This window comes from Bradyrhizobium sp. I1.14.4 (assembly GCF_050435825.1).
Taxonomy (GTDB): Bacteria; Pseudomonadota; Alphaproteobacteria; order Rhizobiales; family Xanthobacteraceae; genus Bradyrhizobium.
In genome coordinates, this window is sequence record NZ_JBNDLA010000020.1 from 1 (window position 1) to 56,110 (window position 56,110).

Consider the following 56,110-nt stretch of genomic DNA (forward strand, 5'->3'; position numbering starts at 1 on the left):
TTGTCACCGTCTCGCGAAGATGCTTCGCATCTCGCGGGAGACACCTGCCACTAGGGCGTCGGGACCACACGACTTCACCGTCCGCTTCATGCGCATTCGTCGACTGCGCAATCGGCGTCCACCGCATCCCACACCGCGTTCGTGACGATCGCGAAGCGCCCCTCGATCGGGTGAGACGGGTGTATTGAACATCTGAGTTGGGTCTGGCGTCAAGTTAAATTCTGAAAATCGGAACGAATTGATTGACGGTGCGTAGCATGGGTGTGATCCGGCGCGACCGGCACGCGGGCGCCCTGCCCCGCCGAGGGCCGGCGACAACTTATCCCACGTTATTGTCGCGGGGTTTCACGCCGCCTACCGTTTGCCGAACCGGCAGTGGGGTGAAATGCAGGACATGCTGACGCATCTCGAGAAGCTTCGCACCGACGCTGCGGAGTGCGCCCTGATCCGCGACCTGACCACGGACATGCAGAAGCGCGAACTGTTCAGCAAGCTCGCCGAGCATCTTGCGGCCCTCGCTGCGGAAGTCGAGAAGACCATTGCCGCGGTGCGCAAGGACGGCGAGACCATCTAGCTAGGGCGCGTGCCTATATCCGGTATTATTATGACGCAAACGCCACAAGAGAGTCGGATGGGTTAGGCGTCAGGCTACTTTGGTGGCTGCAACTCCTGTGATGACAGCCATTTGTTTGTGCGGAGGGCTTCCGCCTGCAGGGTCTTTCGCCGAGCCCTCTTGAAGAGGATATCGCGCTCCTCACCGGGTGGCAGATTCTCCGCTTCCTCCCGAAGATGCCTGGCTTCGTTGGTAAGACGGAGACGGTCGAGTAACAACCACAGGTTTTTGAAGCGACGGCGCTGCATGGTGTGGCTCCCATGTCCGGCCTGCCCGGATAAGAAAACGTAATAGAACTTGGCGCGTTCCCCCCCCGCGGCTATCGCTGGAACCAATGTGGAATCCGAACCGTTAGAATGGTTGGGTGCCTTCCGCGCTGGGCGCGCTCAATCCGGGCGGTCCCGGTTTTCAGCCCCCAAGCCCGGCCGGGACCGCTCCATTTCCCGCGCGCCATAACACCGGATGGATCCGTCCACTGTCCCGCAACAACGGTGCAGAAGCGGACATTGCACGAGGTCTGGGAAGGGCCACCAGGGCACATGGCATCCGTTGGCAGGACCCAAAAGTCTTGCGTAACGGCGCTCAATCGAATTTGGACACTCAAAAACCGAATCAGGACACGGGGGCTTAAATACGGACAGCGCCGCCGGTCCGGTGCTGGCCGAAATAGGCCACTCGCCAAATCAAGACCAGCCACCCAACAGCGCAATGTCGGATGCTGGACCGACGGGGCCTGAATCGGGGTTTAGCCTCAATGTCTGGCTCGGTCGCAGGGACGCCGCCCGGCCATAAAGGACCGCCCCGGCAATTGCTGCGAAGGGGGAGCATCTGCAATGACGGATCGATCCCACGAGGTCATCCCGCAGGACGGTGCTGTCGGAGAACGGTCACCGGAGGACCTGCGTATTCTCGGCCGCATTGTCTCAGCGTGCACACTGGGCCTTTGGGCATTTGCGGCAGGTTTGCTGATCGGGGTCTTTCTGTTTTCCTGATCGAAGGGTTCGGGGCCACTCGCAGATACGAAACAGGCCACTGATTTGGAATCGAAAGGGGCCGCTCCACGCGCGGCCCCTTGCCGGTTCAATCTAAAAATTTGTTCGGGATAAAAACTAGCCCCGGCAAGAGCAAGATTAGAGTTTTCAACAGACCTTTAGGATTCCGGTAAAATACGGTGTTTCGCCATTGGAACAGGTCGGGAATTTGCATTCCCTTCAAGCAATGTGGACAGCAATACTCGCGTCGCGAAACTGCAACGCAGCGTTGGTGGGATCGTCGCTTAGTCTGCGGGTTGGACGACCCAGCGCGGGCAAGGCGGGGTCACTTGTGCCACGCGGCCGAGTGGCCCTGCTCGCGCGGGCAAGTCCACTACTGGAAGCCAACGGAGGCTTGGACATCGGAGGGCGGGAAACCTTTGCCGCACTAAGCGTCCGATCCTCCGGTCACGACAGCGGGCTCATGCGCAGTGGCATCGATCTCAAGGCTCCCTAGTCCATGGAGGTCATTATGGATCGCCTCATTTATCCGACGGCTTGGGAGAGAGGTCCTTCGCTTGCACGTCTTCGATCAGAATAATCTCGCAGACCCCAACGACGGCGGTCGTAACATTGTTAGTCACGCAGACCGACAGATCAGAACAAGTAGGATCAGCGCAACAACAATCACAACAGCGGCGGCAAGTGCGGGCCATGGATAACGGCGCCGTGTCCTATCGCGCCAGCGGCGAGGCGGAATATAGCGGGCTTCCATGGCAGCCCTAGTCGCGCATTCGACGCCGAAGGCGCGTCACACGTGCTTGTTTTAGGAGGATGTGCCGGAAATATTTCCGTGCGACCCTATCTAACACCGACGAGATTAGTTCATCTGGTCCCGACGCATCACGGCGCTTCGCTTCACGTAAATATTCGGCAACATCTTCCTCCAATTTCATCAAGCTCGCATCATCACAAATTGGCGTTGCCAACCGAAGCCGCTCGAACGCGCGTATCCTTTCGCTGCGTGAAGGCATGAGAACCTCCCGACATTATTTTGGCTGTTTGATCTTGACGCGACCCGTTTTCCAAGCCCGATCAATAACGGTCGGTTTTTTGGGATGCCGGTTGAGGTCCGGTTCTGCAGGTCATTCGGATCAACCGCTTGCGATATGTTCGGTTCCTGACATAAGCGGCGAAAACAGATGTTCCTTGTCACGGAACCAGCGGTTTCCAGTTCGCTTTGCCGATGTCTCGGGTCAATCGCTCCATTTTGAGAGCCGGCGGGCGCTTCCGATTTTGCGCTAATCCCGAACACAGCGCCGCCGCTACGCGAACTGCCGCGTTGAGCCACCAGGGCACACGGCATCAGCCGACAGGACCCAAAAGTCTCGCGTAATGGCGCCTGATCGTTTCGTAGCATTCGCACGCGCCGTCTCTTAATGCTTCCGCGTCGATGATCTGGATTTTTCCACGTGTGTATTTGATCAGACCGGCAGACTGCAGGGTGTGCGCGACGACAGTCACACTGGTTCGCCTGACCCCGAGCATTTCCCCCAGATATTCCTGGGTGAAATGTAGGGTGTCGGTGCCCGCCAGGTCCCTCGCCCGCAGCAGCCATCGGCAAAGACGCGCCTGCACATGGTGCGACGCAAAACAAGCCGCCGACTGTTGCGCCTGAGCATAGACGGTCTGCTCATGACGAATGAGCAGGGACAAGAGCTTGGGACTTTGCAATGCAACCGACTTCAATCCGTCGATGCTGCAAACGACGATGTCACCGGACAGCTGGACGATTCCGCGGCTGAGCGAAATGCGTCCATCGAGCGCTGCCGAAGCTCCAACGACGCCGTCCGAGCCAACCATGGCAGCTTCGACCAATTCCCCTGTCTCGAGGGTTACGACCAAAGATACCACCCCGGTCGTCGGAAAGTAGACGTGCTTGATCTCTTGTTCTGCCTCGAACAAGATCGAATGCTGCTTGAAAGGTGTAACCTTGAGATAGGGCTCAAGCCGGTCGAAGTCGTCTTGGCTGAGCTGGCTGAGCAAAAGGTTCTTCATTGTGCGCTCCTGAGACGGGCGGGAGCGCAAAGAACTCTCAGCTATCGGTTGCCATGCTGGATACCCGATAATGCGAGCATGATAGGAGCTGCAGTGCACAAAGCCAGCTTTAATTTCGCTATGTAAGGTATCGGACAGACAGCATTGGCGGCGCATTTCAGAATAGATCAGCGACCTGTACCAATTGCCGCGTCATGAAGCGAAATCGTTCAAAGCCACACTCATTTGAAGATCGGCTTGCTGAAGCAGCATTCAAGCTCCAGGCGCAGGCACGAAGGTTACTGCCGGGAAAGCAACGCGACGAATTGTTGCGGAAGGTCCGCCAGATAGATGCGGCCGCGCACATAAATGAGTGGTTGAGATCTCCCGGCCTTAGACCGCCAAAGTAAAAAAGGTCGCAAGGATAAGGTCGCAGGGGAGGATCACATGATCACTGATACCTTCGATCGCCGAACGATGGCTAATATGGAAGAGGCCCTTGAGCGCGCGTGCTTACTTCTTCCAATTGGCGAGAAGCACCGGGCCCGTCGGATCGTCGCCGGCAAAATAATAGAATGTGCCAATCGTGGTGAGACCACCTTGAGCAGGCTTACTGAGGCCGGTTACGCCGCTGCGATGAATCTGACTGCTTCTGCGCAGCCCGTCAGGAAGAAAGAGGTCGCCGATTAAGCGTTTCTCACTCAATTGGGGAAATTAGTGGACGACCCAGCAGACGGGCAAGCACGGGTCGATGTCCGCTTTGGGTCAAAGCTGGCATACCTCATTCAACAGAAGGCCGGCATCTGCGCCTCTATGAGTGCACGCCCTGATGCGCCAAAGGCCGGTCGCGTCGCCCGCCCGCAAGGCGCGCTCTCGCTCGACGGCACTGGAAGACCGCAGCATTCGGATCGCAGGAACCAACGCAGCAGCGGCGCATTGTCACTTCACCCTTTGGTTGAGAGGTTATATACCGCCAGTCTCGGTATACGTGGCAATCCCTCAGCATTGCCCGTCCGTCGAGAAGCCAGTTAGCCGGCATCTGTTGCACTTCAGGATCTTTTACCTTGGCACTTTTTGCACATTCAGCCTCCGGCACGACGTCCCGATCGCGCCGCACCACCGCCGCCAGGGACGCGCGATGAAGGCGGACAAGGCCATCTGGTACGTCTCGTTCGCCGTGAGAAACCCTGACGCCGGACATCACCGCTTCGCGCGCCAGACCCGCACGTTCACGACCGAGCTGGACGCCAAGGCGTTTGCACGCACCCTGCTCGACCAGACGGAAGACGTCAGCGCCGGAACGATCAATCCGCACCTGCCCCGACGCGTGATCGCACCGGCTGCGATCACGGCCTGGGCCAGCGAGAGCTGAGGTCCTCTTCTAATTACAGGAAGCGCGCGGGATCGAACGGCGCGAGCGGAATTTCCGGCGCCTTGCCGCTGAGCAATTGCGCGACCAGCCGGCCGGTGCGGGCCGAGCCGACCAGGCCGACATGGCCATGGCCGAACGCATAGACCACGTCGCGCGAGGCGCGGCTATGGCCGATGCAGGGCCGCCCGTCAGGCATGCTCGGGCGGTGGCCGAACCAGGTCTTGATGCGCGAGGGTGGAATATCCCTTGGCAGCTTCGGGAACATGCTCAGTAGATGCTCGCGCAGGATCTCGGCGCGCTTCCAGTTCGGCTCGGCGTCGAGCCCGGCGATCTCCACCGTGCCGGCGGCACGCAGCCCCTTGTCGGTCCAGTTGACCACCATCTTGGCATCCGACGCCATCATCGAATTGCGCGGTCCGGATTCCGGATCCTCGATCATGACGTGATAGCCGCGCTCGGTTTCCAGCGGCAACGGGTCGCCGATCGATGCGGTCAGCTGCTTCGAGCGCGCGCCGGCGGCAACGACCGCGGCATCGCAGGCGATCTCGCCGCTCTCGGTGACCACGGCGACGAGCCTGTCGCCGGCAAGCTTGAGACCTATCGCCTTGGCGGCGACGCGCTCGGCGCCGTTCGCGATCGCGTGCGTGGCGAGCGCTGCGACGTAGGCGCCGGGATCGCGGCAGCGGCCGGCCTCCTCGACCACGACGCCGAACTTGTAGCGCGGATGCAGATCTGGCTCGCGCTGGCGCATCTCGTCTTCATTGAGCTCCAGCCATTCGATGCCGATACGCTTGCGGATACGCCAGCCGAGATCGCGGTCGAACGGCGCGCGCGAGGGAAACACATGCATCACCCCGCGCCGTTCGATCAGCTTGGGCACGCCGGCTTCCTCTGCGAGCTGCCGGTGCAGCAGCGGTGCGTCCCTGAGCAGATCGCGCATCGCCCGCGCAGTGGCCTCGACCTGCGCCTCGGTCCGGCTCGACAGCAGATACTTGACCAGCCATGGCAAGGCCTTTGGGAGATACGACCAGCGGATCGAAAGCGGCCCGAGCGGGTCCATCAGATAGCCCGGCACCTTCTTCCAGGTGCCAGGCTCCGCCGGCGGGATCACCGAGTGCGACGACAACCAGCCGGCGTTGCCGTAGCTCGCGGCCTGGGTGCCGCCGGGCTCGCCCGGATCGATCAGGGTGACTCTGTGGCCCGCGCGGAGCGCCTCGATGGCGCTGATCACGCCGACCGCGCCGGCGCCGATGATCGCGACGTGACGGCCGGCGGACTCTGGCATCAGTTGGAAGCCTGCGGCACAAAATCCTTGCCGATCGACAGCGCGCGCTGATCGACCAGGCAGTGCAGGATCGCGGGCTTACCGGAGGCCAGCGCGCGCTCAAACGCCGGCGCAAAATCCTCGGTGCGCTCGACCCGCTCGCCATGGCCGCCGAACGCCTTGGCGTAGAGCGCAAAGTCCGGGTTCTTGAGCTGGGTGCCGACGACGCGGCCGGGATAATCGCGCTCCTGATGCATGCGGATGGTACCGTATTGCGCGTTGTCGATGATGACGACGATCAGCGGCGCGTCATACTGCACGGCGGTGGCGAACTCCTGTCCGTTCATCAGGAAGCAGCCGTCGCCGGCGAACGCGACGACGACACGATCCGGATGCTGCCGCTTGGCCATGACCGCCGCCGGCACGCCATAGCCCATCGAACCCGAGGTCGGCGCGAGCTGCGCGGCGAAGGCGTGGAAGCGATGGTGGCGATGAATCCAGCCGGCGTAATTGCCGGCGCCGTTGCAGACGATCGCATCTTTCGGCAGGCGGTCGCGCAGCCAGGTGACGACCTCACCGTATTGGAAATGGCCCGGCAGCTCGCGCGGCTTGTCGGTCCAGGCGAGATAATCCGCGTGGGCCTTGGCCGCCTCGCCCTTCCAGGCAGGCGCGGCTGCCGGCTTCACGGTCTCGACCGCGGCGGCAAAGGCTGTGGGCGTCGCCTGGATCGCGAGCGCGGGCTGGTAGACACGGCCGAGCTCTTCGGAGCCTGGATGCACGTGAATGAGCTTCTGGCTCGGCACCGGAATGTCGAGCAGCGTGTACGACGACGACGGCATCTCCGACATGCGGCCGCCAATCAGGAGAATGACGTCGGCGCCGGTGACGCGGTCCTTCAGCTTCGGGCTCGGGCCGATGCCGAGATCGCCGGCATAATGCGAGTGGTCGGCGTCGAACAGCGAGGCGCGGCGGAACGAGGTCGCGACCGGCAGGTCGAAGCGCTCGGCAAAGCGCGCGATGCCCTTGGCCGCCTCTGCGGTCCACGCCGAGCCGCCGAGCACCACGATCGGCGCCCTGGCGCCGGCGAGCATGGTGCCGAGGCGGTCGAGATCCGCCGGCGCCGGCCAGGTCACCGCAGGCTCGACCTTCGGCGCGTCGGCGACCGCGGCAGTTTCAGTCAGCATGTTCTCCGGCAGCGAGATCACGACCGGACCGGGCCGGCCCTGCAGCGCGACACGGAAGGCGCGCGCAACCAGCTCCGGAATACGATCGGGACGATCGATCTCGACCGCCCATTTCGCCATGGTGCCGAACACCGCCCTGTAGTCGAGCTCCTGGAACGCCTCGCGCTCGCGCATGCCGGTGTCGACCTGGCCGACGAACAGGATCATCGGGGTGGAATCCTGCATCGCGATGTGCACGCCATGGGCGGCGTTGGTCGAGCCGGGGCCGCGGGTCACGAAGCAGATGCCGGGACGCCCGGTGAGCTTGCCATAGGCCTCCGCCATCATCGCAGCACCACCCTCGGCGCGGCAGATCACGACATCGACCGGGCTGTCATGCAGCGCATCGAGCGCCGCCAGATAGCTCTCGCCCGGCACGCAGGTGACGCGCTCCACCCCTTGCACGACCAGCTGGTCGATCAGGATCTGGCCTCCGGTGCGGGCATTGGTTTTGGTCATGAGGGCTCCCTGCGGGCATTGGCGCGCGCTCGCGGCTCGCGCGGAATATGGTCCGACGGGGGTATGATAGACGGGAATATCGCGCAAGGCCGAAGTCGCCGCGCAATGCGGCGGCGACATCGAGCCATGCGGCAGGGAAAGGGCAACGCGCCACGCCCGCCGATTTCCGCAGAGCGGGCGGTTGCTGCCCGGTCAACGTCCGTAGCAGTTGTAGCGCTCCTGCCCGCCCCACAACTCGTCATGCCCGGGCTTGTCCCGGGCATCCACGTCTTCATCTCTACGTCAAGAAAGACGTGGATGGCCGGGACAAGCCCGGCCATGACGATGACGAGAGGTCAGCGCGAACAGTACTGACGCCAAACATAGTGCCACGCCACTTACAGCGAGCGCGCGATCAATAGCTTCATGATCTCATTGGTGCCGCCATAGATCTTCTGGATGCGGGCATCGATGAACATCCGCGAGATCGGATATTCCTGCATGTAGCCGTAACCGCCGTGCAGCTGCAGGCATTCGTCGGCGGTCTCGACCTGCTTCTGCGAGCACCACCATTTCGCCATCGACGCCGTCACGGTGTCGAGGTCGCCGGCGACCAGGCGCTCGACGCACCAGTCAACGAAGACGCGGGCGATCATCGCCTCGGTCTTGCGCTCGGCGAGCGTGAAGGCCGTGTTCTGGAACTCGATCAGCGGCTTGCCGAACGCGGTGCGCTCCTTGGTGTATTCGGCGGTGATCTTCACCGCGCGCTCCATCGAGGCAACGGCGCCGATCGCAAGCGACAGCCGCTCCTGCGGCAGTTGCTGCATCAGCTGCACGAAGCCGCTGCCTTCCTCGCCGCCGAGCAGGTTTTCCGGCGGCACCACGACATCGTCGAAGAACAGCTCCGACGTGTCTGACGCGTGCAGGCCGATCTTGTCGAGGTTGCGGCCGCGCCGGTAGCCCTCGGCGCCTGCGGTTTCGACGACAATCAATGAAATTCCCTTGGCGCCCGGAGCCCCGGTGCGCGCCACCACGACGACGAGGTCGGCGGCCTGGCCGTTGGTGATGAAGGTCTTCTGGCCGTTGATGACGTAGGAATTGCCCTGCTTCTTGGCCGTGGTCCTGACGGCTTGCAGATCGGAGCCGGTGCCGGGCTCGGTCATCGCAATGGCGCCGACCAGCTCGCCCGACGCCATCTTCGGCAGCCAGCGCTGCTTCTGCTCCTCCGAGCCGTAGTTCAGAATGTAATGCGCGACGATCGCGCTGTGCACGGAAACGCCGGTCGTGACCTCCGGCACCGTGCTCTCGATGTCCTCGAGCACGGCGGCGTCATAGGCGAAGGTGGCGCCGAGGCCGCCATAGGCCTCCGGCACGCTCGGCAGCAGCGCGCCCATCTCGCCGAGCGCGCGCCACGCGGAGCGGTCGACCAGCTTCTGCTCGCGCCATTTCCCGGCGTGCGGCGCCAGGTCCTTGGCGAGGAATTTGCGGAACTGGTCGCGGAAGGTGTCCAGCTCCTCGGTCATCCAGGACGATCGGTAGTGCATGATATCCCCGTGTCAGATGAGAAGACCGCCGCCGGCGACGATCACCTGGCCACTGATGTAGTTCGATTCCGGCGCGCAGAACAGATAAACCGCGTCCGCCGCCTCTTCCGGCGTGCCGCCGCGGCCGAGCGGGATCATCCGGCCCATCGCCTCCAGCATCTGCGGCTGGACGCCAACCTTGATGTCGCGCCCGGCGACGTCGATGGTCTTCTGCTGTTGATCAGGCCGAACGCCACGCAATTGACGTTGACCTTGTAGCGGCCCCACTCCTTGCACATCGTACGCGTCAGCCCGATCAGCGATGCCTTGGCCGAGGAATAGCTCGCTTGACCGGCATTGCCGTAAAGGCCCGCGATCGAGGAGATGTTGACGACCTTGCGGAACACCTCGCGGCCGGCCTCGGCCTCCTTCTTCGCCATCACCCGGATCGGCTCCGATGCCGCGCGCAGGATGCGGAACGGGGCGACGAGGTGGACGTCGAGCATCGCCTGGAACTGTTCGTCCGACATCTTCTGGATCGTCGAGTCCCAGGTGTAGCCGGCATTGTTGACGATAATGTCGAGACCGCCGAACTGCTCGATGGCGGCTCTCACAAAGCGATCGGCAAAGCCCGCCTCAGTGACGCTGCCATTGATCGCGATCGCCTCGCCGCCACCAGCCTTGATCTCGGCGACGACGGCATTGCCCGGCTCGGCATCGAGATCGTTGACCACGACCCGCGCGCCCTCGCTGGCAAGCTTCAGCGCAATCGCGCGCCCGATGCCGCGGCCGGAGCCAGAAACGAGCGCGACTTTGCCTTGCAGTTTCGACATGGTTTCTCCCTGGAGCAACATTATCTCCGCGAGCTCGGCTCCGCCTCGCCCCGCTTGCGGGGAGAGGCCGCAACGCATCGCCAGATGCGTTCCGGGTGAGGGGGAGCTTCCGCGAGTCCCGCTGTACCGCCTATGCGGAGATAGCCCCTCACCCCAACCCTCTCCCCGCAAGAGCGGGGCGAGGGAGCGCAGTTTTCTTCGCGGCCCGACCGCGCCACACTACAACGCGATGACCGCTTCCCCGGCGAGCTTCACCTCCCCGTTCTGATCCTTCGTCGTCAGCGCGAGTTTTGCGCGTTTCTCGCCGCCCTGCTCGATCAGCTCGGTCACCGTACCCTCGCAGGTCAGCGTGGCGCCGAGCTGGGTGATCGCGGCAAAGCGTGTCGAGAACGAGCGGATGCGCGACGGCGCGACCGCATCCGTCAGCGCCTGGCCGAGATAGCCCATGACCAGCATGCCGTGCGCGAACACGTCGGGGAAGCCGGCCGCTTTCGCGAAGTCGATATCGACATGGATCGGATTGTGATCGCCGGAGGCGCCGCAATACAGCGCGAGACGATGGCGGGTGATCGGCGGAAACTCCTTGTGGACGATGATGTCGCCGACCGACGGAACACCAGCGCTCATGACGGCCTCGCATTGCGCACCACGATGGTGCGCGAGGTATCGGCGACGTGGACGCCGGCCTGGTTGGTGACCGCGGTCTCGACCACGATCAGCGTCATTGCCCCGCCCTTCTTGTCGGTCACGCTGGTGACGCGCGGCCGGAAGGTCAGGCTATCACCGACCACGACGGGCGCGTGATAGTCGAAGCGCTGCTCGCCATGCAGCACGCGAGCGAGATCGATGCCGAGCGCAGTGAGGAACTCGAACGGCACCGTTGCGTCCATCATCTCCAGGCAGAATAGATAGGTCGGCGGCACCGGCGCCGCCGTGAAGCCCGCCGCCTGCGCGGCCGCCTCGTCGCGATAGACGGAGTTGGTCTCACCGAGCGTGTCGAGGAAGAAGCGCAGGCGCCCCGGCTCGACGCGCGCGGTCACCGGCGCAAACATACGCCCGACAGCGGATTGATCGACCATGGCAGCCTCAGGCGCGTTCGTAGAGCGTCACGACGCAGGCGCCGCCGAGCCCGAGATTGTGCTGTAGCCCGATCCGTGCGCCTTCGACCTGGGTCGCTGCGGCGGTGCCGCGCAGTTGCCGCGTCAGCTCGTAGCATTGCGCAAGGCCGGTGGCGCCGAGCGGATGGCCCTTCGACAGCAGGCCGCCGGACGGGTTGGTGACGATCCTGCCGCCATAGGTGTTGTCGCCTTCGTCGATGAATTTCGCGGCCTCGCCCTGCCCGCACAGGCCGAGCCCCTCATAGGTGATCAGCTCGTTGTGGGCGAAGCAATCGTGCAGCTCGACGACGTCGAGGTCTTTTGGCCCGATGCCGGCGGCTTCATAGACCTTGTTGGCGGCATCGCGCGCCATGTCGTAGCCGACCACCTGCATCATGTCGGAGGCCGCGAAGGTCGACGGCGTATCGGTCGTCATCGCCTGCGCTGCGATACGGACGCTCTTGTTGAGGCCGTGCTGGTCGGCGAATTTTTCCGAGACCAGGATCGCGGCGGCGCCGCCGCAAGTCGGCGGACACGCCATCAGCCGCGTCATGACGCCGGGCCAGATCACCTGGTCGTTCATCACGTCGTCGGCGGTCACCTCCTTGCGGAACAGCGCCAGCGGATTGTTCTTGGCATGGCGGCTCGCCTTGGCGCGCACCTTGGCGAAAGCCGAGAGCGGCGTGCCGTATTTTTTCATATGGCTAAGGCCGGCGCCGCCGAAATAGCGCAGTGCCAGCGGCACGCCGGGCGCGTCGACCAGTCTGTCGGCCGCGGCGTCGAAATCGTCGAACGCGCTGGGGCGGTCGGTGAAGACAGCGCCGAGCGCGCCGGGCTTCATCTGCTCGAAGCCGAGCGCCATCACGCAATCGGCGGCGCCCGATTCAATCGCCTGCCGCGCCAGGAACAGCGCGGTCGAGCCGGTCGAGCAATTGTTGTTGACGTTGACGATCGGGATCCCGGTCATGCCGACCGGATAGAGCGCGCGCTGCCCGCAGGTGGAGTCGCCATAGACATAGCCGACGTAGGCCTGCTGCACCTTGCCGTAGTCGAGCCCGGCGTCGGCGAGCGCGAGCTTGGCGGCTTCCGCGCCCATCACATGATACGGCGCATTGGCGCCCGGCTTGACGAACGGGATCATGCCGACCCCTGCAACAAAGGTGCGTGACGTCATTGCTTGTCCTCCCGAAAACTACCCACTGGACTATTTATTACCCATGGGTAATATACGGGAGATCATCCCAAGTCAATGCGACAGCAGCCCACGCGATGGACGCCCGCTCCCCCTCTTCCAACAACGAGTCGCCCTGGCTGCCGTTCGAGAGCCGGCGCCGCGCCCGCGACGAGAAGCGCGAGGCGGTACTGCGTGCGGCCGTGCAGCTGTTCCTGGAGCAGGGCTATCACCGGGCCACGCTGAACGACGTCGCCAAGCGGCTCAACATCACCAAACCCGCGCTCTACAACTACTTCCGTGGCAAGGATGAAATCCTGTTCGAGTGCTGGTCGATCGGCAATGAGCTGGTCGATGAATGCATTGCCGAGACCTCGGCCGGCGGCGGCAGCGGGCTCGACAAGCTGCGCAAGCTGACCGTCCGCTACGCGGAGCTGATGACCGCGGACTACGGCAAGAGCCTGGTCCGCTTCGACATCCGCGATCTCAGCGAGCACAACCGCAAGATCGTGCAGACCGCAAAGCGGCGCATCGACCGCGCCTTCCGCGACTATGTCGCTGATGGAATCGAGGACGGTTCGGTGAAACCGTGCGACCCGAAGCTCGCGGCGTTCGCCATTGCGGGCTCGCTGAACTGGATCGGACACTGGTTCCAGCCCGGCGGTGAGATGACCGGACGCGCCGTCGCCGAGGAATTCGCGATCCGCCTCACCGAAGGCATCGCCAAAACAACAACGCAAATGGCATCAACGCGCAAGACAACAACGCGCCAAGCAGCCGTTCCGGCTGCAGAGAAGGCGGACAAACCGCCTCGCAAGGGAAACGCATCAAGGGAGGACGGGAGTGAACATCACACATGGGCTGCGGCGCGCGCTGCAGGTCAATCCAAACGGGCTCGCGGTCGTCTGCGGTGAGCGGCGGCGCAACTGGCGCGAGGTCGGCAGGCGCGTCGCCCGCCTCGCCGCCGCGATCCGCAACCTCGGCGCCGAGAATGGCGACCGCGTCGCGATCCTGTCGCTGAACTCCGACCGCTATCTCGAGCTGTATCTTGCGGTCGGCTGGGCCGGCGCCGTGATCGTGCCGCTCAACATCCGCTGGAGCCCGATGGAGAACGAGGACGCGCTGCGCGACTGCCGCGCAACGATCCTGTTCGTCGACAAGGCGTTTGCGCCGGTCGGCGTGACGCTGGCAAGCGCCATCCCCGGCCTCAAGCTGGTCTACGCCGATGAAGGCGAGACACCCGCGGGCATGGAGAGCTACGAGACGCTGATCACGCGCAGCGAACCGATTCCGGATGCGATGCGCACGCGCGACGATCTCGCCGGCATCTTCTACACCGGCGGCACCACTGGCCGCTCCAAGGGCGTGATGCTGAGCCACGGCAATCTGATGGCCAATGCGTTGAATGCGCTCGGCGAAGGCCTGTGGCCGGGCAGCACGATCTACCTGCACGCCGCGCCGATGTTCCACCTCGCCAACGGCGCGGCGATGTATTCGGTGCTGCTGTCGGGCGGCTCCAACGTCGTGATCCAGGGCTTTACGCCCGACGGCGTCGCGGCCGCCGTGCAGAAGGAGCGCATCACCGACGTGCTGCTGGTGCCGACCATGATCCAGATGTTCGTCGATCACCCGACGCTCGGCAATTACGACCTGTCGTCGCTGAAGCGGATCTCCTACGGCGCCTCCGTCATCAGCGATGCCGTGCTGATGCGCGCCATGAAGGCGCTGCCGCATGTCGAGTTCACCCAGGCCTACGGCATGACCGAGCTGTCGCCGATCGCGACGCTGCTGCACTGGAAGGAGCATATCGGCGACGGCCGCGCCAAGGGCCGGCACCGCGGCGCCGGCCGCGCCACGCTTGGCGCCGAGGTCAAGATCGTCGATGCGGAGGACAAAGTCGTGCCGACGGGCACCGTCGGCGAGATCGCGGTGCGCGGCGATATGGTGATGATGGGCTATTGGGAGCGTCCGGAGGAAACCGCGCGCGCCGTGATCGACGGCTGGATGCACACCGGCGACGGTGGCTACATGGACGAGGACGGTTTTGTGTACGTCGTCGACCGCGTCAAGGACATGATCATCTCCGGCGGCGAGAACGTCTATTCGGCCGAGGTCGAGAACGCCCTCGCCCAGCACCCTGCGGTGGCGCAATGCGCCGTGATCGGCATCCCGAGCGAGCGCTGGGGCGAGCAGGTTCATGCCGTGGTGGTGATGAAGAGCGGCGCCGGCGCCACGCCGGAGGAGTTGATGGAGCACTGCAAGACGCTGATCGCCGGCTACAAATGCCCGCGCAGCGTCGACATCACGGCGACCCCGCTGCCGCTCTCCGGTGCCGGCAAGATCCTGAAGCGCGAGCTGCGCCGGCCGTATTGGGAGAACCGCGAGCGGCTTGTGAGCTGACGCCGATATCGCAGAAATCGTAGGGCGGGTTAGCGAAGCGTAACCCACCAACTCGCGCGTGGGAAAAATGGTGGGTTACGCCTTCCGCCTTCGCTCGTTGAGCTACGGCGGACGTGGTCGGCTAACCCGCCCCGCGAAATGCATGGCGCCGCGTGGACCGCAGACGTTGACATCGGGATACGTGGCCGATTGGATCGGCTTAGATTCAATCCAGCGAGTTCCGATGTCCGCACCTGATACCAATGCCGAGGGCAAGCCCCGCCGCCTGATGCACCGCCGCTCCGTCGAATGTCTCGGCTATCTCCGCGACGACGGGCTCTGGGAAGTCGAAGCGCGGCTGGTCGACACGAAACCCTATGCACGGCACGACAAGCATCGCGGCCTGCAGCAGCCCGAGGATCCCGTGCACGACATAAGGCTGCGGCTCGTGGTCGACGACAGCTTTACGATCCGCGAGACCGGCACCACGATGGCCGCGACGCCCTATCCGTCCTGCCTCGACGTCGAAGGCATTCTGCAGCGTCTGGTCGGCGAACGCATCGGCAAGGGCTGGCGCGAGATTATCAGGCGCAAGATCGGCAAGCTGGAGACCTGCACCCATCTCGCCGAGCTGCTGGGTCCTGCGGTGACGACGCTGTTTCAGACCGCGACCGCGGGCAAGGACCCGCAGGGCCGCGGCGCGCTCGATCACCGGCGCGATGCCACCGAGCCGCCCTTCTTCGTCGGCGGCTGCTATTCGTGGCGGCTGGATGGACCTGTCGTCGCCGAAACATTCCCGCAGTTCGCCAAGAAGGCTGTCGAGGTGAAGCAGGGTCCGTGAGTGATGTCCGGCCGCTGCCCGCGTGATACTCTATGAGAAGCAATCAGGGGGTGAACGTGGAGAAATACGGCGCCGGATCGATTGTTGTCTCTGACTATGACCCGGACTGGCTCGCCTTGTTCGCGCAGGAGCGCACGCGGATCGAGCAGGCTCTCGGCGCGTTCGCATTGGCTATTGAGCATATCGGCAGCACGGCCGTTCCAGGCCTTCCGTCGAAGCCCATCATCGACCTGCTGGTCGGCGTGCCCAGCCTCGAGGAGGCCGAGCAACGATGCATCAACCCGCTTGAGGCACTTGGCTATGTTTATTTGCCGGAGTACGCGTCGTGGATTCCCGGCGAGTTGTTCTTCCGCAAGGGGGCTCCGGGTCCGTGGACCCACCATGTGCATATGATGGAGCCGTCACACCCCCGTTGGGACGCACGCCTGGTGTTTCGCGATTATCTGCGCGCGCACCCCGAGGCGGCCCGCGCCTACGCCGACATCAAGCGGGCCCTCGCCGCTTCCTCGAAAGACAACATCGAGGCCTATCGAGCCGGCAAGGGCGCTTTCGTCGAGGAGACAACGGCAAAGGCGCGCGCATGGCGCGCACCTGACGGAGATCGATAGCGGCTCCGGCCTCGATATCCGTTCGTGGCGATTCGCGCACGCGGCGCGCCGGCCGTGCACCGCGTCAGGAAGCGCGCAGCCCGCTAAGCGCAAGGCTCAACGTCCGCAGCCGCTTGCGCGCCTCGGCGTCATAGGCCTGGGCATGGGCGCGGGCTTCGCGCTTGCCGTCGAAGAACAGCCCACTCCGGCCGGACCTGCCCTCATCGGCTCAGGCTCGCGCGCCAAAGTCTCACGCCCGCTTTTCCGAGGGCTGCCGTCAGATCTTCGACAGAGAATGGCTTCGTCAGCAATTGGACTCCTTTCACAACCGAGAAGCGCTGTCGTACGTCCTCGTCCACATACCCGGTCGCAAGCACGACCGGCAGGTCGGGATACAGGCTGCGCAGCTCCGCAACGAGCTCGTCTCCTGGCCTGTCAGGCAGGCCAAGATCAACAACAGCGCCTACCAGGCCCTCGATGCCTGAGCGCGCCTTGGCAGCGGCCTCCTTGAAACTCGCAGCGCCATCTACTGCGAGCCCGGATTCCGCCAGCATGTCTGTGACGAGAAGCTGCAAGAGAAACTCGTCCTCGACCAACAGGATGCGGCTGGGCGGTGGAGGCCCACCGTCGAGCAAACCACGGATCCGAGTTCCGAGTTCGGCGAATGAAAACGGTTTGCTGAGCAACTCGATTTCCGGATCGAGCCGTCCTTCACGAATGAGGACGTCACCCGCATAGGCCGTCGTGATCAGTATCTTCAAGTCGGGATGCTGCGCCCGCGCCTGATCCGCCAACGTCTTGCCATTGATTTGACCAGGCAGGCCAAGGTCAGTGAACAATAGTTCGATTTGCGGATCACTTTTCAGCAAACTCAGCGCGGCACTCGCATCTGCCGCCTCAAGTACCCTGTACCCGAGTTCACGAAGGCTACCCACGGTGGTAGCGCGCACATCCTCGTCGTCTTCGACAGCAAGGATCGTTTCTCCACCGCGCGCCCGCGGGATTGCCCTGAACTCCGAGCTGGCTTCGGCGTGAGACGATGCCTGATCTGGACGCATGACGGCCTTGGGAAGATAGATGTCTATCCTGGTCCCGACGTTGAGCTCACTGCCAAGCCTGAGATATCCGCCGCTCTGTTTGACGAAGCCATAAACTTGGCTGAGGCCGAGGCCGGTCCCCCTTCCGTCGGCCTTTGTGGTAAAAAATGGTTCGAACACACGGTTCTGGACCTCTGGTGTCATCCCCGTGCCAGTGTCGGCGACGGAGATCTTGACGTGAGGTCCGGCCTCGCGGTCGCCATTCTCCGACTCATCACGCGCGAGATCGATATTGTCCGCCGTAATCGCGAGTTCGCCACCATCCGGCATCGCATCACGCGCGTTGACGGCCAGGTTGAGGATCGCCGACTCCAATTCAGTTGGATCGACCTCGACTGCGCATAGCTGAGGCGGTATGTCTGTTCGTATCGCAATGCCCTCGCCCAAGGTACGCTGCAGCAAGTCCGACATGCCAGCGATCAATTCGGAAAGGTCCACTCGACGAAACTCAAGGGGCTTGCGCCTCGCGAAAGCAAGTAATTTACTGGTCAGGAGCACCGCTTGCTGGGCGCCGCGTGTGGCGTTGTCGAGCATGGTTACGAGTGCGCCGCCTTCGCTGCCGACGCGGCGCCTCGCGCTTTCCAGATTGCCCAGAACCACGGCTAGCAAATTGTTGAAGTCGTGCGCGATGCCGGCGGTAAGGCGCCCAACCGCCTCCATCTTGGCAGCGTGACGCATGCGGTCTTCCATTGCGCGGCGTTCCGACACGTCGCGTACGCTCGCGAGGCGCGCCGGAAGGCCCTCCCAGCTGGTTTCTACGGTGCGGATTTCGGCATCCACCAGCGCGCCCCCAGGCTGATGGATCGCAATCTCGCTCATCTCGCCCACCACGATCGGCAAGCCGATCGGCGATCCGATCAGCGCGGAAGAAGGCTGCCCGAACAGGCGTTCCGCCGCCGGATTGGCGAACAGCACAAATCCGGCTTCATCAACGACGATGATGCCGTCGGCGTTCTTCTCGATGAGGAATTGAATGTCCGACTGCGCGATTTTGGAACCGATCCGAGTATCCATCATGCATATTCCAACTACCGTTCGCGGTGGATATCACGCTCTGAATACGTTCGGCGCCTCCTTGAACGGTTCGCCAAGGTGCATGCCCGAACCGTCGATGGAAAAGCGTCTGATTTCCTTGGCGTGTTCGCTGCCGCGCATCTTCAGCACCATCAAGCCGCGGTGCATGACTTCCTGCTCCTGGATGTATCGCAGCAGGATGATCGAGTCGGTCATGGTAGAGATGTGCTGCTCGCTCGCGCTCTCGCCACCGATCAGGGACTTGCTTGTTGCGGTGCAGAGACCCGCGATCTCCCGCTTCTTAATGAAAGACGTCAAGCTGATCAGGAACTCGCGAAAGCCGGTTTCAGGGGCGATGCGCTCCAGCGCGGACAAGCTGTCGACCGCGATCCGGTTCGGCTTGAACTCATCGACCATCCCCTGGATCGTAAGCAGGTGATCGGGCAAACCCTGGGCCTCAGGGTACAGACTGACGACCTTCAGCCTACCGTCGGCTTCCATGCCTGCGAAATCTGCGCCCCAGCCGCTGGCGTTGCGGAACAGCTGGCCGCGACTTTCCTCGTAACCGAACATGATGACTTTTTCTCCGGCTTTCACCCCGCCGGAAAGGAAATTGGTCACCAGGAGCGTCTTGCCCGTGCCCGTCGCCCCGCTGACAAGCGTCACGCTGTCGCGGAAGAATCCACCGCCGCACATCTCGTCGATCTCGGCATTGCCGCTCGTCACGCGCACGGTGCTCGAGTGCTGCTCAAGGCGTAACGACGATAGCGGGATCGCCACCACGCCCCGTCCGCCCAGTAGCGTGAACGGCGCTTCGCCCTCGACGTGGTGGCTGCCGCGCATTTTAAGAACCTCGATCGTGCGGCGGCGCTTTTCGCGATAGAGCACGTTGCGCAGGATGACGACGTTGTCGGCAACGAACTCTTCAAGTCGATGGCGGGTGATCTCGCCATATTCGCTATTTCGCTCCGCCGTCATCAGTACGGTCAGCCCCGACTTTTTCAGCGCCGTGCTAATGTGAAACAGCTCGCGGCGCAATATCTTGGGATCGCCGATGAAATGATCGAACAGTTGAGTGAGCGAATCCAGGACGACCCGCTGGGCGTTGACGCTCTTGGCCGCGTGTTGGATACGCGACAACAATCCCGCGAGATCGAAGTCGCCGATCACAAGCTCATCATTCGGTGGCGGACTCGCATCGACGAAAGCGAGCCGGCCTTCCCTATTCCATTTTGCCAGATCCCAGCCGAAACCGCTCATATTGGCCTGGATGTCGGCGGGCGGCTCCTCGAACGTCACCAACACGCCGTTCTCATCGAACTGGGTAATGCCGTGAGCGAGAAACTGGGTGGCAAATACGGTCTTACCGCTCCCGGGCGTACCGCCGACCACGGTGGAGCGAGCCCGCGGCAACCCTCCCATCACCAGCTCGTCGAAGGCTTCGACCCCAGTCTTGACGCGCTCCAACACGCCGGTGATCTCTGCTTCCTCAGCGCTCATGCCTCGTCCTTTCGGTCGATCCCGAGAAATTCCAGAACCCGCATCGTGTCGCCAAGGTCGCCGACGATGCGTCGCGTGCGGGCCGTATCTTCGTAGGACAGGGTCGGCGTCGCGATGATACGCGCGCCTTCGGCGAGGTCTGGCCGATCCAACACGTCGATGACCTCGACGTCCCATCCATGTGCACCGAGGGACGCCCGCAAACGTTCAAGATTCTGCTGGGCTCGGCGCGAACTGGCCGAATTTCCCGCGATATACAATCGAAGCAAGCGTGCGGCCACGGAGACATTGCCTTCTCGACTGACCGTTGGCCCAATGGCTGCAGCGCCGTCGGCGCCACAGCATCCGAGTTACGGAGGCTCCCAGTGAACCTGATGATTTTTTTGAAGGAACAACAAACAGTGGTTGGGCGCAAGAGAGCTAGAACTACCAGACCATTAGTAGGTTCGACTCATCTAGAGCGGCTGCCGATCGGAGCGATGCCGGCGTCGCCGGCTGCGCAAGCTCTCCGCAGCGATGCCCCGCTCGCGCACCCAGAGAATGGCGGTACTGCGCCGGTTGACACCGATCTTGCGGTAAAGCGACGAAATGTGGTTGCGCACCGTGTTGTGCGACACATTGAGTTCAATGCTCATCTCCAGATCGCTCTTGCCCTGGCAGATCAACCCAAGGACTTCCTTCTCGCGCTCGGTGAGAGAATCAAGGTCCTCGGCCGCAGCGCGAGAGGACGCGAAGGACAACGTCTTGATCCGATCGATGATGCTACGAGCGAAGGAGGAGGTGTCCGCCAGCACCGACTCGATCGCAGTCATCACCTCGCGTTCCGTGGATTCGCGTTCCATGGATTCATGTTCCGTGGATTCGTGTTCCTGGATGACGCAGACCTGCGTCGGCACGCCTCGGATGCTCACGGTTTCGGCAGACACGAAGCAGTCGACTAAGCCCCCAGCGTCGCGCGCGTCCTCGTTGCGAAGCGGCAATTTCAGTTGCTTCACCTCGCCGTCGAGCCGGTGCCGGGCGGTGCTGTCCATTCCCACCACTTGCCCATGAGTATCAACGAAGATAATCCCGCCGCGAGCAGCCGAAACGGTCCGCCTCAGCCGCCCGTTTTCGCGCGCGTCATCCGTCACCACATGGTCCATCACTGGCTCCCTGCGTTGCTCGACCTGTCAGTCTGCTTGGGTTGCCATATCAACGTGCGGAGAGGCGCTCTGGTTCCTTTTAACCAAGCACTTAGTAAATATAGGCTATCGCCGGGGAACCCGGCGTTCAGGCGAGGCGCATATCCGATGCGATCCGCGTCCGGCCCGCCGGCGCGTCAGGCACCCCGCAGCCCGGTAAGCGCAAGGCTCAACGTCCGCAGCCGCTTGCGCGCCTCGGCGTCATAGGCTTGCGGATGGGCGCGGGCCTCGCGCTTGCCGTCGAAGAACAGCCCGCTCCTGCCGGCGACATCGTCATCCTGGACCAGACGCAGGATGGCGTCGCCGCCCTGCTCGACGGTCGAGATCGGCGTGGCGCCGCTGGCGCGCACCATCGTGGTGTTCATGTAGGTCGCCGGGTGCAGCGCGTTCACGGTCACGCCGGAGCCTTCGAGCTCCGCGGCGAGATCGATGGTGAACATGATCTGCGACAGCTTGCTCTGCGCATAGGCCCGAGCACCGCTATAGTTCTTCGTGATCATCACGTCGCCGAAGTCGATCGGGTGCTGGCCGAGCGAAGCGACATTGACGATACGCGCCGGGGCGCTCGCCTTGAGCCGCGACAGCAACAAATGCGCGAGCAGGAAACCGGCGAGATAATTGACCGCGAAGCGCAGCTCGTGGCCGTCCTTGCTGGTCTGCCGCGCCGGCCCCTCGTTCTGCGAACCGATGCCGGCGTTGCTGACCAACACATCGAGGCGCTCCTGGTCGTCGAGCACCAGCTGGGCGAATTCGCGGACCTCGGCGAGCGAGGACAGATCGGCCTGATAGAACATCGGCTCGCGGCCGGAGACCCGCTTGATCTCGTCGGCGAGGGTCTGCGCCCGCTGGGTATCGCGGCCGTGGATCAGGACCCGGGCGCCGGCTGACGCCAGCTTCATCGCAACGTAGCGGCCGACGCCATCGGTGGAACCGGTGATCAGCACCGTCTTGCCTGCCATGTTCATCGAAATTGCCTTTCGATCGTTCGCCCAGCGCTGCCAGCAAAGATAGAGGTGCCGTGTGAACTTTGCCATGGCATGCCACGGCGCCATCGACGCCAATAACGGCGCCAAAACGACCACCGAGGGCCCTCCGCCATCACCACCGGCGTACAGTCTGTCGCGCGGCTTGCGGTCGCGCGGCGCCGGGTCGCGCGTCAAGGTGGATGCTATCTGATAACGTCGAGATGAACGACAAAGCCGGGATCGGCAAAGGACCGGCAATGGACCGGAATGTCCTCGACCATTCCAGACGGGTTCTCGCAGAAGGCTCCCTCGCTGGAGCCGTTCGGCATGCTCCTGTTATTCGCAGCGCTCACCGCGCTGCCGATTGTCCTGATGGTCCATCTGGTTGAGCCCGCACTCGTGCTGCCCGCGCTCAGCCTGGTGTTGTTCGCAAAGGCAGCCATTGCCGCGCTTGCGGCGCGCGTGATCCACGTGCGCACCAGCGTGGCGAACCTCACGCTGTGGGATTTTGCCGGAGCATTCACCTTCATGGGGTGTGCAGCGGCGATCCTCGGCGAGCCGGATCAGGCGGCGCTGTTCTTCGAGGAGCAGGCCGCGCTTCGTCCGGTGTCACGACCGTAAAACCCAGGCCGGGCCCCTCTGGCAGCCACAAGCTGCGATGTCGGACTGGAACCGAGTTGGAGTGGCCCTGCTTCGACCCGCGATGTGACTACGTCGTGGTGGATATGCCGTCGGCACGACGGCAACATCCAGTTTCGTCGAAACGGTTCACTCCCCGACCTCAAGGGGAACATGACCCATGTCCGAACTGTTTTCACTCGACGCCCTCAGCGCATTGCTGCAAGTCGTCGTCATCGACCTCGTGCTGGCCGGCGACAACGCCGTCGTGATCGGCCTTGCCGCGGCCGGCCTGCCGGCGAAGCATCGCGGCAAGGCGATCCTGATCGGCATCGGCGCCGCGACGCTGCTGCGCATCCTGTTCGCGCTGGTCACCACGCAATTGATGCAGATCGTCGGCCTGCTGCTGGCCGGCGGCATCCTGCTGCTGTGGGTGTGCTGGAAGATGTGGCGCGAACTGCGAGCCACGGCGCATGAAACGACGGCCGCGCATGCCGCCGACGGCGCGGAGGTGCCGCGCAAGACGCTGTGGCAGGCCACGACGCAGATCATCATCGCCGACGTCTCGATGTCGCTCGACAATGTGCTCGCGGTCGCCGGCGCGGCGCGCGAGCAGCCGATCGTGCTGGTGTTCGGCCTCGCGCTCTCGATCGCAATGATGGGCGCGGCGGCGAGCTTCATCGCGCGGCTGCTGCAGAACCACCGCTGGATCGCCTATGTCGGCCTCGCCGTGATCCTCTATGTCGCCGTCGACATGACCATTCGCGGGGCATCCGAGATCGCGAAGGTTGCACCGTCCTGACGATCGAAAGCAAAACGGCGGGCCTCATGGCCCGCCGTTCCGCATATCGAAGATGCGCGTTGCGTCAGTGGATCTCCGCCGAGCGCTTCAGCGCGTCCTTCAGCTTCTCGAGCGTGAAGTCCTTCGAACGCGCGATGTCCAGGATCGGGGTCTCGCGGCGGCCGCACAGTTCGGCGGCCTCGGGCAGCTTCGCCGCGACCTCGTAGGGGATCACGATCGCGCCGTGGCTGTCGGCGTGGATCAAATCGTCGGAGCGCACCGTCATGCCGGCGACGCGGACCTCGCCGCCGAAGCTTTCGGCATGCACCCAGGCGTGCGACGGGCCGATCGAGCCGGCCAGCGCCTGGAAGCCCGGCGCCCATTGCGGGATGTCGCGGATCGAACCGTCGGTGATGACACCGAGGCAGCCGAGCGCCTTGTGCACGGCGCTCTGCACCTCGCCCCAGAACGCGCCGTACCCGACGTCGGGCCCGTCGATGTCCTGGATCACGGAAATCCGCGGACCGAAGCCGGTGCCGACATATTCGTAATATTCGATGCGGCGCTTCGACTGCTCCTCGGCCGAGAGGCCGGACTTCAGCACCGAGCGGATCGCAACCGTGCGCGCGTAGCCGACGATCGGCGGCAGCGTCGGGAACGGGCAGACCAGCGGCTTGACCGTGTAGCCGATCAGACGGCGCTCCGGCGCGACGATCTCCATCGCGTTGCAGATCGTCGGCGTGTCGTAGCGCGCCAACGCTTCAAGGACGGACGCAGGCAGCGGGGCGGAAGCGGATGTCGTCACGGCGTTTCTCTCCTGATTTTTGGCGTTCGCTGAGCCGTCTCAGCCTATAGCCGAGATCGGAGGCGAACCCAACCGAGGCACGCTCATGGCTGATATTTGGGAAGATGGACTGCCCCACCCCTCTCCGTCAGTGCGAGGAGTTCGCGACAAAATCGCAGGGCAATTTTGCGCTGAAGCGACGAAGCAATCCATCTCTCCGATATGTCGCGGCATGGATTGCTTCGCGAAGCCTGTCATCCGGCGGCGCTTCGCGCCGACCGGGTGGCTCGCAATGACGTGACGAGGACCCGTGCGCCTCTCAGTGTAGATGCGTCGGACGATTGTCCTGGTCCGTCTCCGCGACCGGCGCCGTGTAGGGAGCGGCGGTCGGCGGCGGCGCGTTCGCCCCATGCGTCTGCGCGGCGAGACTGCGGTCCTGGTCGCGGTAGGACTTCCAGCCCCAGGGCAGGCTGATCAAATACAGCACCGAACCCGCCGACAAGATGTGCCAGGGATAGCCGATCAACAGCGCGACGAAGAACACCACCGACACGAACACCGGCAGCACCATCTCCGGCGGCACGCGCATCTTCACCGTCTTGCCGGAGAACACCGGCAGCCGCGACACCATCAGGAAGGCGATCAAGAGCGTATAGAATGCCGTCAGCGTCGCCGGCGGCATCGGTACGCCGAGGAAGGCGAGATAGATCGGCAGCAGCACGGTGATCGCGCCGGCCGGCGCCGGCACGCCGGTAAAGTAGTTGGCGGCGAAGGCCGGCTTGTTCGGATCGTCGATCGAGGCATTGAAGCGCGCAAGGCGCAGGCCGCCGGAGATCGCGAACACCATCGCGGCGATCCAGCCGCCATTGTTCAATTCGTGCAGCTGCCAGAAATACAGGATCAGGCCCGGCGCGACGCCGAAATTGACGAAATCGGCGAGGCTGTCGAGCTCGGCGCCGAATTTCGACTGGCCCTTGATCATGCGGGCGACGCGGCCGTCGATGCCGTCGAGGAGCGCGGCGAACACGATCGCGGCGACCGCAAGCTCCATCCGCCCTTCCGTCGACAGCCGGATCGCGGTGAGGCCGGCGCAGATCGCCAGCAGCGTGATCATGTTCGGCACCAGCATCCGCACCGGGATCGGGCGGAACCGGCGGCGGCGCAGTTCGCTGGAATTGGGATCGAATGGCATCATGGCCTGGTAATATAGCAAGCATGGCCCGGCTCCGCCATTGTGGCAGGAACCGGCTGGTTAAAGCGTTTTCCAGAGAAGTGGATACCGGTTCGCGTTAAGAAAACGCGTCAAGATAGAAAACTTGAGCTCCCGTTCCGATTCCGAGCGGAACGGAAGCTCTGGGCCAGCGAAACAGAGTTAATCGGCGCGGTAGGTGCGCCCCGGATCGGCGCCGCGGAAATCCGCCAGGATCGTCTCGCCGGCGACAGCGGTCTGGCCTTCGGAGACCAGGGCCTTGGTGCCCTCGGGCAGATAAACGTCGAGCCGCGAGCCGAAGCGGATCAGGCCGAAGCGCTCGCCAGCGCCGATCGACTGGCTTTCCTTGACGAAACAGACGATGCGACGCGCCACCAGGCCCGCGATCTGAACCACACCGATGCGCCCGTTCGAGGTCGAGATGACGAGCGAATTGCGCTCATTGTCCTCGCTTGCCTTGTCGAGCTCGGCATTGATGAAGGCGCCGGGCCGATAGGCGATGCGGTCGATGCGGCCGGCCACCGGGCTGCGGTTCACATGGCAGTTGAACACACTCATGAACACCGAGATGCGCGGCAATGGCCTGTCGCCGAGGCCGAGCTCGGCCGGCGGCAGCGCCTGCACCACCATGGAGACGCGGCCATCGGCCGGCGACACCACGATGCCGTCGCGCAGCGGCGTCACGCGCACGGGATCGCGGAAGAATAGCGCGCACCAGACCGTCAGCAGCGTGCCGATCCACCCCAAGGGGGTCCAGATCCAGAACAGGATCAGGCTCGCCAGCGCGAAGCCGCCGATGAAGGGATAGCCCTCGGGGTGGATCGGCGGGATCTGCGCGCGGATGGAATTGGCGATCGACATCAAAGCTCGCTTGCGTTTCCCCACCCCGTTTGGCGGGAGAGGCCCTAAATCGACTATTCCGCGGCGGTCGGCAAGGGTTTCTCATCCGCAACCGGGGTGGAATCCTCCGACGAATCGGTGACCGCGGGCGGCAGGCGATTAGGCGCCGTGCCGTCGTCGTCGACCTGGGCGAGCCGTTCGCGGGCCTCTTCGGCCTCACGCTGCCGGTTCCACATGCTGGCGTAGAGGCCATCGGCGGCCAAAAGCCGCGCGTGGGTGCCGCGCTCGGCGATCCGGCCCTCGTCCAGCACGATAATCTCGTGGGCGCCGACGATCGTCGACAGCCGGTGCGCGATCACCAGCGAGGTTCGGTTGCGCGAGACCCGCTCCAGCGCCCCCTGGATCTCGTGCTCGGTGTGGCTGTCGAGCGCGGATGTCGCCTCATCCAGCACCAGGATCGGCGGCGCCTTCAGGACCGTGCGCGCGATCGCGACGCGCTGCTTCTCGCCGCCGGACAGTTTGAGGCCGCGCTCGCCGACCTGCGTCTCGTAGCCCTGCGGCGACATCCGGATGAAGCCGTCGATCTGCGCCAGCCGCGCCGCCTCCTCCACCTCGTCGTCGCCGGCATCCCAGCGGCCGTAGCGGATGTTGTAGCGGATGCTGTCGTTGAACAGCACGGTGTCCTGCGGCACCATGCCGATCGCCGACCGCAGCGAGGCCTGCGTCACGGTCTTGATGTCCTGGCCGTCGATCAGGATGCGGCCGGAGGAGACGTCGTAGAGCCGGAACAAGAGCCGCGAGATCGTCGACTTGCCGGCGCCGGAGGGGCCGACGATCGCGACCGCCTTGCCGGCCGGTACCTCGAAGCTCAGGCCTTTAAGGATCGGCCGTTCGGGCTCGTAGGCGAAGCGGACGTCCTCGAAGCGCACGCTGCCGGTCGAGACTGCAAGCGGCTTGGCCTCCGGCACATCCTTCACCTCGGGATCGCGCGCCAGCACATCGAACATCTTCTCGATGTCGATGATCGCCTGCTTGATCTCGCGATAGACCATGCCCATGAAATTCAGCGGCTGATACAGCTGGATCATCATCGAATTGATCAGCACGAAATCGCCGACGGTGTGGGTGCCGTTGCGGATGCCGAACGCGCACATCAGCATGGTCGCGGTCAGCCCCGCGGTGAAGATGATCGCCTGCCCGGTGTTGAGCACCGCGAGCGAGGTATAGGTCTTTACGCTGGCCTGCTCGTAGCGCTCCATCGAGCGGTCGTAGCGCCTGGCCTCGCGCTCCTCGGAGCCGAAATACTTGACTGTCTCGTAGTTGAGCAGCGAGTCGATCGCCTTGGTGTTCGCCTCGGTGTCGGAATCGTTCATCTTGCGGCGGATCTCGATCCGCCACTCTGTCGCGATGTAGGTGAAGTACATGAACACGACGACAGTGAGCAGCACGGCCAGCACATAGCGCCAGTCGAACTGCCACAGCAGCACCGCCGCCAGCAGCGCGACCTCGACGATGGTCGGGATCAGCTGCAGGATCACCATCCGCACGATGGTCTCGATGCCGGAGCGGCCGCGCTCCAGCACGCGGGTCAAGCCGCCGGTCTTCCGCTCGAGATGGAAGCGCAGCGACAGCTCGTGCATATGCACGAAGGTGATGTAGGCGAGCCGCCGCACCGCGTGCATGGCGACGCGAGCGAAGATGCCGTCGCGCCACTGCGTCAGCACCGCCATGATGATGCGCACCGCGCCGTAGCTGATCGTCATCAGCACCGGCGAGGCGATCAGCCACACCATCCAGTTCGAGGCCGCGACCGGCGCCGTATCAGCGCCGTTCAGCGCATCGATCGCCCATTTGAAGGTGAACGGCACCGACAGCGTCGCAAGCTTGGCGAACAGCAGCAGCACCACCGACCAGATGACGCGCGTCTTCAAATCGGCGCGGTCACCGGGCCAGATATAGGGCCAGAGATGAATGAGGGTGCCGAGCAGCGTCCCCTTCTCGGCGGCCGGCGTCGTGGCCGTGGGCTCAGCGGCACCGGTCACATTCTGTTGCGGCGGCACCATCAGAAGCCCGCCACGGCGCGGCGGTCCGCTGCCACATCTTGTCCACGATTTGCCATTGTGCCCGTCATATAGATCGTTTGAACGCGGCGTACAGGCTTATGCCGAAAATTGTTCGCGATTCGCGGGAATTTGCAGGACTTTTTGGCTCTCAATCCCCATATCCGAGTCTTGACCCTGTTTACGCTGCAGTGCCACAAGGGACGTATGAACCAAATCAAGACTGTCTGTGTTTATTGCGGCTCCGGCCCCGGTAACAATCCCCGCTTCGTCGAAGCTGCCGTCGCGCTCGGCAAGAGCTTTGCCGAAACCAACGTCCGCCTGGTCTATGGCGGCGGCTCGGTCGGGCTGATGGGAGCGCTCGCAAAATCCGTGCTCGATCATGGCGGCTCCGTCACCGGCATCATTCCCGAATTCCTGCGCGCGCGCGAAAATGCGCTGACCTCGGTTCAGGAGATGGTCGTCACGCCCGACATGCATGAGCGCAAGCGGCTGATGTTCGAGCGCTCGGATGCGTTCGTGGCGCTGCCCGGCGGCATCGGCACGCTCGAGGAGCTGGTCGAGCAACTGACTTGGCAGCAGCTCGGCCGTCACTCCAAGCCGATTCTGCTCGCCAATATCGACGGCTTCTGGGAGCCGCTGCTGTCGCTGTTGAGCCACATGCGCACGACCGAATTCATCCGCCCAACGCTGCCGATCAACGTGCTGATGGCCGACCGCGTCGACGAGATCCTGCCGCGGCTGCGTTCGGCGGTGGCACGCACGCCCGAGGCCGCCAAGGAGCTCGCCCCCGAAGTGGCGCGGCGGCTGTAGGCGAGAGCCTTTCAAGCAACTTTACTAGCTTGCACGGCCCTCTCACCGTCATGCTGAGGAGGCCGCAAGGCGGCCGTCTCGAAGCATGCACGGCCCTGCTGGTGGCCCTTCGCCCTTCGAGGCTCGCTCCGCTTGCACCTCCAGCGACAAAGGCGAAGCCTTTGCGCGGGACGACGGCTTTCGCAGCCTCGTGACATTTCAAACCGCGAGCATCACTCGCTCGGAAACGTCACGGCCTCGATGCGGTTGCCGTCGGGGTCGAGGATGAAGGCGGCGTAATAGCGCACGCGGTCGTGCGGGCGCGGGCCGGGCGCGCCATCGGAGAGGCCGCCGGAGGCCAGCGCGGCGGCATGGAAGGCATCGACCTCGGCGGTGGTCTTCGCGCGCAGACAGATGTGGGTGCCGCTCTCATGCGCGACCTGCGCCATCTTGGCGCGCAGATTGATCCAGAACTCGGGATAGGCCTTGCCGAAGCCAATCGTCGCCGGCCGCGTGACGAGACGGCTCAGACCAAGCGCGGCCAGCGTCGGCTCATAGAACCGGGCGGCGCGTTCGAGATCGCGGACGCCGACGGAGACGTGGTCGATCATATGGCCTCCTCCTTGCTCGTCATTGCGAGGAGCGAAGCGACGAAGCAATCCATGCATCCTTGCCTGTGAAAGGGTGGATTGCTTCGCTTCGCTCGCAATGACGCACCTGTTTCCTTCGCAGCCGCGTCACGCCTGCGCGCCCGACTTCACCAGCTTGTAGAAAACCGAATCCATCAGCGCCTGGAACGAGGCATCGATGATGTTGGGCGAGACGCCGACCGTGGTCCAGCTCTCACCGGTCTCGTCCTCGCTCTCGATCAACACGCGCGTGACTGCCTCGGTGCCGCCATTGAGGATACGCACGCGATAGTCGATCAGCTTCAGGCCATCGATATATTTCTGGTATTTGCCGAGGTCCTTGCGCAGCGCAACGTCGAGCGCGTTGACCGGACCGTTGCCTTCGGCGGCCGAGATCAGCCGCTCGCCGTCGACATCGACCTTCACCACCGCGAGCGCCACCGTGACGCGCTGGCCGTTGGCGTTGTAGCGCTGCTCAACATTGACGTCGAACTGCTCGACCTTGAAATATTCCGGCACCTTGCCGAGCGTGCGGCGCGCCAGCAGGTCGAACGAGGCGTTGGCCGATTCATAGGCGAAGCCCGCGGCCTCGCGCTCCTTCAGCTCCTCGACCAGGCGCGTCAGCCGCGGATCGCCCTTGTCATAGACGATGCCGGCGCGGTCGAGTTCGGCCATCACGTTGGAGCGGCCGGCCTGATCCGATACCAGCACCTTGCGGTGGTTGCCGACGGAATCCGGCAGCACGTGCTCATAGGTCTGGGGATCTTTCATCACCGCGGAGGCATGGATGCCGGTCTTGGTGACGAAGGCGCTTTCGCCAACATAGGCCGCATGGCGGTTGGGCGCGCGGTTCAGCATGTCGTCGAGCGTGCGCGACACTTTCATCAGCGTCGCCATCTTCTCCGTGGTGACGCCGATCTCGAATTTGTCGGAAAACTCCTGCTTCAGCTTCAGCGTCGGGATCAGCGAGCAGAGATTGGCGTTGCCGCAGCGCTCGCCGAGCCCATTGAGCGTGCCCTGGATCTGCCGCGCACCGGCGCGCACCGCAGCGAGCGAATTGGCCACCGCCTGCTCGGTGTCGTTATGGGCGTGGATGCCGACATGGGCGCCGGGCACGTGCTTGACGACATCGCCGACGATGGTCTCGATCTCATGCGGCATGGTGCCGCCATTGGTGTCGCACAGCACCACCCAGCGCGCGCCGGCTTCATAGGCCGCCTTCGCGCACGCCAGTGCGTAGTCGCGGTTCTCCTTGTAGCCGTCGAAGAAATGCTCGCAGTCGACCATCACCTCGCGGCCGAGCGCTTTGGCGGCGGCGACGCTGTCGCGGATCGAGGCGAGGTTCTCCTCGTTGGTGGTCTCGAGCGCGACCCGGACCTGATAGGCGGAGGATTTTGCCACGAAGCAGATCGCGTCCGCCTTGGCCTCGAGGATGCCGGCGAGACCGGGATCGTTCGACGCCGAGCGGCCCGGCCGCCGCGTCATGCCGAAGGCGGTGAAACGGGCATGGTCGAAGGCGGGCTTTTTGCTGAAGAACTCGGTGTCGGTCGGATTGGCGCCGGGATAGCCGCCCTCGACATAGTCAATGCCAAGCGCATCGAGCATGCCCGCGATCACCTGCTTGTCCTGCAGCGTGAAATCGACGCCATTGGTCTGCGCGCCGTCGCGCAGCGTGGTGTCGAACAGATAGAGGCGCTCGCGGCTCATGCGTGGCCTCCAGGGGTGGCAACGCCGTCGAGCGTCTTCTGCATCGTGGTGTTGGCGAGCCACTCGTCGTTGATCGTGACCGTATTGCGCTGCTGCGCGACGTAGCCGCGCTTGCGGAAGAACTCGAGCGCGGTGTCGCTGGCATCGACCTTCAGGACCTTGGTGCCACGGGCGCTCGCGATCTTCTCCAGCGCATCGCACAGCGCGCTGCCCGCACCCTGCCCGACTGCACTCGGATGCACGTAGAGCATGTCGATGTGATCGGCCCCCTTCAGCGAGGCGAAGCCGATCGGCGCGCCCTGCAATGTCGCGATCAGCGTCAGCTGGCCGGCGAGCTTCTTGCCGAAGGCCTCCTCGTCGTCGGCGGCCATCGCCCAGGCTTCCTGCTGCGCCTCGCTGTAATCGTCGCCGGTCAGATCCATGATCGACGCCGCGAAGATCGCCGCCAGCAGCGGCGCATCATCGGGCAGATACGGGCGCAACGCGGGTGCGGAGCGGCTCATCGCGCAACCTCCCAGGTGGTGCCTGCCTTGGAATCCTTGATCACCACGCCCATCGCGGCGAGCTGATCGCGGATCCGATCGGACTCCTTGAAGTCCTTGCGGGCGCGCGCCGCGGTGCGCTCGGCAATCAGCGCCTCCACGGCAGCCGGATCGACGCCGCTCGCCTGCTGCTTGCGTCCCTCCCACGCGGCCGCGCTCTCCGACAGGAAGCCGAGCATCCTGAGCGAACCGGCAAATTCCCTGCGGCTCTGTTCGCTACCCGACGCGGCACTACGCAGCCCGTGCAGCACAGCCATCGCCTGCGCCGTGTTGAGGTCGTCGTAGAGCGCCTCGACCATCGCCGGCGACGGCGCGCCGGGCTCGGCGTCGGCCGCGACCGTATACCAATCGTCGAGCGTCTTCGCGGCCTCTTCGGTGGCCTTTTCGGTCCAGTCGAGCGGCGAACGATAGTGCGTCTTCAGCATGGCAAGCCGCAGCACCTCGCCCGGCCAATCAGCCAGCAGATCGCGGATCGTGAAGAAGTTGCCGAGCGACTTCGACATCTTCTCGCTTTCGATCTGCAGGAAGCCGTTGTGCATCCAGACATTGGCCATGCGGTCGGAGTGGAACGCGCAGCAGGTCTGCGCGAGCTCGTTCTCATGATGCGGGAACACCAGGTCGATGCCGCCGCCATGGATGTCGAACTTTTCGCCGAGATGCTTCCAGGCCATCGCCGAGCACTCGATGTGCCAGCCGGGCCGGCCCTCCGCCGCAATGCCCGCCGGCGACGGCCAGGACGGCTCGCCCGGCTTCGACGGCTTCCACAACACGAAGTCGGTGTTGTCGCGCTTGTAGGGTGCGACATCGACGCGCGCGCCCGCGATCATCTCGTCAAGCGAACGCTTCGACAGCGCGCCGTAGCGCGGCAGCGTGGAGTTAGCCGCGTTCATCGCCTGCGGCGAGAACAGCACATGGTCCTCGGCGACATAGGCAAAGCCGCCGGCGACCAGCTTCTCGATGATCGCACGCATCTCCGGGATGTGCTCGGTCGCGCGCGGCTGCACGGTCGGCGGCAGGCAGCCCAGCGCGGTGACATCGTCCTGGTACTGCTGATAGGTCTGCTCGGTGACCTTGCGGATCGCCTCGTTCAACGGCACGCCGGGATAGTCCCGTGCGGCGCGGACGTTGATCTTGTCGTCGACGTCGGTGACGTTGCGGACATAGGTCACGTGGCCGGCGCCATAGCGATGGCGCAGCACACGGAACAGGACGTCGAACACAACAGCCGCGCGACCGTTGCCGATATGGGCGAAGTCGTAGACCGTCGGTCCGCAGGCATAGATGCGGACGTTGTTGGCATCGAGCGGCACGAACGGCCGCTTTTCCCGGGTCAACGTGTCGTAAAGACGCAATTCCATGGATCACCGTCCCTTGCGGCCGGGCGTCCAGTGATTCTCAGGGCGATTGAGAAAAGACGGCCTCAGCCAGCGAATCGCTAGCTCATAATCTCGCGGCAAATGCTGCAGATGGCGAGGTGGCCGTTCATGGTTCCACCATGTCTCACGGCCCCTTTATCGCGTCAAGGGGCTGTTTTCGGGCGTTTTGCGACGCGTCCCGCACCGAAATCACGCCAACGCCCTCATGGTTAATCATTATTAAGGAATTGGGCGTATCCGGACGCCAGCGGATTCCCCGCCGTTTTCACGTGGTGCACCATGCGGCCCATTTCAGCATTGATTGCCTGCACGCTCTTCCTTGTCCCTTCATTCATTGCCCCCTCAGCCGCGCTGGCCGACAGCCGCGTCTTCATCGTCGCCAACCAGGCCGACGGCTACGGCATCGACCAGTGCCTGGCTCGCGGCGACCGCTGCGGCGCCTCCGCCGCCCGCGCCTATTGCCGGTCACGCGATTTTGCGCAGGCCACCAATTACCGCCGCGTCGATCCCGACGAGATCACCGGTGCGGTTCCGCACGCCGCGAACCAGACATGCAGTGGCAACAGCTGCGGCGAATACGTTGCCATCACCTGTCAGCGCTGAACCAAGCCGCTGGCCAAGCGGGGTTATTGCCACACCGGCGCCCCGGAAACGACGTGACGCTGCCCCGAGAAAAGGCTACTGCAGGCGGCCTTTGCAGGTGGCCTTGGCCGCGCGCTTTGGCGTTGATCGCCGCGCGGCGTCGTTTTAATGGCCGGATATGCCCAATAGCTCCCGTTCTCGCTTCTCCCGCTGGTTTTTGACTTGCGCCGTGTTGGCCGGCATTGCCCTGCCCGCGACGCAGGCCTTGGCGCAGGTGCCCCCCGGCCCGCCCGGCCCGGCTCCGCAAGGCGCGCAGGCCAATCCGATGTGCGGGCGGCTCGAGGGCCAGCTGGCGGCGATCGATCGGGGCGGTGGCAGCGGTGATCCGGCCAGGGACGAGCAGATCCGCCGCTATCAGGACGCGGCGACCCGGCAGCAGGGCGAGCTTGATCGCGTGACGGCGCAGGCGCGGCGCATGGGCTGCGACAGCTCAGGCTTCTTTTCGCTCTTCAACAACAATTCGGCGCAGTGCGGACCGGTCAACAACCAGATCCAGCAGATGCGCGCCAATCTCGACCAGATGACCGCCAATCTCGAGCGGCTGCGCACCGGCGGGCTCGGCGGCGCCGATCGCGAGAACCAGCGCCGCTCGGTGTTGACCGCGCTCGCGCAGAACAATTGCGGCCCGCAATACGCCGCGGCCGCGCGTGGCCCCGGCAACTTCCTCGAGAACCTGTTCGGCGGTGGCGGTGGCGGCAATCCCAACAATCCGCTGCCCCCGCCCGACCCGCAATATGGCGCACAGTCCGGCACATTCCGCACCGTCTGCGTTCGCACCTGCGACGGCGCCTACTTCCCGATCTCGTTCGCAACCGTGCAGGCGCGCTTCGCCGCCGACGAGCAAATCTGCAAGGCACAGTGTCCGGCCGCGGAGGCCAGCCTGTTCTCCTACCGAAATCCCGGCGAAGACATCAACCAGGCGGTCTCGATCAGCGGCCAGTCCTACTCGTCGCTGCCGAACGCCTTCAAGTACCGCACCGAGTTCAATCCGTCGTGCTCCTGCAAGCCGGCCGGCCAGAGCTGGGCCGAGGCGCTGAAGGCGGTCGACGACAAGGCATCCGCCGAGCAGCAGGGCGACATCATCGTCACCGAGGAGAGCGCGCGGAAGATGCAACAGCGCGCCCAGACCAAGTCCGCCGCCGGCAAGAAGGGCGCGCCCGCAGCAGCGGCTCAGCAGCAGCAACCTGCCGCCGCTGACGCCACCGCGCCCGCCGCGCCCGCGAGCGACGGTCAGATCCGCACGGTCGGCCCGACCTTCATCCCGAAGAAGCAGTAAGACTCACCCCTCGAACGCTTCCGCCGACGCGCGTGAGCCGCGCGTCACCAGCTTGTCGTCGGGCTCAGGCAACGCCTGGCCGAAATCGCGGAAGCGGTTGGTGATGGGATAGCGGCGATCGCGGCCGAAATTCTTGCGCGTTACCTTCACCCCCGGCGCGGCCTGCCGCCGCTTGTACTCGGCGATATTCAGCAGACGATCGACGCGGCTCACCACATCGCGGTCGAAGCCGGCGGCGACGATGGTCGCAAGCGGCTCCTCGCGCTCCACCAGCCGTTCGAGAATCGCGTCCAGCACGTCATAGGGCGGCAGCGAATCCTGGTCGGTCTGGTTCTCGCGCAGCTCCGCCGTCGGCGGCCGGATGATGATGTTGACCGGGATCACCTCGCCTGACGGGCCGAGCGCGCCGTCCGGCTTCCAGGCATTGCGCAGGCTCGACAGGCGGAACACCTCGGTCTTGTAGATGTCCTTGATCGGGTTGAAGCCGCCGTTCATATCTCCGTAAAGCGTGGCGTAGCCGACCGACATTTCCGACTTGTTGCCTGTGGTCACCACCATGGCGCCGGTCTTGTTGGAGATCGCCATCAGCAGCGTGCCGCGGGCGCGCGCCTGCAAATTCTCTTCGGTGATGTCGCGCTCCAGCCCTGCGAACACCGGCGCCAGGATTTTCTCGAACCCGTTCACGGCGTCCGCAATCGGCAGGATCTCGTAGCGGATGCCGAGCGCGGCGGCGAGCTTGGCGGCATCGTCGAGCGACACCTGCGCGGTGTAGCGGAACGGCAGCATCACGCCGCGCACCTTGTCGGCGCCGAGCGCATCGACCGCAATCGCCGCGCACAGCGCCGAGTCGATGCCGCCGGAGATGCCGAGCAGCACGCCGGGAAAACCATTCTTTCGGACATAGTCGCGCACGCCGAGCACACAGGCCGCGTAGTCGGCCTTGTCGCCTTCGAGTTGCGCCGTGATCGGCCCGGAGCAGCGCCAGCCGTCCGCGGTCTTGCGCCATGTCAGCGTCGTGATGTTCTCCTCGAACGCCGGCAGCTGCGCCGCGACGGAGAGATCGGCATTCAGCGCGAACGAGGCGCCGTCGAAGATCAGCTCGTCCTGGCCGCCGACCTCGTTGAGATAGACCATCGGCAGCCCGCTCTCGGTGACGCGCGCGACCACGATCGAGAGCCGGAGATCGGCCTTGTCGCGGGCATAGGGCGAACCGTTCGGCACGATCAGGATCTCGGCGCCGGTCTCGGCCAGGCACTCCACGACGTTTTCGTAGTCCTCGGATTCCTCGAGCCAGATGTCCTCGCAAATCGGCACGCCGATCCGCACACCGCGCACCGTCACCGGGCCCGACGCGGGTCCGCGCGCGAACAGCCGCTTTTCGTCGAATACGCCGTAATTCGGCAGATTGGCCTTGAAGCGCAGCGCGGCGATGCTGCCGCCGTCGAGCAGCGCGCAGGCATTGTAGAGCTTGCCGTCCTCGACCCAGGGCGTGCCGATCAGCATGGCCGGGCCGCCGTCGGCGGTCTCCCGCGCCAGCTCCTCGATCGCGGCGCGGCAGGCCGACTGGAACGCCGGCTTGAGCACCAGATCCTCCGGCGGATAGCCGGCGACAAACAGCTCCGACAGCACCACGAGGTCGGCGCCGTCGGCCTTCGCCTTCTCGCGCGCAGCGCGGGCCTTGGCGGCGTTGCCGGTGACGTCACCGACCGTCGGATTGAGTTGCGCCAGGGTGATCTTGATCTGTTGTTCGCTCATATCTTTATGTTGTCCCGCACAAGGGCAAACTTCAATGGTCGTCCGATCATGGTGCGATTGCAGAAATCGCACTGGGATGGTCCGCGCCGGTCAGGGTGCGAGCTCCGCTCTCACCTCGCCGAGCAGCGCCATGCCGCCCAACCGACCCAATTCGTCCGAACATTTCGCGCTCTTGCCATAGCAGCCGAATGCAACCGTGACCCGCTCGGAAACCGGTCCGATCCGGGGCAGGCCCGTGTCGCCGAAGGTGGTCATGCAGGGCACGACGCGGCGTTCTTCGAACTTGAGGTCGCGAATGCGGTCGAGGATCTGGGTTTGCAGCCGATCAGCCACGTCAACCGATCCGCCCGATCGGAACCAGTCCTTGATCTCAGCCTCGCTGTCGAGCGGAAGATCGACCGGATCGCCGCCGAGCTTCAGCCAGCTCTGGCCATCCGGATAAAGGATCGGCGGCAGAATATAGGGATTGTCGCCCTTGGGCCCGAGACAGCGCATCGACGGCATGCCGGCCAGGCGTTGCACCTCCGCCGCGGCAAGCCGAAACAGCGCCGCGGTACGCCCATAGACCGTGAAACCCAATGACCGGCCGAGCAGCGATTGGGTATGCCCGCCTGCCGCAACGAGAACACGCTCGGCCTCGACGCTGCCCGATCGCGTCCGGATCGTCACGCCGGAGCCGCTTTCCGAAATGCCCAGGGCAGGCTCGTCGATGATCCTGGCGCCTGCGCGCTCCGCCGCGATCGTCTGCGCCCGGACCAGCCGGCGCGGTGAGATGTATCCCGCGTTGCGCGGCTCGAAATAGCCAAGCATTCCCGCCGTTGATTTCAGAAACGGAAATCGCTGCGCGAGCGCCGCATCTTGGTAGGCTTCACAGGAGATCCCGTCTTCGGCGCAGACTTTGCCGACCGACGCAACATCCGTGGTTTCGCTGTCACCGACGTGAAGCGCACCGGCTTCCCGGTAAAAGTCCACGCCGCTTTCAGTTGCGATCTCGCCGTAGCGCGAAATCGCTGCGCGGTTCATCTGCCGCCAGAACGGCTGCGGATCGTAAACCCGCGTGATGCGGCCTTCGTCATAGTGGCTGCCGAAGACGCCGCTGTGCTGCGAAAAATCGGCCGGCTCACCGGGCCCGATCAGTGCAACATCATGGCCCATCTTGGACAGGTGTCGCGCAGCGGCCGAGCCGATCAGACCGCGCCCGATCACCGCGAGTCTGATCGTCCTATTGGCACTCACGACGAGAACACCCCCAGGCGTTCGGCGAGGGCGAACAGCCAGAACAGCCCGGCCATGACCAGCGCGACGCCGACGGCGGCCGAGCCCATGTCCTTGACCCGCCCGATCTGCGGATCGTGATCCATGGTCAGGCGGTCGGCGAGCTTCTCGATTGCGGTGTTGAGCAGCTCGATCACCAGCACCAGCACCACGGTCGCGACCAGCTCGACCCGGCGCATCACGGTGGCGCCGATCAGCCAGGCCAGCGGCACCGACAGCACCAGCGCCACCACCTCCTCGCGTATCGCCTGCTCGGAGCGAATGGCGAAAGCCAGCCCGTTGCGCGAGTTGATGGTGGCTCGCCAGAACCTCAGCAAGTCACAGCCCCCAAATCACAACCCGGCAACGGCCGGCATCGGTTTGACCTTGCCGGCGCGCTCCTGCTTCAGGAGCTCGGCGATCAGGAAGGCCATGTCGATCGACTGTTCGGCGTTGAGACGGGGATCGCAGACCGTGTGGTAGCGATCGTTGAGATCCTCGTCGGTGATGGCGCGCGCGCCGCCGATGCATTCGGTGACGTCCTGCCCGGTCATCTCCAGATGCACGCCGCCGGCATGGGTGCCCTCGGCGGCATGGATCTGGAAGAACGACTTCACCTCCAACAGCACGCGGTCGAACGGCCGCGTCTTGTAGCCCGAGGTCGAGGTGATGGTGTTGCCGTGCATCGGATCGCACGACCAGACCACGACGCGCCCTTCCCGCTGCACGGCGCGGATCAGGCCCGGCAGATGGTCGCCGACCTTGTCGGCGCCGAAGCGGTTGATCAGCGTCAGGCGGCCCGGCTCGTTGTCGGGGCTGAGCACGTCGATCAGCTTCAACAGCTCGTCCGGCTTCAAGGACGGACCGCATTTCAACCCGATCGGGTTCTTGATGCCGCGGAAATATTCGACATGGCCATGGTCGAGCTGGCGGGTGCGGTCGCCGATCCAGATCATATGGCCGGAGGTCGCGTACCAGTCGCCGGTCGTGGAATCGACCCGCGTCATCGCCTGCTCGTAGCCGAGCAGCAGCGCCTCGTGGCTGGTGTAGAAATCGGTGGCGCGGAGCTCGGGATGGCTCTCGAGGTCGAGGCCGCAGGCGCGCATGAAGTTGAGCGCATCCGAGATGCGGTCGGCGAGCTCCTTGTAGCGGCGGGACTGCGGTGAGTCCTTCAGGAAGCCGAGCATCCACTGATGCACGCTGCCGAGATTGGCGAAGCCGCCGGTGGCGAAGGCGCGCAGCAGGTTCAGCGTCGCCGCCGACTGCCGGTAGGCCATCAGCTGGCGCTGCGGATCGGGAATGCGCGCTTCCGGCGTGAAGGCGATGTCGTTGACGATGTCGCCGCGATAGCTCGGCAATTCGACGCCGTTCAGCGTCTCGGTCGGCGACGAGCGCGGCTTGGCGAACTGGCCGGCGATGCGGCCGACCTTCACCACCGGCAGCGCGCCGGCATAGGTCATGACCACGGCCATCTGCAGCAGGACGCGGAAGAAGTCGCGGATATTGTTGGCGCCGTGCTCGGCAAAGCTCTCGGCGCAGTCGCCGCCCTGCAGCAGGAAGGCCTCGCCTGCGGAGACCCGCCCCAGCGCCTTCTTCAGGCTGCGCGCCTCGCCCGCGAACACCAGCGGCGGAAAGGTCGCAAGCTGGGCCTCGACATCGGCCAATGCCTTGGCATCGGGATAATCGGGCACCTGCAGCACCTTCTTGGCGCGCCAGCTATCGGGTGTCCACCGCTCGGACATGAGGTCAACTCCTGAGCAAAAACCGCAACTTACTCGACGGTCGAGTAAAGCCCGGCTTATACACAGGGCCCCGCTCTCCCGCTAGAAGGATTCCTGCAATTTGGTCAAGCCCTTGCAGGAAAATCCGAATTTCGCATTTGTTAGAGCATATCATGAACGCCTGGGAAATCGCCGCGGCCTCCGCCGCGCTGGACGACGTTTTTAGCGACGACATCGCCGTGCCGGCCGCGGACGGCTATCCGCTGGCCGCGACCTTGTTCCTGCCGCGCGGCGCCAGGCGCCATGCCGTCCTGATCAACTCGGCGACCGCCGTGCCCCGAAAGCTCTATCGCGGCTTTGCCGGCTACCTCGCCCGCCGCGGCGCGGCGGTCCTGACCTACGACTACCGCGGCAGCGGCGACTCCAGGCCGATGGCGGCGACCGGTTTTAACAAGCCGAAATCGCTTGTTGGATTCAAGGCCACGATGGCGGACTGGGCTGCGCTCGACGCCACCGCGGCGGTGAACTGGATGCGCGAGCGCTACCGCGACCTGCCGTTCGCCTATGTCGGCCATTCCTTCGGCGGTCAGGCGCTCGGGCTGCTGGCCAACAATGCCGAGATCCCGCGCGCCCTCCTGATCGCCGCGCAGGCCGCCCATTGGAAGCTGATGGCCTCGCCCGAGCGCTACCGCGTCGTGGCCTTCATGAACGGCGTTGGCCTCCCGCTGACCCGCACGCTCGGCTACCTGCCGGGCTGGGCCGGCCTCGGCATGGACCTGCCGAGCGGCGTGTTCGAGCAATGGAGGCGGTGGGTGATGCGGGAGCGCTATCTGCTCGACGATGCCACGCTTGCCGCGCGCGAGAATTTTCCAGGGTTCAAGGGCAAGCTCCGCGCGCTGGCGATGACCGACGATACCTGGGCGACACGGCCGGCAGTCGAACTGTTGTGCTCGGCCTTTACCTCGATCACGCCAGAGATCATTTCGATCCGCCCGGCGGATACCGGCACCAAGAAGATCGGCCATCTCGGCTTCTTCCACAGCGAGCACCGCGACACGCTGTGGCGCGGTGCCGCTGAGTGGCTCGAGGCGGAGGGATGAGCACAGCACTCTCCGCCGTCGTCCCTGCGAAAGCAGGGACCCACACTCTGCGGCTTGCGTTGTAGGTGGGACTCGTCGTTCCAGCGCCGCACAACAATCAACATTTGTGGTTGTGGGTCCCTGCTTTCGCAGGGACGACACCGAGGTTGTTGCGATGTCGTGAGTCAAACATCCGCGTTCTCGCGACATGATTGTCCGAGCTTTGCTCTTTCGTTGCGCCCTCTCCCAAACAGAGGGCGCAGGGAAAGCCGGGTGCCGATCGCACCCATGGGTCCCGTGCAACAAAAAGCACGGGAGGTAGGACCACGGGTGTAACCGGAAACATCCCGGCTTTCCCTGCGCGATGGTTTACGGCTTATACGTGCTCTCCCCGGTGAGACTAGGCTTGCTTGTCACCGTCTTCACAAGACGCGCTAGCGTTTTGTGAGAGGACACCTGCCACTAGGGCGTCGGGCCTGCACGACTTCGCCGTCCGCCGCATTGTGCAATCGTCTGTTGCGCAACTGGCGTCCACCGCATCTCACCGCAACACCCGTGACGACCGCGACGCGCCCCTCAATCGGGTGAGACCGGCGGATTGAACATCTGAGTTGGGGGAAACGCCAAGCGGAATATTTTCCGCGAAGGCCATGCAATGGGACTATTCGGAACTTAAGCCGGTTCCGTTTCCTATCATTATCCACCAAAGTTGCGGACCGGCCGAAAAAGGCCACTCGCCAAATTAATACAGCCACCAATGCAAACAGCGCCCTCAAGCTGAATAATGCTTGGTGGCGCTGCGCTAGCCCCGGAAAAGAGCAATGCTCCCGGTGACTGAATGTCGGCTAGCCGACAAATAAGGTTCAGGACGCGGCCACTCCTGTTTCAGGTCGGCGCGCGCAAGCCCGGCGATGAAATCCATTCATTGATGTTTGCAGCTACTTCAAGCTGACGGATCTTGTCTAAGAGCTTTTTCCGCGTCGAACCTGGACCGATCCGACCGGCCTCGGTTTGAAGCCGCGTCTTTTCGCTTGTGAGTCGTTCGTGCAGTGTCGGGGATTTGTTGGCCATAGTTGCTCCTTCCAGTGCTGGGCGGGAGCGTTACCGAACTCTCAGTCACCGATATTGGCCAGAAGGCATCGCGGCGATGTAGAGACTAGGCGCCCATTGCGCCGGCAATGCAACACAATTCGAAACTCCGTTCACTCCAAAGGCCCCACGAAAACTCTCAATTTGAGGACAACAGGTACCCATGAGCATGACGGCAGATGATGAACCGGCGGTCTTGCCAAAAATGAGCAGGTAGGCCGTGTCCGCTATGGACAGTTCGCCGCCATCGGATCGAAAATTCACCTGAAGGCAAACGCAGCATTCTTCGTGACGCGCACAAGAAGCCATCTTGAGGGCGATTTCTGCGGCCCCTGCAGGTGGCGCTTGCGCCCGAATACCGCGAAACGTCGGCATCCGGAGTTCTCCTGTCGTTTCTTCCGAGGGGTGCAGCGGCGGCCTCACACCACCTTCCGCGCCGCCGCCGTCGCCGCATCACCCGTGTTCGGCGTCCCCGTCGGCTCAATCAGCAACAGATGCACCTCCTCCCGCGCCACGGGCCGATGCTCGACACCCTTCGGCACGATGAACATCTGCCCCTGCTTCAGCGTCACGGTGCGGTCGCGCAGCTCGATGTCGAGTACGCCTTTCAGGACGAGAAAGAAGTCGTCGGTGTCGTCATGCTTGTGCCAGACGAACTCGCCCTGCACCTTCACCACCATGACGTCGCAGGCGTTGAATTGCGCGACGGTGCGCGGTGACCAGTGATCGGAGAATGTCGATAGTTTCTGCGAAAGATCGATCGCGTCGTTCATGATGCCTCCGGGTCCGGGCCAGATTGCCGGACTCGTTAGCTCAGCCGCGCGATACACTCAATGCACGCCCCTTAATCTCTCCGGATACGTCGTCGGCTTGTGCTGCCCGTTCCGATCGCAAGGCGCCTCGCCGTTGGCGGCCTTCCGCGCCAGCAGTTCCTTTTCGGCCTGGTACCAGAGCTGATCCATCTTGCCGGGCGGTTCGCCGGCGTCCTTCCACAATTCGTACGCGCGGGTCCTGATCTCCTGCTCGGACGGTCCTGGCATGGGCGGCTCCCTCAATTTGAGAATTCAAACTGTTCGAGAGTGGAACTAGCAGCATAGCGCAATGTTCCAAGCGGAACCAGACGGTGCGTCATCATCCCAAAACCCCGTTCCGATTGAATCGGAACGGGGTTCTGGATTTCTGTTTTGAGGCGCTTTTCCTTACGTGAACCGGAATCCACTTCGCTCGAAAACGCTCAAGCGCCGCCCGATCTCAGCTCCCCTTCGGCGGCATCGGGATGATCATCGAGACGCTCTGCTGATACTTGACATAGGCCTGGCCGTGAAAATTCACGAGGTCGCGCTCCTCCAGCAAGATGCCGATGAAGATGTAACCGGTGGTCGCGACTGCAAACAGCAGGTGTCCGACGGTCATCGTCGGCGTGGACCAGAACGCCAGCAGAAAGCCCAGATAGATCGGATGACGGACGAACCTGTAGAACAACGGTGTCCTGAAGCTCGGCGGCTCCGCCACAGATCCTTGCGAATGGGCGTAAACCTGCTGAAGCCCGAACAGATCGAAATGATTGATGAGGAACGTACCGAGCAGCACGACGCCCCAGCCGATCCAGAAGATGGCATTGAGCGTGGCAACGCCTGCCGGCGCGCTGACGGACCAGACTTCGCCGGTCAGCGGACGCCATTGCCAGAACAACAGGATCAGGATCAGCGAGGTGAACAGCACATATGTGCTGCGCTCGACGTAGCTTGGCACAAATCCGGTCCACCAGCGCTTGAAGCCCTGCCGAGCCATGACGCTATGCTGTACCGCGAACAGACCGAGCAGCACGACATCGACAATGAATGCTTCGGTGAGCGAGCCGGCTGCGCCACCGTGATCAATCGATTTGGGAACGACGATGTTCCCGACGAAGCCAATCGCATACAAGAAAGTCAAAAGAAAAAGGATATAAGAAAGCACTCCATAAACCAGCGCGGGCATAACTGCCTCCGTGTGTCACAGGGCAGCGCTCTTAGGCACAATGAGTGCCGCACCGAGGCTGCACCACCGGCACTATATGACAACGGAACAGGCGCGCCAATCGGCTTGCCCGGAATTGGGGGAGCCGGCACGGTTAGTCGCCCTTGGGCTCTCAGCCGCTCGGGTTCTTCGCGGCCCCGAGGATCGTCCCTACTCCGCCGCCTGCCGCACGTGGCGCGCCGTGGGGTTACGCATCGTCACCAGTTCTTCCGAGGCGGTCGGATGCAGCGCGATGGTGGCGTCGAAATCGGCCTTGGTCGCCTTCATCTTCACCGCGATCGCGACCGCTTGCGTGATTTCGGCGGCGGCATCGCCGACGATGTGGCAGCCGAGCACGCGGTCGCTCGAACCGTCGACCACGAGCTTCATCAGCACGCGGGTGTCACGGCCGGACATCGTCGCCTTGATCGGGCGGAAATCGGTCTTGTAGATGTCGACGTGGCTATACTGCGCCCGCGCCTCTTCTTCCGTGAGGCCGACGGTGCCGACCTCGGGCTGCGAGAACACCGCGGTCGGGATCGTCGCGTGGTCGACCTCGACCGGGCGCTTGCCGAACACGGTGTCGGCAAAGGCATGGCCCTCGCGGATCGCGACCGGGGTCAGATTGGTGCGGTGAGTGACGTCGCCGATCGCGTAGATGTTGTCGACCGAGGTTTTGGACCAGCCATCGACCTGGATGCCGCCATTGGCGGGGTTGATGGCGACGCCGGCGGTCTCCAGCCCGAGATTGGCGACATTGGGATGCCGGCCGATCGCGAACATCACCTGGTCGGAGGCAATGCTCGAACCGCTGGACAGATGCGTGGTGAAGTCCTTGCCGTGCTTGTCGACCTTCGCCACCGTGCAGCCGGTGATGATGGTGATGCCGCGCTTCTCCATCTCGGCCCGGACGTGCTTGCGCACGTCCTCGTCGAAGCCGCGCAGGATGTTGTCGCCGCGGTAGATCACGGTGACGTCGGAGCCGAAGCCGGCGAAGATGCCGGCGAATTCGAGCGCGATGTAGCCGCCGCCTTGGATCACGATCCGCTTCGGCAGCTCCTTCAGGTGAAATGCCTCGTTGGAGGAGATCACGTGCTCGATACCGGGAACGATCGGCCCGTGATTGGGTGCGCCGCCGGTTGCGATCAGGATGTATTTTGCCGTCACCTTCTCGCCGGTGGCGAGGCGGAGGGTGTGGGCGTCCTCCAGCACCGCGCGGGTCTTCACGATCCGCGCGCCTGACTTCTCGACATTGGTGGTGTAGGCGCGCTCGAGCCGGGCGATCTCCTTGTCCTTGTTGGCGACCAGCGTCGCCCAGTCGAAGGAGACCTGACCGATGGTCCAGCCGAAGCCGGCCGCATCCTCGATCTCATCGTGGACGTGGCTGCCGATCACGAACAGCTTCTTCGGCACGCAGCCGCGGATCACGCAGGTGCCGCCCATCCGGTACTCTTCGGCAACCATGACCTTGGCGCCGTAATTGGCGGCGATGCGGGCGGCACGAACGCCGCCCGAACCGCCACCGATGACAAACAGATCGACGTCAAACTCGGCCATCTTTGTACCCAACGTTAACGGCTCCGCCGAAAATCGGCTCTTACGACTGCCCCCTCATCCTGAGGAGCCCGCAAAGCGGGCGTCTCGAAGGATGTAGGCCACAGAAGGGGCCTCATGGTTCGAGACGCGCTCCGCGCTCCTCACCATGAGGGTCTAAGGCAAGCCCGCCTAGATATCCTTGCCGCGCTTCTTCATCTCGGCCTTGAACTGGGAGTTGACGATCACGCCAAACTGCTGCGCCCACTGCTGCATATATTGCAGCGAGCCGTTGATTGCCTGGGGTTCCGCGGTCAAAAGTTTCTGTCCGAGCGGCGTCTTGTAGAAAACCACGAGATCCTTCAGCTCCTGCTCGGTGAACTCGGAGGCGTAGATCTGCGCCATGCCCTCGCCGATCTCCTTCTCGCTGCCGCCGAACTGCTTGGCGACGACGAGCGCGACCTCGTTGAGGTCTTTCTGATAGTTGAGGTACTGCTGCAGCAGACCGGTCTTGGTCTTCTCGATGATTCCCGGAACGGCGCCGGTGTACATCGCCGCCACGTTCTTCATCGCCAGGATTTCCTTGGCGGCCGCAATCGCCGCGGGGGTCGACTGCTTGACCTGGGGCATGGGGGGCAATTGCTGCTGCTGTGCCATTGCGGATGCGGTCGCGAAGGCCAGTCCGGCCGCCAGGGCCACAGCCGACAAAAGTCCCGAAAAACGCTTCATTCCAAGTCTCCTTGCTTGCGGCGTCATCGCCGTTCAACAACCCGAATTCCCTGTGCGCCGGCCAGAACGGCGCGGCTCGCCAGCCCGATGAACAGGCCATGTTCAACCACGCCCGGAATCACGCTGAGCAAACCGGCGAGAAGCGGCGGGTCGCCGATCCGGCCGAGATGGGCATCGACGATCCAGTGGCCGCCATCGGTGACAAAAACGTGACCGTCCTTGCCTTTACGGATGACCATTTGGCCGGACACGCCGGCCTGCGCGAACGCTCGCGCCATCGCGGCCTGCGTCGCGGCGAGCCCGAACGGGATCACCTCGACCGGCAGCGGAAAGCGGCCGAGCATGTCGACCCATTTGCTGTCGTCCGCGATCACGATCATGCGATCGCTGGCGGCTGCCACGATCTTCTCGCGCAACAACGCGCCGCCGCCGCCCTTGATCAGATTGAGCGCCGGGTCGATCTCGTCGGCGCCGTCGATGGTGAGATCGAGATGATCGATCTCTTCCAGCGTGGTCAGCGGAACGCCGCAGCGGACCGCATCCGCGCGGGTCGCCTCCGAGGTCGGCACGCCGATCACCTTCATTCCGGCGCGGACCTTCTCGCCGAGCAGCTCGACGAAATGCTTGGCGGTCGATCCGGTGCCGAGCCCGAGCTTCATGCCCTCGCGCACCTCTTCGAGCGCGCGCGCCGCCGCCTGGCGTTTCAGTGCGTCCATGTCCACGTGCCGATAGCCCCTTGCGTTGCGGGCGCGCCATTGGGCGGCCCCGGCGGGCGCATATCTAGCGTCGTTTTGCGGGCAGGAATAGCACCAACAGGAGACCGTCCTTAGTCGGAAATTGCGTCCATCGCGGCCAAAATCGCCGAAAAGCGGTCTTCGACCTCGGCCCGCATCCCGGGATGGGTGAAAATATAGAGCTGGTCGTCGCGGATCGCGGTCAGGACGCGGGCCGCAACCGAAGCCGGATCGAGACCGGCTTCCAGGCGGCGCGAGATCTCGGCGACGATCGCGGCCATCGGGCTTGCCGGATCGAGCTGGCGGGTCGCGCCGTAATGCTCCGGGCGATTGCGCCCGCTCTCGCCGATCCGGGTCCGCACATAGCTCGGACAGAGCACGCTGACGCCGATCCCGAGCGGCCTGAGTTGCACCGCGAGCCCCTCCGATATGGCGACGACGGCGAATTTGGTTGCCGCATAGGGGCTGAGACCGAGCCCGGCATTCATTCCCGCCATCGATGCCGTGTTGACGATATGGCCGCCCTCGCCGTGGCTGCGAATGTGCGGCAGGAAGGTCCTGATGCCGTGCACGACGCCCATCAGATTGACGTCGACCACCCAGCGCCAGTCGTCGACCGAGATCGGGTCGATGCCGCCGCCGGCCGCGACCCCGGCATTGTTGCAGAGGACATGGATCTTGCCGAAGGCGAGGAACGAGGCTTGCGCTGCGCCGTCGACGCTGCCGGCGTCGGCGACGTCGCAGACGACGCCTTGAACGTCCGCGCCGCTGGCGCGCAACGCTTCGACGGCCTTGTCCAGCGCGCCGGTCTCGATGTCGGCGAGCATCACCTTCATCCCCTCGCGGGCGAAGGCGGTTGCCATGGACAATCCAATTCCGCTGGCCGCACCGGTGACAAAAGCGGCTTTTCCGGCAAGTTCCCGCATCGCAGCCTCCCCAATTTCATGACGCGCCGACATCTACTCTTGCATCGCAGCGCCCGGCCCGATAGCCAAAAGCATCATGCCCGCCTCCTCTCCCCCCATCGTCGTATTCGATCTCGACGGCACGCTGGTCGACACCGCGCCTGATCTGATCAGCGCGCTGAACTACGTGCTCGACCGCGAGGGTCTGCGGCCGGTGCCGCTGTCGGCGGCGCGCAACATGATCGGCGCCGGCGCGCGCAAGCTGCTCGAACGCGGGCTCGAGGTGGATGGACGTTCGGTCAGTGTCGCCGACCTCGACCGCCTGACCAGGGATTTCGTCGACTATTACGCCGAGCATATCGCCGACGGCTCGCGCCCGTTCGACGGGCTCGAAGCGGCGCTCGACCGGCTCGCCGCAAAGGGCCATCGCTTCGCGGTCTGCACCAACAAGCTCGAGTGGCTGTCGAAGCTGCTGCTTGATCGGCTCGGTCTGACGCCGCGCTTTGCCGCGATCTGCGGCGCGGACACTTTCGGCATTGCTAAGCCCGATCCGACGTTCCTGCGCGAGACGGTCGCCCGCGCCGGCGGCCGGCTCCCCGGCGCCATCATGGTCGGCGATGCCGGCCCCGATGTCGGGGTCGCCCGGCGCGCCAGCGTCCCGGTAATCGGCGTCGATTTTGGCTATACCGACGTCCCGATGACGGAGCTGAAGCCGGACCGGCTGATCAGCCATATGCGCGATCTGCCGGACGCCGTCGCCAGCCTCAGCGCGGCATAAATCTTTCGCAACGCATTGATATCGCTCGGTAATATTTTGCCATGCGATTTTGCTGTTAACCATCCTTTAACGAGCAGGCCTGGCGCTGTTGCGCCCCTGTTTCGACGCCCCTATGGTCCGCCCGGGGATTGTGGCTGATTGCCGCAGTAGAGTGTGGATCATGCGTCGTATCATCGTGATTGCGGCCGCCGGGCTGAGCCTGGCCGGCTGCTCCTCCTTCTCGTTGGATTCGTTCAAGTCGGCGCCGCCGCCGATGCAGGTGCAGCTGGATTCGACGCCGCAGGGCGCGGACGCCGTGACCTCGCTTGGACCGGGCTGCAAGACGCCCTGCACCGTGTCGGTCCCGGCGCCGGAGGCCAACTTCTCCGTCACCTTCAACATGCAGAAGTTCCAGCCGGCGACGGTGCCGGTGACGGTGACCCGCACGCCGGGCGACTTCACGAGCCCAACGACGACCACGCTCGATCCGAGCCCGGTGGTCGCCGAGCTGCAACCCGCGGGCCCGCCGCCGCGTGCGCACAAGCCGAAAAAGAAGAGGCCGAAGCCGGCTGCCGCCGCGGCTCCTGCCGCTGCCGCTCCGGACTCAGCCTTCCCCGCCCCGAACGCACCGCCGCCGCCGGCCGCGGCTCCGACGCGCTAGCACGCACGGCTACGCAGATTTGCACTGCACAAGAGCCCGGCCCAAAGCCGGGTTTTTGTATTTGGCGCAGACACATCGGCGATTGCGATCAGGCATCACGCGATATGTCTCACCTATCGCGTGGGAATTTGTTTTTGCAGGTTGCAGGTCATCCCTTGGAACGCATTGTGACGGCGTGCCAACATGCATAGATTGTCCGTGCAGAGCCCGTCACGGCTCGGCACGCCCGGAACGGGTTGCAAGAATCGGGTTGCAACAAACGGGTTGCAAGACTTGAAGACTTGAACGAAGGCTTGGGTTGAATGAAGGCTTGGGTTGAATGAACGGATCCACGCAGGCGCATCCTGACACGCTGTTTCGTCCGATGATCGATCCGTTCGGCCGGACGATCCGATACCTGCGCGTCTCCGTCACCGACCGCTGCGACCTGCGCTGCTTCTACTGCATGTCAGAAGATATGACCTTCCTGCCGAAGGCCGATCTGCTGACGCTGGAAGAGCTCGACCGTCTCTGCTCGGCCTTCGTCGCCAAGGGCGTGCGCAAGATCCGCCTCACCGGCGGCGAGCCGCTGGTCCGGCGCAACGTGATGGGCCTGGTGCGCTCGCTGTCGCGCCATCTGACGACCGGCGCGCTCGACGAATTGACGCTGACCACCAACGGTTCGCAGCTCGCGCGCTTCGCCCAGGAGCTGGCCGATTGCGGCGTGCGCCGCGTCAACGTCTCGCTCGACACGCTCGACCCCGTAAAGTTCCGGGCCATCACCCGCTGGGGCGACATCGACAAGGTGCTGTCCGGCATCGAGGCGGCGCGGTCGGCCGGGCTCGCGGTCAAGATCAACGCGGTCGCGCTGAAGAACATGAACGAGGACGAGATCCCCGCCCTGATGGAATGGGCACACGGCAAGGGAATGGGCCTGACGCTGATCGAGGTGATGCCGATGGGCGACATCGGCGAAGGCCGCATCGATCAGTACGTGCCGCTGTCGCTGCTGCGCGCGCGGCTCGAGAAGCACTACACCCTGACCGACCTTGCCGACGACACCGGCGGCCCCGCCCGCTATGTCCGGGTCGCCGAGACCGGCGGCAAGCTCGGCTTCATCACGCCGATGACCCACAATTTCTGCGAATCCTGCAACCGGGTGCGGATCACCTGCACCGGCACGCTGCACACCTGCCTCGGCCATGAGGACGCCTCCGACCTGCGCCGGCCGCTGCGCGCCTCGCCGGACAACGACCTGCTGTCGGCGGCGATCGACCGGGCGATCGGGCTGAAGCCGAAGGGGCACGACTTCATCATCGACCGCCGCCACAACCGCCCGAGCGTCAGCCGCCATATGAGCGTGACCGGCGGCTAGGATTACCGACGCGGCCGGCCCGGGCCGAAATCCGCTTGAATATCAACAAACTTCCAATTGACGGCGGAGCCTCCCGCTGGTTTGGTGCGCTCGCTTCATGCTAGCTCGGCCGGACAGGCCGCTGCGCCCCCGCAGGCGCGGTCAAGACTGCTGAAGCCCACGTGGGAGGACTATCGTTGCAATCGCTCTTGAAATTGAGCCGCGGGATCGACGCGTTCACGCGCTGGACGGGAAAGCGTCTGGCTTGGCTAATCCTTGCTGCCGTGATCATCTCCGCGATCAATGCGATCGTCCGCAAGACCTTCGATATGTCCTCGAATTCCTGGCTGGAGCTGCAGTGGGTGCTGTTCAGCATCGTCTTCCTGCTGTGCTCGCCCTGGACCTTGCTCGACAATGAGCACATCCGAATCGACATCGTGAACAATCTTCTGCCGAAGCGCGTGCGCGACATGATCGACGTGATCGGGCACGTATTTTTCCTGCTGCCGCTGTGCATCGTCATGATCGTCACCGGCGGCCCGTTCTTCTGGCGCTCCTACCAGATCAACGAGCAGTCGGGCAACGCCGGCGGCCTGCCGCAATGGCCGGCCAAGTCGCTGGTCATCATCGCATTCGCATTCCTGTTCGTTCAGGGCATTTCCGAGTTGATCAAGCGTATCGCGGTGATGCGCGGGCTTATTGCCGATCCGCACGCATCCCAGGTGACGGCGATCGAAGCCGAAGTCGAGCACCTCGTCGAAGCGATCGAAAAGCGCTGATCGTCGGTCGCGATCGCAGGGGGATTGAATGACTGCTTTTCTTATCGAGAACATGGCGCCGATTATGTTCGCGTCGCTGGTGGTCATGCTGCTGCTTGGCTACCCCGCGGCCTTTTCGCTCGGCGCGGTCGGCCTGATCTTTGCCGTTGTCGGCATTCAGCTCGGAGAGTTCCGGCCGGATTTCCTGCAAGCACTGCCGGAACGCGTCTACGGCGTGATGAACAATGACACGCTGCTGGCGATTCCGTTCTTCACGTTCATGGGGCTAGTGCTGGAGCGATCCGGCATGGCGGAGGATCTGCTCGACACGATCGGGCAGTTGTTCGGGACCATTCGCGGCGGGCTCGCCTATGCGGTCGTGTTTGTCGGCGCCCTTCTGGCGGCAACCACCGGCGTGGTTGCGGCCTCGGTGATCTCGATGGGCCTGATCTCGCTCCCGATCATGCTCCGTTACGGCTACGACCGCCGCATGGCAACCGGCATCATCGCGGCGTCCGGCACGCTGGCGCAAATCATTCCGCCGTCGCTGGTGCTGATCGTGATGGCCGACCAGCTCGGCAAGTCGGTCGGCGACATGTACGAGGGAGCGTTCATTCCGGGGCTGGTGTTGGCCGGCCTCTATGCCGGCTACGCATTCCTCGTGACCGTGATATTCCCCAAGGCGGCCCCCGGCCTGCCTGCCGAGGCGATCGGCTTTCGCGAGAAGGACGGCAGCCGCGGTCTCCGGTCACTCGGCGCATTGTTCGTCGCCAGCTGCGTGTTCGGCTGGTCCATGATGCGCAATTCGGATACACATGGCGCCGACTTCGTCGTGCTCAGCATGTTCTTCGGCATATTGTTCGCGTTCTTCGTCGCGGTCGTGAACTGGGTTCTCGCCAGGGTTACCGGCTTCCGCTTCCTTTCCGCGATGGCGCAGCAAACCACCTTCGTGATGGTCCCGCCGCTGTTCCTGATCTTCCTCGTGCTCGGCACCATCTTCATCGGCATTGCCACCCCGACCGAGGGCGGTGCGATGGGTGCCGCCGGTGCCTTGATCCTCGGCGCGTCCAAGCGCCGGCTGAGCTGGGATCTGGTGCGCCAGGCCGTGGAATCGACGGCGAAACTTTCGGCTTTCGTTGTCTTCATCCTGGTCGGCGCGCGCGTCTTCTCGCTGACTTTCTATGGCGTCAACGGCCACGTCTGGGTCGAACACCTCCTGACCTCGCTGCCCGGCGGGCCAGTCGGCTTCCTAATCTTCGTCAACGCGTTCGTGTTCGTGCTCGCCTTCTTCCTCGATTTCTTCGAGCTGGCCTTCATCGTGATCCCGCTGCTCGGACCGGCCGCGGAAAAGCTCGGCATCGACCTGATCTGGTTCGGTGTGATTCTCGGCGTCAACATGCAGACCTCTTTCATGCATCCGCCGTTCGGATTCGCATTGTTCTATCTACGTTCGGTGGCGCCCAAGGACTCCTATCTCGATCGCGTGACCCGCAAGCGCATGGAGCCGGTCACGACTGGCCAAATCTATTGGGGCGCGGTGCCGTTTGTCGTGATCCAGGTCATCATGGTCCTGCTCGTCATTCTGTTTCCATCGATGGTCATGCACTACAAGGGCACCGCATCCACCATCGATCCCAACTCCGTCAAGATCGAGGTCCCGCAGATTGATCTGCCGCCGCTGGACTTTGGACAGCCAAAGAACTGATCGTTCGACACCGGCCGTCTCGTGACCGCAGACCGGCCGGCCTGTCCGCAAGACCGGGGGCTTGATGTTGGCAGCTGCAGTCGTCGCAATTTTCGTGATCGTCTACGCGGCGATTGCGCTCGAGAATCCGATCAAGGTCAACAAGTCTGCGTCGGCTTTGCTCGGCGTCGGCGTGATGTGGTCGGTTTATGCGATCTGGGGCGGAGATCCTGCCCTGATCGACAGGCAGCTCAGTGAATCGGTCGCGTCCACCGCGCAGATCGTGTTCTTCCTGATCGGAGCCATGACGATCGTCGAAGTGATCGATGCCCACAACGGCTTCGAGGTCATTACGTCGCTAATCAATACCAGGAGCCAGGTCACCCTGATGTGGCTGGTCGGCTTCGTCACGTTCTTTCTCAGCTCCGTGCTCGACAACCTGACGACCACGATCGTCATGATCTCCCTGATGCGGAAGCTGCTCGACCGCCAAGACGACCGGTTGTTCTTCGCCGCGATGATCGTGATCGCTGCCAATGCCGGCGGCGCCTGGTCGGCAATCGGCGACGTCACCACAACCATGCTGTGGATCGGAGGCCAGATCACCCCGATCGCGATCGTCAAAGGCGTGTTCCTCGCCTCCTTGGTCAACCTTGTCGTGCCGTTGTTGGTCGTCAGCGCGTCGTTGCGGGGAAAAGCGGTGGTAGCGCCGGAGCGGCAAACGCAATCCGCTTCCATCAGCACGTTCGAGCGTAATGTGATCTTCTACCTCGGCCTTGGCATTCTCATCATGGTTCCGGCATTCAAGGCGGCCACGCACCTGCCGCCCTTCATGGGGATTCTATTCGGGCTCGGCATCCTCTGGACGGTCGGCGAACTGATCCATCGCGGCAAGCAGGAGGATGAAAGGAAGCGCCTGACGCTCGTTCATGCCCTGACCAGGATCGACATGGGTTCGATCGTTTTTTTTATCGGGATATTGTTGGCCGTGGCCGCGCTCGAGCACACGCATGTTCTCGAAATGCTGGCCAAATGGCTGGATGCCACCTTCGGACGGCTGGACGTCATCGTGGTGCTGCTCGGTCTGCTCAGCGCGGTCATCGACAACGTTCCGCTAGTAGCGGCCTCGATGGGCATGTACAGCCTGGGCCAGCATCCGCCCGACAGCTTCCTGTGGGAGTTCGTGGCCTACTGCGCCGGCACTGGCGGGTCGATCCTGATCATCGGCTCGGCCTCGGGTGTCGCTGCAATGGGTCTCGAGAAGATCGAGTTCTTCTGGTATGCGCGTCGCATCAGCGGGCTTGCGCTATTGGGTTATTTCGGCGGCGTGGCCGTCTACATCGTGCAGTATTGGCTGGTTCACTGACGGGCAGCAGCTCTTCGCACGCAGATCGAGCTGTCGCTGCTCGATTTCAGGCAACCGAAGCAGCAGCCGGGATCAACCTTTCGGCATGCCTCGCCGGAGCGAGGCTTGCCGCGACCGTTGACGGCGGCGGCGAGTCCTGTGAAGACGCGGGGATACGGATCGTCCTCCAACTCACAGACTGCCGCCCATGCCCCAATCGCATCCCGCCCGCTCGTTCGTTCGTCCGCTTATCGCATCCCTCGGCCTGGCGTTTGCCGCTGCCGCGGCGCATGCGGCGCCGGCGGCCGACATTCGCGCGTTCGCGCAACAGGAACAGCAGCCGCTGCTCGACACCCTGCGCGACCTCGTGCAGATCGAGTCCGGCAGCAAGGACATCGAAGGCCTGAACCAGATCGCCGCGCGGATCGCCGGGCAGCTCACGCAGCTCGGCGGCACGGTCGACATCCTGCAAACCACCGATATTTATCGACTGGACGATACGCCCGAGCAGATCGGCCCGGCCGTGCGGGCGGTGTTCAAGGGCACCGGCAGCGCGAAAATCATGCTGATCGCGCACATGGACACGGTGTACCTCAAGGGCATGCTGAAGGACCAACCCTTCCGCATCGATGGCGACAAGGCCTACGGGCTCGGCATTGCCGACGACAAGCAGGGCATCGCCACCATCATCCACACCGTGGCGCTGCTGCAGAAGCTGAACTTCAAGGACTACGGCACGCTCACGGTGCTCATCAATGGCGACGAGGAGATCAGCTCGCCCGGCTGGCGCAGCACGATCACCCGCGTCGCCGCGGAGCAGGATGCCGTGTTCTCGTTCGAAGGCAGCGACGCCAGCGGCACGCTCCGCCTCGCCACCAGCGGCATCGGCTCGGCCTATCTCACGGTGCATGGCAAGTCGTCGCATGCGGGCGCGAGGCCCGAAGGCGGTGTGAATGCGCTCTATGAGCTGTCACACCAGGTGCTGCAGATGAAGGACCTCTCGAAACCCGAGCAGGGCCTGAAGCTGAACTGGACGGTTTCCAAGTCCGGCACCAACCGCAACGTGATCCCGGCCGAAGCCACGGCTCAGGCCGATGCGCGTGCACTCAAGGTGGCTGACTTCGACGAACTCGAGAAGGCGCTACAGGACAAGATCAAGACACGCCTGCTGCCCGACTCCAAGGTGGACGTGAAGTTCGAGGTCCGCCGGCCGCCGCTCGAACCCAACAACGCCTCGCGCAGCGTGGTCGGCCACGGCAAGACGATCTATCAGGAACTGGGCATGTCGCTGAACGTGGCCGAGCGGGCCACGGGCGGCGGCACCGACGCTGCGTTTGCCGCCCTCAAGACGAAGGGTGCGGTGGTTGAAGGCATGGGCCTCTCCGGTTTCGGTGCGCACTCCAACGATGCCG

Annotated in this window: 55 protein-coding genes and 1 pseudogene (1 of these 56 cut by a window edge); 20 read left to right on the top strand and 36 right to left on the bottom strand. The window is 63.9% G+C overall.

Features of this window, described 5'->3' with window-relative positions; genetic code table 11:
* Positions 1–385 precede the first annotated feature (385 nt).
* Positions 386–574, top strand: a complete 189-nt coding sequence (locus tag ABIB78_RS29000; RefSeq protein ID WP_429030664.1) for a hypothetical protein — start codon at positions 386–388, stop codon at positions 572–574.
* A gap of 74 nt (positions 575–648) precedes the next feature.
* On the opposite strand, the gene ABIB78_RS29005 is transcribed toward ABIB78_RS29000, so the two are convergent.
* The 3 genes from ABIB78_RS29005 to ABIB78_RS29015 form a co-directional block, all read right to left on the bottom strand.
* Positions 649–861, bottom strand: a complete 213-nt coding sequence (locus ABIB78_RS29005; protein WP_429030667.1) for a hypothetical protein — start codon at positions 859–861, stop codon at positions 649–651.
* A 1,505-nt stretch (positions 862–2,366) separates the two neighbouring features.
* On the bottom strand, positions 2,367–2,618 hold the full coding sequence (locus ABIB78_RS29010; RefSeq protein WP_429030670.1) for a hypothetical protein: 252 nt from the start codon (positions 2,616–2,618) through the stop codon (positions 2,367–2,369).
* A gap of 331 nt (positions 2,619–2,949) precedes the next feature.
* A complete protein-coding gene (locus tag ABIB78_RS29015; RefSeq protein WP_429030673.1) occupies positions 2,950–3,642 on the bottom strand; it encodes a Crp/Fnr family transcriptional regulator in 693 nt (230 codons plus the stop codon).
* 426 nt (positions 3,643–4,068) lie between these two features.
* Between ABIB78_RS29015 and ABIB78_RS29020 the strand changes: the two genes are divergently transcribed.
* On the top strand, positions 4,069–4,311 hold the full coding sequence (locus tag ABIB78_RS29020; RefSeq protein WP_429030676.1) for a hypothetical protein: 243 nt from the start codon (positions 4,069–4,071) through the stop codon (positions 4,309–4,311).
* Between the two features lie 448 nt (positions 4,312–4,759).
* Positions 4,760–4,993 (top strand): hypothetical protein, encoded by a 234-nt coding sequence (locus ABIB78_RS29025; protein WP_429030679.1) that lies wholly within the window; start codon positions 4,760–4,762, stop codon positions 4,991–4,993.
* Positions 4,994–5,006: 13 nt separating this feature from the next.
* Here ABIB78_RS29025 and ABIB78_RS29030 read toward each other — a convergent pair whose 3' ends face one another.
* The 7 genes and pseudogenes from ABIB78_RS29030 to ABIB78_RS29060 form a co-directional block, all read right to left on the bottom strand.
* A complete protein-coding gene (locus ABIB78_RS29030) occupies positions 5,007–6,278 on the bottom strand; it encodes an NAD(P)/FAD-dependent oxidoreductase (protein ID WP_429030682.1) in 1,272 nt (423 codons plus the stop codon).
* A complete protein-coding gene (locus ABIB78_RS29035; protein WP_429030684.1) occupies positions 6,278–7,939 on the bottom strand; it encodes a thiamine pyrophosphate-binding protein in 1,662 nt (553 codons plus the stop codon). Before ABIB78_RS29035 ends, ABIB78_RS29030 begins: the two co-directional genes overlap by 1 nt.
* A 377-nt stretch (positions 7,940–8,316) precedes the next feature.
* Positions 8,317–9,462, bottom strand: a complete 1,146-nt coding sequence (locus ABIB78_RS29040; protein ID WP_429030687.1) for an acyl-CoA dehydrogenase family protein — start codon at positions 9,460–9,462, stop codon at positions 8,317–8,319.
* Between the two features lie 12 nt (positions 9,463–9,474).
* A pseudogene (locus ABIB78_RS29045) lies at positions 9,475–10,274 on the bottom strand (SDR family NAD(P)-dependent oxidoreductase).
* Positions 10,275–10,493: 219 nt separating this feature from the next.
* Positions 10,494–10,901 (bottom strand): MaoC family dehydratase, encoded by a 408-nt coding sequence (locus tag ABIB78_RS29050; protein WP_429030690.1) that lies wholly within the window; start codon positions 10,899–10,901, stop codon positions 10,494–10,496.
* Positions 10,898–11,353 (bottom strand): MaoC family dehydratase N-terminal domain-containing protein, encoded by a 456-nt coding sequence (locus tag ABIB78_RS29055; RefSeq protein WP_429030693.1) that lies wholly within the window; start codon positions 11,351–11,353, stop codon positions 10,898–10,900. The genes ABIB78_RS29050 and ABIB78_RS29055 overlap by 4 nt, the downstream gene beginning before the upstream one ends.
* Before the next feature lie 7 nt (positions 11,354–11,360).
* Complete coding sequence (locus ABIB78_RS29060) at positions 11,361–12,545, bottom strand: lipid-transfer protein (RefSeq protein ID WP_429030696.1); 1,185 nt, start codon at positions 12,543–12,545, stop codon at positions 11,361–11,363.
* 95 nt (positions 12,546–12,640) lie between these two features.
* Here ABIB78_RS29060 and ABIB78_RS29065 point away from each other — a divergent pair, with 95 nt between their 5' ends.
* The 4 genes from ABIB78_RS29065 (at position 12,641) to ABIB78_RS29080 (ending at position 16,370) form a co-directional block, all read left to right on the top strand.
* Complete coding sequence (locus tag ABIB78_RS29065) at positions 12,641–13,456, top strand: TetR/AcrR family transcriptional regulator (RefSeq protein WP_429030924.1); 816 nt, start codon at positions 12,641–12,643, stop codon at positions 13,454–13,456.
* Positions 13,386–14,942 (top strand): acyl-CoA synthetase, encoded by a 1,557-nt coding sequence (locus tag ABIB78_RS29070; protein ID WP_429030699.1) that lies wholly within the window; start codon positions 13,386–13,388, stop codon positions 14,940–14,942. Before ABIB78_RS29065 ends, ABIB78_RS29070 begins: the two co-directional genes overlap by 71 nt.
* A gap of 223 nt (positions 14,943–15,165) precedes the next feature.
* Positions 15,166–15,762, top strand: a complete 597-nt coding sequence (locus ABIB78_RS29075; RefSeq protein ID WP_429030701.1) for a DUF2889 domain-containing protein — start codon at positions 15,166–15,168, stop codon at positions 15,760–15,762.
* Positions 15,763–15,818: 56 nt separating this feature from the next.
* Positions 15,819–16,370, top strand: a complete 552-nt coding sequence (locus ABIB78_RS29080; protein WP_429030703.1) for a GrpB family protein — start codon at positions 15,819–15,821, stop codon at positions 16,368–16,370.
* A 200-nt stretch (positions 16,371–16,570) separates the two neighbouring features.
* Here the strand turns inward: ABIB78_RS29080 and ABIB78_RS29085 are convergent, their stop codons facing one another.
* From ABIB78_RS29085 to ABIB78_RS29105, 5 genes are all read right to left on the bottom strand, one after another.
* Positions 16,571–18,463, bottom strand: a complete 1,893-nt coding sequence (locus tag ABIB78_RS29085; protein WP_429030705.1) for a response regulator — start codon at positions 18,461–18,463, stop codon at positions 16,571–16,573.
* Between the two features lie 30 nt (positions 18,464–18,493).
* Positions 18,494–19,960, bottom strand: coding sequence for a circadian clock protein KaiC (gene kaiC, locus ABIB78_RS29090; protein WP_429030706.1), 1,467 nt, complete (start codon positions 19,958–19,960; stop codon positions 18,494–18,496).
* Positions 19,957–20,241, bottom strand: coding sequence for a circadian clock KaiB family protein (locus tag ABIB78_RS29095; RefSeq protein WP_429030708.1), 285 nt, complete (start codon positions 20,239–20,241; stop codon positions 19,957–19,959). Before ABIB78_RS29095 ends, kaiC begins: the two co-directional genes overlap by 4 nt.
* 174 nt (positions 20,242–20,415) lie before the next feature.
* Complete coding sequence (locus ABIB78_RS29100; protein ID WP_429030709.1) at positions 20,416–21,102, bottom strand: response regulator transcription factor; 687 nt, start codon at positions 21,100–21,102, stop codon at positions 20,416–20,418.
* A gap of 176 nt (positions 21,103–21,278) precedes the next feature.
* A complete protein-coding gene (locus tag ABIB78_RS29105; RefSeq protein ID WP_429030710.1) occupies positions 21,279–22,106 on the bottom strand; it encodes an SDR family NAD(P)-dependent oxidoreductase in 828 nt (275 codons plus the stop codon).
* Between the two features lie 327 nt (positions 22,107–22,433).
* Here ABIB78_RS29105 and ABIB78_RS29110 point away from each other — a divergent pair, with 327 nt between their 5' ends.
* Together ABIB78_RS29110 and ABIB78_RS29115 are read left to right on the top strand one after the other, a co-directional pair.
* Entirely contained in the window at positions 22,434–22,727 is a 294-nt protein-coding gene (locus ABIB78_RS29110) for a hypothetical protein (protein WP_429030711.1), read from the top strand.
* 178 nt (positions 22,728–22,905) lie between these two features.
* Complete coding sequence (locus ABIB78_RS29115) at positions 22,906–23,526, top strand: TerC family protein (RefSeq protein ID WP_429030713.1); 621 nt, start codon at positions 22,906–22,908, stop codon at positions 23,524–23,526.
* Between the two features lie 64 nt (positions 23,527–23,590).
* Here the strand turns inward: ABIB78_RS29115 and ABIB78_RS29120 are convergent, their stop codons facing one another.
* The 4 genes from ABIB78_RS29120 to ABIB78_RS29135 all read right to left on the bottom strand — a co-directional run bounded on the left by ABIB78_RS29120 (position 23,591) and on the right by ABIB78_RS29135 (position 28,402).
* Positions 23,591–24,310 carry an RraA family protein gene (locus tag ABIB78_RS29120; protein WP_429030715.1) on the bottom strand — a complete coding sequence of 240 codons (720 nt, stop codon included), beginning with the start codon at positions 24,308–24,310 and terminating at the stop codon, positions 23,591–23,593.
* A 298-nt stretch (positions 24,311–24,608) separates the two neighbouring features.
* Positions 24,609–25,481, bottom strand: coding sequence for a CDP-diacylglycerol--serine O-phosphatidyltransferase (gene pssA, locus ABIB78_RS29125; RefSeq protein ID WP_429030717.1), 873 nt, complete (start codon positions 25,479–25,481; stop codon positions 24,609–24,611).
* A gap of 180 nt (positions 25,482–25,661) precedes the next feature.
* Positions 25,662–26,360, bottom strand: a complete 699-nt coding sequence (locus ABIB78_RS29130; RefSeq protein WP_429030719.1) for a phosphatidylserine decarboxylase — start codon at positions 26,358–26,360, stop codon at positions 25,662–25,664.
* 53 nt (positions 26,361–26,413) lie between these two features.
* The gene (locus ABIB78_RS29135; protein WP_429030722.1) at positions 26,414–28,402 is read right to left on the bottom strand and encodes an ABCB family ABC transporter ATP-binding protein/permease; all 1,989 of its coding nucleotides are present in this window, start codon (positions 28,400–28,402) and stop codon (positions 26,414–26,416) included.
* A gap of 204 nt (positions 28,403–28,606) precedes the next feature.
* Here ABIB78_RS29135 and ABIB78_RS29140 point away from each other — a divergent pair, with 204 nt between their 5' ends.
* A complete protein-coding gene (locus ABIB78_RS29140; RefSeq protein WP_429030724.1) occupies positions 28,607–29,212 on the top strand; it encodes a TIGR00730 family Rossman fold protein in 606 nt (201 codons plus the stop codon).
* A gap of 212 nt (positions 29,213–29,424) precedes the next feature.
* On the opposite strand, the gene ABIB78_RS29145 is transcribed toward ABIB78_RS29140, so the two are convergent.
* The 4 genes from ABIB78_RS29145 to cysS all read right to left on the bottom strand — a co-directional run bounded on the left by ABIB78_RS29145 (position 29,425) and on the right by cysS (position 33,427).
* Positions 29,425–29,802 (bottom strand): VOC family protein, encoded by a 378-nt coding sequence (locus ABIB78_RS29145; protein WP_429030726.1) that lies wholly within the window; start codon positions 29,800–29,802, stop codon positions 29,425–29,427.
* 126 nt (positions 29,803–29,928) lie between these two features.
* Positions 29,929–31,527: a citramalate synthase gene (gene cimA, locus ABIB78_RS29150; protein ID WP_429030728.1), complete on the bottom strand. Its 1,599-nt coding sequence runs from the start codon at positions 31,525–31,527 to the stop codon at positions 29,929–29,931.
* On the bottom strand, positions 31,524–32,030 hold the full coding sequence (locus tag ABIB78_RS29155; protein WP_429030730.1) for a GNAT family N-acetyltransferase: 507 nt from the start codon (positions 32,028–32,030) through the stop codon (positions 31,524–31,526). The genes cimA and ABIB78_RS29155 overlap by 4 nt, the downstream gene beginning before the upstream one ends.
* On the bottom strand, positions 32,027–33,427 hold the full coding sequence (gene cysS, locus ABIB78_RS29160; RefSeq protein ID WP_429030733.1) for a cysteine--tRNA ligase: 1,401 nt from the start codon (positions 33,425–33,427) through the stop codon (positions 32,027–32,029). The genes ABIB78_RS29155 and cysS overlap by 4 nt, the downstream gene beginning before the upstream one ends.
* 297 nt (positions 33,428–33,724) lie before the next feature.
* Here cysS and ABIB78_RS29165 point away from each other — a divergent pair, with 297 nt between their 5' ends.
* Positions 33,725–34,048 (top strand): hypothetical protein, encoded by a 324-nt coding sequence (locus tag ABIB78_RS29165; RefSeq protein ID WP_429030734.1) that lies wholly within the window; start codon positions 33,725–33,727, stop codon positions 34,046–34,048.
* Positions 34,049–34,205: 157 nt separating this feature from the next.
* A complete protein-coding gene (locus ABIB78_RS29170) occupies positions 34,206–35,363 on the top strand; it encodes a DUF2865 domain-containing protein (protein ID WP_429030736.1) in 1,158 nt (385 codons plus the stop codon).
* Positions 35,364–35,366: 3 nt separating this feature from the next.
* Here the strand turns inward: ABIB78_RS29170 and ABIB78_RS29175 are convergent, their stop codons facing one another.
* The 4 genes from ABIB78_RS29175 to ABIB78_RS29190 all read right to left on the bottom strand — a co-directional run bounded on the left by ABIB78_RS29175 (position 35,367) and on the right by ABIB78_RS29190 (position 40,114).
* A complete protein-coding gene (locus tag ABIB78_RS29175; protein WP_429030737.1) occupies positions 35,367–37,118 on the bottom strand; it encodes an NAD+ synthase in 1,752 nt (583 codons plus the stop codon).
* Positions 37,119–37,208: 90 nt separating this feature from the next.
* Entirely contained in the window at positions 37,209–38,354 is a 1,146-nt protein-coding gene (locus ABIB78_RS29180; RefSeq protein ID WP_429030739.1) for an NAD(P)/FAD-dependent oxidoreductase, read from the bottom strand.
* Positions 38,351–38,710: a diacylglycerol kinase gene (locus tag ABIB78_RS29185; protein ID WP_429030741.1), complete on the bottom strand. Its 360-nt coding sequence runs from the start codon at positions 38,708–38,710 to the stop codon at positions 38,351–38,353. Before ABIB78_RS29185 ends, ABIB78_RS29180 begins: the two co-directional genes overlap by 4 nt.
* A gap of 15 nt (positions 38,711–38,725) precedes the next feature.
* Positions 38,726–40,114 carry a class II 3-deoxy-7-phosphoheptulonate synthase gene (locus ABIB78_RS29190; protein WP_429030744.1) on the bottom strand — a complete coding sequence of 463 codons (1,389 nt, stop codon included), beginning with the start codon at positions 40,112–40,114 and terminating at the stop codon, positions 38,726–38,728.
* A gap of 152 nt (positions 40,115–40,266) precedes the next feature.
* Between ABIB78_RS29190 and ABIB78_RS29195 the strand changes: the two genes are divergently transcribed.
* Positions 40,267–41,193, top strand: a complete 927-nt coding sequence (locus ABIB78_RS29195; RefSeq protein WP_429030746.1) for an alpha/beta hydrolase family protein — start codon at positions 40,267–40,269, stop codon at positions 41,191–41,193.
* Positions 41,194–42,057: 864 nt separating this feature from the next.
* Here ABIB78_RS29195 and ABIB78_RS29200 read toward each other — a convergent pair.
* From ABIB78_RS29200 to ABIB78_RS29240, 9 genes are all read right to left on the bottom strand, one after another.
* On the bottom strand, positions 42,058–42,243 hold the full coding sequence (locus ABIB78_RS29200) for a hypothetical protein (protein ID WP_429030747.1): 186 nt from the start codon (positions 42,241–42,243) through the stop codon (positions 42,058–42,060).
* Between the two features lie 45 nt (positions 42,244–42,288).
* On the bottom strand, positions 42,289–42,636 hold the full coding sequence (locus tag ABIB78_RS29205) for a hypothetical protein (protein ID WP_429030748.1): 348 nt from the start codon (positions 42,634–42,636) through the stop codon (positions 42,289–42,291).
* A gap of 44 nt (positions 42,637–42,680) precedes the next feature.
* On the bottom strand, positions 42,681–43,034 hold the full coding sequence (locus ABIB78_RS29210) for a cupin domain-containing protein (RefSeq protein WP_429030751.1): 354 nt from the start codon (positions 43,032–43,034) through the stop codon (positions 42,681–42,683).
* A 57-nt stretch (positions 43,035–43,091) separates the two neighbouring features.
* Positions 43,092–43,301: a DUF2934 domain-containing protein gene (locus tag ABIB78_RS29215; RefSeq protein WP_429030754.1), complete on the bottom strand. Its 210-nt coding sequence runs from the start codon at positions 43,299–43,301 to the stop codon at positions 43,092–43,094.
* A 211-nt stretch (positions 43,302–43,512) separates the two neighbouring features.
* Positions 43,513–44,241 (bottom strand): methanethiol S-methyltransferase, encoded by a 729-nt coding sequence (mddA, locus tag ABIB78_RS29220; protein ID WP_429030757.1) that lies wholly within the window; start codon positions 44,239–44,241, stop codon positions 43,513–43,515.
* 189 nt (positions 44,242–44,430) lie between these two features.
* Entirely contained in the window at positions 44,431–45,816 is a 1,386-nt protein-coding gene (gene gor / locus ABIB78_RS29225) for a glutathione-disulfide reductase (protein WP_429030759.1), read from the bottom strand.
* Between the two features lie 168 nt (positions 45,817–45,984).
* Positions 45,985–46,521: a DUF2059 domain-containing protein gene (locus tag ABIB78_RS29230; RefSeq protein WP_429030762.1), complete on the bottom strand. Its 537-nt coding sequence runs from the start codon at positions 46,519–46,521 to the stop codon at positions 45,985–45,987.
* 23 nt (positions 46,522–46,544) lie between these two features.
* Positions 46,545–47,243: a ribose-5-phosphate isomerase RpiA gene (gene rpiA, locus ABIB78_RS29235; protein WP_429030764.1), complete on the bottom strand. Its 699-nt coding sequence runs from the start codon at positions 47,241–47,243 to the stop codon at positions 46,545–46,547.
* Positions 47,244–47,347: 104 nt separating this feature from the next.
* A complete protein-coding gene (locus tag ABIB78_RS29240) occupies positions 47,348–48,214 on the bottom strand; it encodes an SDR family NAD(P)-dependent oxidoreductase (protein ID WP_429030766.1) in 867 nt (288 codons plus the stop codon).
* Positions 48,215–48,257: 43 nt separating this feature from the next.
* Here ABIB78_RS29240 and ABIB78_RS29245 point away from each other — a divergent pair, with 43 nt between their 5' ends.
* The 7 genes from ABIB78_RS29245 to ABIB78_RS29275 form a co-directional block, all read left to right on the top strand.
* A complete protein-coding gene (locus tag ABIB78_RS29245; protein WP_429030767.1) occupies positions 48,258–48,938 on the top strand; it encodes an HAD hydrolase-like protein in 681 nt (226 codons plus the stop codon).
* A gap of 160 nt (positions 48,939–49,098) precedes the next feature.
* A complete protein-coding gene (locus tag ABIB78_RS29250) occupies positions 49,099–49,578 on the top strand; it encodes a hypothetical protein (RefSeq protein WP_429030769.1) in 480 nt (159 codons plus the stop codon).
* A gap of 319 nt (positions 49,579–49,897) precedes the next feature.
* Entirely contained in the window at positions 49,898–50,932 is a 1,035-nt protein-coding gene (moaA, locus tag ABIB78_RS29255) for a GTP 3',8-cyclase MoaA (RefSeq protein WP_429030771.1), read from the top strand.
* A 176-nt stretch (positions 50,933–51,108) separates the two neighbouring features.
* The gene (locus tag ABIB78_RS29260) at positions 51,109–51,690 is read left to right on the top strand and encodes a TRAP transporter small permease subunit (protein WP_429030773.1); all 582 of its coding nucleotides are present in this window, start codon (positions 51,109–51,111) and stop codon (positions 51,688–51,690) included.
* Between the two features lie 28 nt (positions 51,691–51,718).
* Entirely contained in the window at positions 51,719–53,374 is a 1,656-nt protein-coding gene (locus tag ABIB78_RS29265) for a TRAP transporter large permease (RefSeq protein WP_429030775.1), read from the top strand.
* A gap of 67 nt (positions 53,375–53,441) precedes the next feature.
* Positions 53,442–54,719, top strand: a complete 1,278-nt coding sequence (gene nhaD / locus ABIB78_RS29270) for a sodium:proton antiporter NhaD (RefSeq protein ID WP_429030927.1) — start codon at positions 53,442–53,444, stop codon at positions 54,717–54,719.
* Between the two features lie 187 nt (positions 54,720–54,906).
* Positions 54,907–56,110 carry the 5' portion of a M20/M25/M40 family metallo-hydrolase gene (locus ABIB78_RS29275; RefSeq protein ID WP_429030777.1) on the top strand. The gene runs 86 nt beyond the window's last position, so the window shows 1,204 of its 1,290 coding nt (coding positions 1–1,204); its start codon is at positions 54,907–54,909; its stop codon lies beyond the right edge, outside the window.

Bases quoted from the DNA above. Each gene is read 5' to 3' on its own strand.
- ABIB78_RS29000 (WP_429030664.1), top strand. From the start codon at position 386: ATGCAGGACATGCTGACGCATCTCGAGAAGCTTCGCACCGACGCTGCG.
- ABIB78_RS29005 (WP_429030667.1), bottom strand. From the start codon at position 861: ATGCAGCGCCGTCGCTTCAAAAACCTGTGGTTGTTACTCGACCGTCTC.
- ABIB78_RS29010 (WP_429030670.1), bottom strand. From the start codon at position 2,618: ATGCCTTCACGCAGCGAAAGGATACGCGCGTTCGAGCGGCTTCGGTTG.
- ABIB78_RS29015 (WP_429030673.1), bottom strand. From the start codon at position 3,642: ATGAAGAACCTTTTGCTCAGCCAGCTCAGCCAAGACGACTTCGACCGG.
- ABIB78_RS29020 (WP_429030676.1), top strand. From the start codon at position 4,069: ATGATCACTGATACCTTCGATCGCCGAACGATGGCTAATATGGAAGAG.
- ABIB78_RS29025 (WP_429030679.1), top strand. From the start codon at position 4,760: ATGAAGGCGGACAAGGCCATCTGGTACGTCTCGTTCGCCGTGAGAAAC.
- ABIB78_RS29030 (WP_429030682.1), bottom strand. From the start codon at position 6,278: ATGCCAGAGTCCGCCGGCCGTCACGTCGCGATCATCGGCGCCGGCGCG.
- ABIB78_RS29035 (WP_429030684.1), bottom strand. From the start codon at position 7,939: ATGACCAAAACCAATGCCCGCACCGGAGGCCAGATCCTGATCGACCAG.
- ABIB78_RS29040 (WP_429030687.1), bottom strand. From the start codon at position 9,462: ATGCACTACCGATCGTCCTGGATGACCGAGGAGCTGGACACCTTCCGC.
- ABIB78_RS29050 (WP_429030690.1), bottom strand. From the start codon at position 10,901: ATGAGCGCTGGTGTTCCGTCGGTCGGCGACATCATCGTCCACAAGGAG.
- ABIB78_RS29055 (WP_429030693.1), bottom strand. From the start codon at position 11,353: ATGGTCGATCAATCCGCTGTCGGGCGTATGTTTGCGCCGGTGACCGCG.
- ABIB78_RS29060 (WP_429030696.1), bottom strand. From the start codon at position 12,545: ATGACGTCACGCACCTTTGTTGCAGGGGTCGGCATGATCCCGTTCGTC.
- ABIB78_RS29065 (WP_429030924.1), top strand. From the start codon at position 12,641: ATGGACGCCCGCTCCCCCTCTTCCAACAACGAGTCGCCCTGGCTGCCG.
- ABIB78_RS29075 (WP_429030701.1), top strand. From the start codon at position 15,166: ATGTCCGCACCTGATACCAATGCCGAGGGCAAGCCCCGCCGCCTGATG.
- ABIB78_RS29085 (WP_429030705.1), bottom strand. From the start codon at position 18,463: ATGATGGATACTCGGATCGGTTCCAAAATCGCGCAGTCGGACATTCAA.
- kaiC (WP_429030706.1), bottom strand. From the start codon at position 19,960: ATGAGCGCTGAGGAAGCAGAGATCACCGGCGTGTTGGAGCGCGTCAAG.
- ABIB78_RS29100 (WP_429030709.1), bottom strand. From the start codon at position 21,102: ATGGACCATGTGGTGACGGATGACGCGCGCGAAAACGGGCGGCTGAGG.
- ABIB78_RS29105 (WP_429030710.1), bottom strand. From the start codon at position 22,106: ATGAACATGGCAGGCAAGACGGTGCTGATCACCGGTTCCACCGATGGC.
- ABIB78_RS29110 (WP_429030711.1), top strand. From the start codon at position 22,434: ATGCTCCTGTTATTCGCAGCGCTCACCGCGCTGCCGATTGTCCTGATG.
- ABIB78_RS29115 (WP_429030713.1), top strand. From the start codon at position 22,906: ATGTCCGAACTGTTTTCACTCGACGCCCTCAGCGCATTGCTGCAAGTC.
- pssA (WP_429030717.1), bottom strand. From the start codon at position 25,481: ATGCCATTCGATCCCAATTCCAGCGAACTGCGCCGCCGCCGGTTCCGC.
- ABIB78_RS29130 (WP_429030719.1), bottom strand. From the start codon at position 26,360: ATGTCGATCGCCAATTCCATCCGCGCGCAGATCCCGCCGATCCACCCC.
- ABIB78_RS29135 (WP_429030722.1), bottom strand. From the start codon at position 28,402: ATGGTGCCGCCGCAACAGAATGTGACCGGTGCCGCTGAGCCCACGGCC.
- ABIB78_RS29140 (WP_429030724.1), top strand. From the start codon at position 28,607: ATGAACCAAATCAAGACTGTCTGTGTTTATTGCGGCTCCGGCCCCGGT.
- ABIB78_RS29145 (WP_429030726.1), bottom strand. From the start codon at position 29,802: ATGATCGACCACGTCTCCGTCGGCGTCCGCGATCTCGAACGCGCCGCC.
- cimA (WP_429030728.1), bottom strand. From the start codon at position 31,527: ATGAGCCGCGAGCGCCTCTATCTGTTCGACACCACGCTGCGCGACGGC.
- ABIB78_RS29155 (WP_429030730.1), bottom strand. From the start codon at position 32,030: ATGAGCCGCTCCGCACCCGCGTTGCGCCCGTATCTGCCCGATGATGCG.
- cysS (WP_429030733.1), bottom strand. From the start codon at position 33,427: ATGGAATTGCGTCTTTACGACACGTTGACCCGGGAAAAGCGGCCGTTC.
- ABIB78_RS29165 (WP_429030734.1), top strand. From the start codon at position 33,725: ATGCGGCCCATTTCAGCATTGATTGCCTGCACGCTCTTCCTTGTCCCT.
- ABIB78_RS29170 (WP_429030736.1), top strand. From the start codon at position 34,206: ATGCCCAATAGCTCCCGTTCTCGCTTCTCCCGCTGGTTTTTGACTTGC.
- ABIB78_RS29175 (WP_429030737.1), bottom strand. From the start codon at position 37,118: ATGAGCGAACAACAGATCAAGATCACCCTGGCGCAACTCAATCCGACG.
- ABIB78_RS29190 (WP_429030744.1), bottom strand. From the start codon at position 40,114: ATGTCCGAGCGGTGGACACCCGATAGCTGGCGCGCCAAGAAGGTGCTG.
- ABIB78_RS29195 (WP_429030746.1), top strand. From the start codon at position 40,267: ATGAACGCCTGGGAAATCGCCGCGGCCTCCGCCGCGCTGGACGACGTT.
- ABIB78_RS29200 (WP_429030747.1), bottom strand. From the start codon at position 42,243: ATGGCCAACAAATCCCCGACACTGCACGAACGACTCACAAGCGAAAAG.
- ABIB78_RS29205 (WP_429030748.1), bottom strand. From the start codon at position 42,636: ATGCCGACGTTTCGCGGTATTCGGGCGCAAGCGCCACCTGCAGGGGCC.
- ABIB78_RS29210 (WP_429030751.1), bottom strand. From the start codon at position 43,034: ATGAACGACGCGATCGATCTTTCGCAGAAACTATCGACATTCTCCGAT.
- ABIB78_RS29215 (WP_429030754.1), bottom strand. From the start codon at position 43,301: ATGCCAGGACCGTCCGAGCAGGAGATCAGGACCCGCGCGTACGAATTG.
- mddA (WP_429030757.1), bottom strand. From the start codon at position 44,241: ATGCCCGCGCTGGTTTATGGAGTGCTTTCTTATATCCTTTTTCTTTTG.
- gor (WP_429030759.1), bottom strand. From the start codon at position 45,816: ATGGCCGAGTTTGACGTCGATCTGTTTGTCATCGGTGGCGGTTCGGGC.
- ABIB78_RS29230 (WP_429030762.1), bottom strand. From the start codon at position 46,521: ATGAAGCGTTTTTCGGGACTTTTGTCGGCTGTGGCCCTGGCGGCCGGA.
- ABIB78_RS29240 (WP_429030766.1), bottom strand. From the start codon at position 48,214: ATGTCGGCGCGTCATGAAATTGGGGAGGCTGCGATGCGGGAACTTGCC.
- ABIB78_RS29245 (WP_429030767.1), top strand. From the start codon at position 48,258: ATGCCCGCCTCCTCTCCCCCCATCGTCGTATTCGATCTCGACGGCACG.
- ABIB78_RS29250 (WP_429030769.1), top strand. From the start codon at position 49,099: ATGCGTCGTATCATCGTGATTGCGGCCGCCGGGCTGAGCCTGGCCGGC.
- moaA (WP_429030771.1), top strand. From the start codon at position 49,898: ATGAACGGATCCACGCAGGCGCATCCTGACACGCTGTTTCGTCCGATG.
- ABIB78_RS29265 (WP_429030775.1), top strand. From the start codon at position 51,719: ATGACTGCTTTTCTTATCGAGAACATGGCGCCGATTATGTTCGCGTCG.